General features: G+C 70.8%; 40 protein-coding genes and 1 pseudogene (1 of these 41 running past the window's edge). 25 read left to right on the forward strand and 16 right to left on the reverse strand.

Translation table 11 applies throughout. The features are described from left to right. From ACGFMK_RS28305 to ACGFMK_RS28320, 4 genes are all read left to right on the forward strand, one after another. Positions 1-1207, forward strand: a 1207-nt coding sequence (locus tag ACGFMK_RS28305; protein WP_392769301.1) for a GH25 family lysozyme, incomplete at its 5' end; no start/stop codon positions are given. Positions 1208-1230: 23 nt separating this feature from the next. Further along, positions 1231-2172 carry a peptidoglycan-binding protein gene (locus ACGFMK_RS28310; protein WP_392769304.1) on the forward strand — a complete coding sequence of 314 codons (942 nt, stop codon included), beginning with the start codon at positions 1231-1233 and terminating at the stop codon, positions 2170-2172. Positions 2173-2236: 64 nt separating this feature from the next. Then, positions 2237-3568 carry a peptidoglycan-binding protein gene (locus ACGFMK_RS28315; protein WP_392769306.1) on the forward strand — a complete coding sequence of 444 codons (1332 nt, stop codon included), beginning with the start codon at positions 2237-2239 and terminating at the stop codon, positions 3566-3568. A 74-nt stretch (positions 3569-3642) separates the two neighbouring features. Further along, positions 3643-5196, forward strand: a complete 1554-nt coding sequence (locus ACGFMK_RS28320; RefSeq protein WP_392769309.1) for a BTAD domain-containing putative transcriptional regulator — start codon at positions 3643-3645, stop codon at positions 5194-5196. On the opposite strand, the gene ACGFMK_RS28325 is transcribed toward ACGFMK_RS28320, so the two are convergent. Both ACGFMK_RS28325 and ACGFMK_RS28330 read right to left on the reverse strand, forming a co-directional pair. After that, positions 5189-6616: a peptidoglycan-binding protein gene (locus ACGFMK_RS28325; RefSeq protein WP_392769466.1), complete on the reverse strand. Its 1428-nt coding sequence runs from the start codon at positions 6614-6616 to the stop codon at positions 5189-5191. The two genes, ACGFMK_RS28320 and ACGFMK_RS28325, sit on opposite strands and share 8 nt — an antisense overlap. Positions 6617-7578: 962 nt before the next feature. After that, the gene (locus tag ACGFMK_RS28330; RefSeq protein ID WP_392769311.1) at positions 7579-7926 is read right to left on the reverse strand and encodes a hypothetical protein; all 348 of its coding nucleotides are present in this window, start codon (positions 7924-7926) and stop codon (positions 7579-7581) included. A 56-nt stretch (positions 7927-7982) separates the two neighbouring features. Here ACGFMK_RS28330 and ACGFMK_RS28335 point away from each other — a divergent pair, with 56 nt between their 5' ends. Continuing rightward, positions 7983-9380, forward strand: a complete 1398-nt coding sequence (locus tag ACGFMK_RS28335; protein WP_392769313.1) for an FAD-dependent monooxygenase — start codon at positions 7983-7985, stop codon at positions 9378-9380. A gap of 532 nt (positions 9381-9912) precedes the next feature. Here the strand turns inward: ACGFMK_RS28335 and ACGFMK_RS28340 are convergent. Then, on the reverse strand, positions 9913-10440 hold the full coding sequence (locus tag ACGFMK_RS28340) for a hypothetical protein (RefSeq protein ID WP_392769316.1): 528 nt from the start codon (positions 10438-10440) through the stop codon (positions 9913-9915). Positions 10441-11029: 589 nt separating this feature from the next. On the opposite strand from ACGFMK_RS28340, the gene ACGFMK_RS28345 reads away from it, so the two are divergent. Further along, positions 11030-11980: an NADP-dependent oxidoreductase gene (locus tag ACGFMK_RS28345; RefSeq protein ID WP_392769319.1), complete on the forward strand. Its 951-nt coding sequence runs from the start codon at positions 11030-11032 to the stop codon at positions 11978-11980. 18 nt (positions 11981-11998) lie between these two features. Here ACGFMK_RS28345 and ACGFMK_RS28350 read toward each other — a convergent pair whose 3' ends face one another. Then, complete coding sequence (locus tag ACGFMK_RS28350; protein ID WP_392769322.1) at positions 11999-12355, reverse strand: winged helix-turn-helix transcriptional regulator; 357 nt, start codon at positions 12353-12355, stop codon at positions 11999-12001. Between the two features lie 606 nt (positions 12356-12961). Continuing rightward, entirely contained in the window at positions 12962-13825 is an 864-nt protein-coding gene (locus ACGFMK_RS28355; protein WP_392769325.1) for a CPBP family intramembrane glutamic endopeptidase, read from the reverse strand. Between the two features lie 556 nt (positions 13826-14381). On the opposite strand from ACGFMK_RS28355, the gene ACGFMK_RS28360 reads away from it, so the two are divergent. Together ACGFMK_RS28360 and ACGFMK_RS28365 are read left to right on the forward strand one after the other, a co-directional pair. Further along, positions 14382-15284, forward strand: a complete 903-nt coding sequence (locus tag ACGFMK_RS28360; protein WP_392769328.1) for an alpha/beta hydrolase — start codon at positions 14382-14384, stop codon at positions 15282-15284. A gap of 410 nt (positions 15285-15694) precedes the next feature. Next, complete coding sequence (locus ACGFMK_RS28365; RefSeq protein ID WP_392769330.1) at positions 15695-16024, forward strand: antibiotic biosynthesis monooxygenase family protein; 330 nt, start codon at positions 15695-15697, stop codon at positions 16022-16024. Here the strand turns inward: ACGFMK_RS28365 and ACGFMK_RS28370 are convergent. Next, on the reverse strand, positions 16009-17058 hold the full coding sequence (locus ACGFMK_RS28370; protein ID WP_392769332.1) for a helix-turn-helix transcriptional regulator: 1050 nt from the start codon (positions 17056-17058) through the stop codon (positions 16009-16011). The genes ACGFMK_RS28365 and ACGFMK_RS28370 overlap by 16 nt on opposite strands. 92 nt (positions 17059-17150) lie before the next feature. On the opposite strand from ACGFMK_RS28370, the gene ACGFMK_RS28375 reads away from it, so the two are divergent. From ACGFMK_RS28375 to ACGFMK_RS28390, 4 genes are all read left to right on the forward strand, one after another. After that, the gene (locus tag ACGFMK_RS28375; protein WP_392769334.1) at positions 17151-17759 is read left to right on the forward strand and encodes a TetR/AcrR family transcriptional regulator; all 609 of its coding nucleotides are present in this window, start codon (positions 17151-17153) and stop codon (positions 17757-17759) included. A 94-nt stretch (positions 17760-17853) separates the two neighbouring features. Continuing rightward, positions 17854-19062, forward strand: coding sequence for a cytochrome P450 (locus ACGFMK_RS28380; protein ID WP_392769336.1), 1209 nt, complete (start codon positions 17854-17856; stop codon positions 19060-19062). Between the two features lie 315 nt (positions 19063-19377). Further along, on the forward strand, positions 19378-19689 hold the full coding sequence (locus ACGFMK_RS28385) for a hypothetical protein (protein ID WP_392769339.1): 312 nt from the start codon (positions 19378-19380) through the stop codon (positions 19687-19689). After that, positions 19686-20621: a LysR family transcriptional regulator gene (locus tag ACGFMK_RS28390; protein WP_392769341.1), complete on the forward strand. Its 936-nt coding sequence runs from the start codon at positions 19686-19688 to the stop codon at positions 20619-20621. Before ACGFMK_RS28385 ends, ACGFMK_RS28390 begins: the two co-directional genes overlap by 4 nt. Positions 20622-20722: 101 nt before the next feature. Here the strand turns inward: ACGFMK_RS28390 and ACGFMK_RS28395 are convergent. Continuing rightward, positions 20723-20905 (reverse strand): annotated as a pseudogene (locus ACGFMK_RS28395) (transposase); the annotation flags it as partial. Positions 20906-21072: 167 nt separating this feature from the next. Between ACGFMK_RS28395 and ACGFMK_RS28400 the strand changes: the two are divergent. After that, on the forward strand, positions 21073-21375 hold the full coding sequence (locus tag ACGFMK_RS28400; RefSeq protein WP_392769343.1) for a hypothetical protein: 303 nt from the start codon (positions 21073-21075) through the stop codon (positions 21373-21375). 297 nt (positions 21376-21672) lie between these two features. Here ACGFMK_RS28400 and ACGFMK_RS28405 read toward each other — a convergent pair whose 3' ends face one another. The 6 genes from ACGFMK_RS28405 to ACGFMK_RS28430 form a co-directional block, all read right to left on the reverse strand. Further along, positions 21673-23169, reverse strand: coding sequence for a class II fumarate hydratase (locus ACGFMK_RS28405; protein WP_392769346.1), 1497 nt, complete (start codon positions 23167-23169; stop codon positions 21673-21675). Beyond that, on the reverse strand, positions 23169-24836 hold the full coding sequence (locus tag ACGFMK_RS28410) for an NAD-dependent malic enzyme (protein WP_392769349.1): 1668 nt from the start codon (positions 24834-24836) through the stop codon (positions 23169-23171). Before ACGFMK_RS28410 ends, ACGFMK_RS28405 begins: the two co-directional genes overlap by 1 nt. Before the next feature lie 105 nt (positions 24837-24941). Then, a complete protein-coding gene (locus tag ACGFMK_RS28415; RefSeq protein ID WP_392769351.1) occupies positions 24942-25850 on the reverse strand; it encodes an SDR family oxidoreductase in 909 nt (302 codons plus the stop codon). Between the two features lie 752 nt (positions 25851-26602). Further along, positions 26603-27796 (reverse strand): alpha/beta hydrolase family protein, encoded by a 1194-nt coding sequence (locus ACGFMK_RS28420; protein ID WP_392769353.1) that lies wholly within the window; start codon positions 27794-27796, stop codon positions 26603-26605. Between the two features lie 319 nt (positions 27797-28115). Next, positions 28116-28718 (reverse strand): SDR family NAD(P)-dependent oxidoreductase, encoded by a 603-nt coding sequence (locus ACGFMK_RS28425; protein WP_392769356.1) that lies wholly within the window; start codon positions 28716-28718, stop codon positions 28116-28118. Beyond that, on the reverse strand, positions 28708-28905 hold the full coding sequence (locus ACGFMK_RS28430) for an SDR family NAD(P)-dependent oxidoreductase (protein ID WP_392769359.1): 198 nt from the start codon (positions 28903-28905) through the stop codon (positions 28708-28710). Before ACGFMK_RS28430 ends, ACGFMK_RS28425 begins: the two co-directional genes overlap by 11 nt. Here ACGFMK_RS28430 and ACGFMK_RS28435 point away from each other — a divergent pair. The 6 genes from ACGFMK_RS28435 (at position 28898) to ACGFMK_RS28460 (ending at position 34499) form a co-directional block, all read left to right on the forward strand. Further along, positions 28898-29230: an ArsR/SmtB family transcription factor gene (locus tag ACGFMK_RS28435; RefSeq protein ID WP_392769362.1), complete on the forward strand. Its 333-nt coding sequence runs from the start codon at positions 28898-28900 to the stop codon at positions 29228-29230. The two genes, ACGFMK_RS28430 and ACGFMK_RS28435, sit on opposite strands and share 8 nt — an antisense overlap. Positions 29231-29411: 181 nt before the next feature. Continuing rightward, positions 29412-29810, forward strand: coding sequence for a DUF1003 domain-containing protein (locus tag ACGFMK_RS28440; RefSeq protein WP_392769365.1), 399 nt, complete (start codon positions 29412-29414; stop codon positions 29808-29810). Between the two features lie 181 nt (positions 29811-29991). After that, positions 29992-30705, forward strand: coding sequence for a DJ-1/PfpI family protein (locus ACGFMK_RS28445; protein ID WP_392769366.1), 714 nt, complete (start codon positions 29992-29994; stop codon positions 30703-30705). A gap of 75 nt (positions 30706-30780) precedes the next feature. Then, positions 30781-31215 (forward strand): MarR family winged helix-turn-helix transcriptional regulator, encoded by a 435-nt coding sequence (locus ACGFMK_RS28450; RefSeq protein WP_392769369.1) that lies wholly within the window; start codon positions 30781-30783, stop codon positions 31213-31215. A gap of 501 nt (positions 31216-31716) precedes the next feature. Further along, positions 31717-33921: a SpoIIE family protein phosphatase gene (locus ACGFMK_RS28455; protein ID WP_392769371.1), complete on the forward strand. Its 2205-nt coding sequence runs from the start codon at positions 31717-31719 to the stop codon at positions 33919-33921. A 71-nt stretch (positions 33922-33992) separates the two neighbouring features. Continuing rightward, a complete protein-coding gene (locus ACGFMK_RS28460; RefSeq protein ID WP_392769374.1) occupies positions 33993-34499 on the forward strand; it encodes a hypothetical protein in 507 nt (168 codons plus the stop codon). A gap of 512 nt (positions 34500-35011) precedes the next feature. Here ACGFMK_RS28460 and ACGFMK_RS28465 read toward each other — a convergent pair. Further along, complete coding sequence (locus ACGFMK_RS28465) at positions 35012-36886, reverse strand: Calx-beta domain-containing protein (RefSeq protein WP_392769377.1); 1875 nt, start codon at positions 36884-36886, stop codon at positions 35012-35014. Positions 36887-37399: 513 nt separating this feature from the next. Between ACGFMK_RS28465 and ACGFMK_RS28470 the strand changes: the two genes are divergently transcribed. Both ACGFMK_RS28470 and ACGFMK_RS28475 read left to right on the forward strand, forming a co-directional pair. After that, positions 37400-44554 (forward strand): amino acid adenylation domain-containing protein, encoded by a 7155-nt coding sequence (locus ACGFMK_RS28470; protein WP_392769381.1) that lies wholly within the window; start codon positions 37400-37402, stop codon positions 44552-44554. Positions 44555-44591: 37 nt separating this feature from the next. Further along, positions 44592-45839 (forward strand): MFS transporter, encoded by a 1248-nt coding sequence (locus tag ACGFMK_RS28475; RefSeq protein ID WP_392769384.1) that lies wholly within the window; start codon positions 44592-44594, stop codon positions 45837-45839. 2 nt (positions 45840-45841) lie between these two features. Here the strand turns inward: ACGFMK_RS28475 and ACGFMK_RS28480 are convergent, their stop codons facing one another. Both ACGFMK_RS28480 and ACGFMK_RS28485 read right to left on the reverse strand, forming a co-directional pair. Then, complete coding sequence (locus tag ACGFMK_RS28480; protein ID WP_392769385.1) at positions 45842-47473, reverse strand: DUF885 family protein; 1632 nt, start codon at positions 47471-47473, stop codon at positions 45842-45844. Between the two features lie 8 nt (positions 47474-47481). After that, entirely contained in the window at positions 47482-48729 is a 1248-nt protein-coding gene (locus tag ACGFMK_RS28485) for an MFS transporter (protein WP_392769387.1), read from the reverse strand. A gap of 159 nt (positions 48730-48888) precedes the next feature. Here ACGFMK_RS28485 and ACGFMK_RS28490 point away from each other — a divergent pair, with 159 nt between their 5' ends. The 4 genes in view from ACGFMK_RS28490 to ACGFMK_RS28505 are tightly spaced (each overlapping or abutting the next) and all read left to right on the forward strand, a layout consistent with a single transcriptional unit that may run on beyond the window. Continuing rightward, positions 48889-51627, forward strand: coding sequence for an amino acid adenylation domain-containing protein (locus ACGFMK_RS28490; RefSeq protein WP_392769389.1), 2739 nt, complete (start codon positions 48889-48891; stop codon positions 51625-51627). Next, on the forward strand, positions 51624-54863 hold the full coding sequence (locus ACGFMK_RS28495) for an amino acid adenylation domain-containing protein (RefSeq protein ID WP_392769391.1): 3240 nt from the start codon (positions 51624-51626) through the stop codon (positions 54861-54863). The genes ACGFMK_RS28490 and ACGFMK_RS28495 overlap by 4 nt, the downstream gene beginning before the upstream one ends. Then, the gene (locus ACGFMK_RS28500) at positions 54860-55453 is read left to right on the forward strand and encodes a condensation domain-containing protein (protein ID WP_392769393.1); all 594 of its coding nucleotides are present in this window, start codon (positions 54860-54862) and stop codon (positions 55451-55453) included. Before ACGFMK_RS28495 ends, ACGFMK_RS28500 begins: the two co-directional genes overlap by 4 nt. Beyond that, positions 55450-57671 carry the start of an amino acid adenylation domain-containing protein gene (locus tag ACGFMK_RS28505; protein ID WP_392769396.1) on the forward strand. Its footprint extends 4774 nt past the window's final position, so 2222 of the gene's 6996 nt are visible here — the first part of the coding sequence; it begins with the start codon at positions 55450-55452; the stop codon falls past the right edge of the window. The genes ACGFMK_RS28500 and ACGFMK_RS28505 overlap by 4 nt, the downstream gene beginning before the upstream one ends.

The following is a 57671-nucleotide window of genomic DNA, read 5'->3' on the forward strand; positions in this document are numbered from 1 at the left end:
CAAGTGGATGCGCACACCGATGACCACGGCCTTGGCCGCGTTGACCTTCGCGATGACCGCGCTCGCCGGCGGCACGGCCACCGCGTCGGTCCCCGCCGACCTCGACCACGCCGGCTCCGGCCTCTCCGCCCGGACCACCCGGCCCGTGACCCCCTCGGCCACCGGACCCGTCCGCGGCCTCGATGTCAGCGGCTACCAGGAAAACGTCGATTGGCCGGCGGTCGCCGCCGCGGGCGCTTCCTTCGCCTACGTGAAAGCCACCGAAGGCGTCACCTACACGAGCAGCTACTTCGCCCAGCAGTACGACGGGTCGGCCCGCGCCGGGCTGATCCGCGGCGCCTACCACTTCGCGCGGCCGGACACATCGGGCGGCGCGGCGCAGGCCGACTACTTCCTCGACCACGGCGGTACCTGGCGCGCCGACGGGACCACCCTGCCCGGCGCGCTCGACATCGAGTACAACCCCCACGGCGACACCTGTTACGGGCTCGGGTCGGCCGCGATGGTGAGCTGGATCGGGGCCTTCAGCGCCCGGTACCGGGCGCGGGCGGGCCGGGCGCCGGTGATCTACTCCACCGCCGACTGGTGGCGCCGCTGCACCGGTGACAGCGCCGCCTTCGCCTCGGCCAACCCGCTCTGGATCGCCGGGTACTCCGGCACGCCACTGCCGCTGCCGCACGGCTGGACCACCTACACGATCTGGCAGTACGCCGATTCCGGCCCGCTGCCGGGAGACCAGAACACCTTCAACGGCACCCGTGCCGACCTGCGGACGTTCGCCATGGGGGATTACACGCCACCACCGGTGCGCGCGTGGCCGCTCGTGCAGCAGGGCCAATCCGGCAGCCAGGTGACCACCGTGCAGTACCTGCTCAACGCGCGCGGCGCGGCGCTGGAGGTCGACGGGAGCTTCGGCGCGGCCACCCTCGCCGCGGTCCGGTCCTTCCAAGCCGCCCACGGCCTGGAGGCCGACGGGATCGTGGGCCCGGCCACATGGCCGGTGCTGGCCGTCACCGTGCAGACCGGCGTGAGCGGCCCGGCCGTCCAGGCGGTCCAGGCCCAGCTCGACGCCCGAGGCGCCGCGCTTCCGGTGGACGGCCAGTACACCGACCCCACCCGCGCGGCCGTCGTCGCGTTCCAGCGTGCCGGCCGGCTCACCGACGACGGCGTCGTCGGCCCGGAAACCTGGCAAGCCCTCGTCTCGTGATTCCCACCAGGAAAGGAAAAACAGTGTCCGACCACCAGAAAAGATCACGGTTCACCCGGTTCGCGATCGGCGCGCTCGGCGTGGTGCTGGCCACCACGCTCACCGGTCTCGTCACCGCCCCGGCCGCTTCCGCGGACACCCGCCAGGTCCAGTGGGATCTCGCGGGCCTGGGCTACCTGGCCTTCGGCGACGTCGACGGAGCCGACGGACCGCAGACCGCCGGCGCGGTCGAGGCGTTCCAGACCGACCGCTGCCTGTCGATGGTCGACGGCGACGCGGGACCCGAGACCAACGGCGAACTGTCGGCACAGGTCACCCGCGTCCAAACCGCCGCCGGAGCCGACCAGGACGGGATGTACGGCCCCGGCACCGAAGCCGCGGTCAAGACCTGGCAGGGCAGCCACGGCCTGACGCAGAACGGCCAGGCCGACGCGGCGACCATGACCGCGATGGGCATCGACCGGATCAAGCAGCCCTGCAGCCGGCCGAGCCCGGACGAAATGATCGCGCAGATCCTGCAGATCGCCAAGCAGGAGGCCGCCAACACGGCCCACAACCGGGAGATCGGCGGCTACAACTGCAACTTCTACAGCACCGCGCTGGGTGTGGGCAGCAGCGGCTGCAGCAACGGGTGGCGCTCGGAAGCGTGGTGCGCCGACTTCGTGAAGTGGGACTGGAAGCAGGCGGGTGCCAACGTCAGCGGCATCAACGGCCTGGCCAGCAGCCTCAAGGACTACGGCGTCAGCCACCACACCTGGCACACCTCCGGCCCCAAGCCGGGTGACGCCGTCTACTTCACCTACGGCCACGTGGGAATCGTCGTCTCCTCGACCGCCACGAACGTGACCTACATCTCCGGGAACACCTACAACCCGGCCACCGGCAACGACGACGGCCTGCTGCAGAAGACCATCTCCCGCAGCAACACCGACATCGGCGGCTACTCCTCGCCGCTGCCCCGCTAGTCCCCGCACCGGCCGCGCGCCGCCGAGCGCGCGGCCGGTGCCCGTCCGTCCGGAAAGGACGCTCATGCACCGGATCCTCCTGGCCGCACTAGTGGCCGGCACCGCCGCGGCGCTCGCGCCCGCCACCGCGCTCGCCGCCGGCCCCGGCTGGCTCGCCGACCTGACCACCGGCAACACCACCACCAACCTCTCCCAGAACCCGTCGCACATCGGGGTGGCCGACCCGAGCTGGAGACAGGGCTACGCCATCGACCTGCTCGCCGTGCACCCGCTGGGCGCGCCGGCCGATCGGGTCGACGCCCAGGTCACCGCCGACACCCCGAAGGGCACCACGGTCGAGGTGGACGTCCGCGGCCGGCTCGCGAACGGGCGGTGGACCGAGTGGACCGGGGCCGGCACCCGCCTGGCGAGCGCGGTCTCGGCCGTGCAAGCCAGAATCACGTTGCAGGGCAACGGCTCCGCGAGCCCCACGGTGTCCGCGGTCCGGCTGACCCCCGCGGGTGGCTCGGCGCCGCAAGCGGAAGCGGCCGGGACACCCCTGACCTACCGGGTGTTCGCCACGCGGGAAGGCCTCGTCGGCGCGACGACGGCGAACGGTCACGTCATCAAGTCCCGGGACCACTTCGTGGCGCTGCCGTCCGGCCGGGCCCTGTCGCCCAAGGGAAGCACCGAGTATTCGGTGAAACTGTGCAACCCCGCCAACGGGCGGTGCGAAGTCGCCCCGGTGTGGGACGTCGGCCCGTGGAACACCAAGGACGACTACTGGAACCCCGCGTCGACGCGGCAGTCGTGGAAGACCCTCGCCCAGGGCCGTCCCGAAGCGCAAGCCGCGTACCAGGACGGCTTCAACGGCGGTAAGGACCAGTACGGCCGCACAGTGGGCAACCCGGCGGGGATCGACCTGGCCGACGGCACCTTCTGGGACGGGCTCGGCCTGCAGGACAACGGCTGGGTCGAGGTGACCTACCAGTGGACCGGCGCCGGCACCCCGGCACCGTCGTGGCCCGTCGTGCGCGACGGCGACACCGGCGACGCCGTGAAGTCCGTGCAGTACCTGCTCAACAGCCGGCAGTCCGCGGGTCTCGCCGTCGACGGCGAGTTCGGCCCGGCCACACTGGCCGCCACCAAGGCCTTCCAGAGCGCACACGGCCTGACCGTGGACGGCATCGTCGGGCCCGACACCTGGGCCGCCCTCGTACCGGTGCTCACCGAAGGCAGCACCGGTGACGCCGTCCGGGCCGTGCAGAACGAGCTGACCGCCCACGACGTCCCGACCACCATCACCGGGACCTTCGACGCCGATACCGCGGCCAACCTGCGGACGTTCCAGACCGCACACGGGCTTTCGCCCAGCGGGAGCGCCGACGCCGACACCTGGAAGGCGCTGGTGAGCTGAGCGTGGCCGGCAGCGCGGTGCGGTACAGCCTTCTCGGCCCCGTCGAGGCACGCCACGACACGGGAAGGATCCCCTTGGGAGGTCCCCGGATCCGGGCGATCCTGGCCGCACTGCTGCTGTCGGCGGGCTCGGTCGTCCCCGTCGGCGCGATCGTCACGGCGGTGTGGGGCGCCCGGCCGCCGGGCACCGCGGCGAAACAGGTCCGCAACGGCGTCTCCGCATTGCGGGCGGCGCTGCCCGGCCGGCCCATCGAGACCCGGGCGGCCGGATATCTCCTGCCGGTCGCCCCCGACGACCTGGATGTCGCGGTGTTCGAACGCGCGGCGCGGCACAGTCGCCTGCTGCTGGCCGCCGGAGAGCACCGGGCGGCGGCCGAATGCGCCGGCCGGGCGCTGTCGCTGTGGTGCGGGCCGGCGTTGGGCGGCCTCGACTGCCCCGGGCTCGCCGTCGAAGCCGCACGCCTCGAGGAACTCCGCCTGGACGTCACCGCCGTGCACGTCGAGGCCGAGCTGGCCACCGGCGACGGCCGGGACCTGGTGGGCCGGTTGCGGACGCTGACCGGCGCACACCCGTTCCGGGAACAGTTCCACCGTCAGCTGATGGTCGCGCTGCACCGCTCGGGCCGGTCCCTCGACGCGCTGAGGTCCTACGACGAGTACCGCCTGCTCCTGGCCGAGGAGACCGGTCTCGACCCCGGACCGGAGCTGACCCGGCTGCGTCAAGCGATCCTCACCGGGGGCGCCGGCCGTGCGCCGGCCACGGTGCGGGCGCGGCAGCTGCCGGCCGACGTGCCGGACCTCGTGGGCCGCGCGCTGGAGGAAGACCGGCTGCGGACGATGCTGGCGCCCGGCCGGACCGCCGTGGTGACCGGCGGCCCGGGCATCGGCAAGTCCGCGCTGGCCGTGCACGTCGCCTGGTCCCTGAGCGACCGTTTCCCCGACGGGCAGCTGTACCTGACCGCGCACGCGGACCTGGCCGTGCTGCTCGGTGACGCGCTGAGCGGGCTTGGCGTCCCGCCGGCCCAGCACCCCGCCGGCACCAGCGCCCGCGCCGGGCTCTACCGGAGCCTGCTGGCGGAGCGGCGGGTGCTCGTCCTGCTCGACGACGTCGTGCTCGCGCACCAGGCGCACGCCCTGCGTCCCGGCACCGGCGGCAGCGCCGCGGTGATCGTGAGCGCTCGCGAGCTGCTCAGGGTCAGCGGCGCGCAGAGCCTGCACCTCTCGCCGCTGGACGCGGCCGCCGCGTCGGCGTTGCTCGGCTGCCCGCACCGGCCGGAGCTGACCCGGTTGTGCGGCGGTAATCCCGCGGTGCTGCTGGCCGCGAACCGGCTGGCCCACCTCTTCCCCGAACTCGGCGACCGGCAGGTCGCCGAGTGCTGCCTGCTCGACCCGGACGTGCACGACCGCGTCCGGCAGCGGCTGGAGCTGGCCGGCCCGGACGCCCGGGCGGTCTTCCGGCGGCGAAGCGGGACCGGCGCCATCGACGTCGACTGCACCAGCGATGTGGGTCTGCTGGTCGACCTCGCCGACGTCGGGCTGATCGACGCGGTCGGCGGTGGCCGCTACCGCATCGCCGGGCCGGCGCGGGTCCTCGTTTCGCCCGCGCCGGCCCGGGTGCCACTCAGTTGATCAGGTCGCGCCACGTGTCCAGGTCGGTCACGCCGTCACCCTGGTGGCCGTTCGCGACCTGGAACGCCCGCAGGTTCGCCACGGTGACCGCGTCCATCGTCCCGGTGGCCGGCGTCGACCTGCCGTGCGCCGAGAGCTCCGTCTGCAGCGCGCGCACCGAATCGCCTGGCGGGACGACGTGCGGCGTCAACGCCGACCACGTGCGCGGCCCGGCGACGCCGTCGGCGCTCAAGCCGTGCGCCGACTGGAAGGCCTTCACCGCCGCCGCCGTGGCCGGCCCGAACTCGCCGTCGACGTCCAGCCCCGCCCCGTTCTGCCCGTTGAGCAGGTACTGCAGCGCGGTCACATCGGCTCCGGTGCTGCCGCTCTGCACGACCGGCCACGCCAGCAGCGACTCCTGCATCGCGTAGACCGCGCGGCTGCCCGGATCCTCCGACTGCGACCACAGCTGGTCACGGCCCGGCCAGTACGACAGGTCCTCCGGATACGGGGGCAGGACGTTCTCGTACCGGACGGGTGACTGGGCCGGGGTGTAGCTGGACAGGGACCCGTAGTGGGCGCTGCTGGTGGAATAGCTCGTCGAGGCGTAGAAGCGGCCCCGCACCGACGCGGTTCCCTGCACGCGCAGGATTCCGGTCTCGTAGGCCTCCGTGCCGTGGACCAGTCCGTCGGCCGAGGGGCGCGGTGTGAAGGTCGCGGGGTCCATCGGGTACCGGATCAGCCGGTGCGGGTCGGTCGATGCGGTGTTGTACTCCGACACCACCATCGAATCCTGCGGGCCGGTGCGGTCCAGCGCCGTGGACGAGAAGCGCACCGGCGGGTAGGAACCGGAAGTGGTCGAGGTGTAGGTGAACGCCTGCGGGAGGACGTACTTGTACCCGAACGCCTCGTACTTGCCGTTCGCCTGCCTGCCGATCGTGTCCTGTGTGGAGTCCACCTCCCAGAGGTGGTCGAGGTCGAAGACCCGCAAGCCCATCGTGGTGTCGACGACGTACAGGTAGTGGTCGTACCAGAACATGCCGCCGCCGTGGACGGACTCCCCCGCGGAGTTCGTCAGCTGCTTGAAGTCCGGGCGCCCGGCGGAATCGGTGACCGGGGCGACGAGCAGCACGAACCGGTACACGGGCTTGTCCGGGTGCGAATAGTCGACGAAGGCGATCCGGTCGCCGCGGTCGGTCCCGCCGGCGTGCCAGTACCAGCTCGTGGCGATCACCGTCCGGTCCTGGTACTGCCCCGAGGCGTCGGCGTCGGCACTGGTCGTGATCCCCTGGGGGTACCAGTCCGTGGTGTTCTCGTCGTCCGCGCCGGAGATGTCCTGCCAGCAGAACGCCGCGCTGATCGAGGGTCCGCGCGTGCCGCAAGGTTTCCCGGCGCGGTTGGCGTCGTCGACCACCTGCTTGAGCTGGACCTTGGGTAGCACGCCGTCCAAGCCGGCGATAGTGGCGTCGTAGCCGCTCTTCCGGAGCGAGAAGCTCCCGGGGTCAAGCGCGCTGGGGGCAGCCAGCGCAACGGTGGTGCCGGCTCCGAACACCCAGCACGACACCACTAGCGCGACTCCTGTCCGAAGACGTCTCAAGGTTCCTCCTCTGGCCGATGGGATCAGCCGAGTGTCATCTCGCGCGTCCTGAAACCGTCCTGCGCCGGTCATGGGTGCCATCAGGAGCCCGGTACCCACGACGGCATCCGTCGGCCATGGCCCTATGCGACCAAGGGCCGGTCACCCGTCGTCGTCCATCGCGGTGGGCTGCCCAGGCCGAGGGCCGGCCAGGAAATGTGGATCACCATTCGGCTTCCTGCCCGGCGACGTCGGTGTGCTGACGGCCTGCTACACCGGACTGACCCAGCACCCATGGCTTCGTCGGCGCCTTCGGCGCGCCGCATCCAACGACCGTCGAGTGCAGCTGGGCCCGCCACGTCGCGCTCGGCTACCGCTACGACCCCACGCCCACACCGCCCCGCTCTCGTCGCGAGCGTCACGCGCTGGCCACACGGACACGACTCACGCCACCGGGCCTGGCCCTCACCGATCATTCGGGACTCACCGTCGAGTTGGCGCTGACCACGACCGCACCGCCGATGACGTCCGACCCGGCCACGGACCGCGACGCAACGCCCTTCTGACTTGGGGTGCTCGTACCCGGCCGCCGTCAAGCCGCCGACCACGAGGGGACCCACCTGATGCCTCTCGCCAGCGACCCGACCGCGCGAACTCGCCGGGGAAACCGGCTACGGCATCGGTATCGTGGCCGTCGTGCTGTTGGCGGTGGTCGTCGTCGTGGGCGTGCTCGACCGGACGGGACCAGTCTCGACGTTGCGAGGCCTCGGCACGGGCCAACCCGGCGGCCGGGCCGTACTCGTCGCCCTCGTCCTGGCGGTCCTGATTCAGGGCGCGTACCCACTGACCGGAGCGATGACCGGCGCCACCTTCGCTCTGCAGCCCGGCTGGCCGTGGCTGGTGCCCGGGGTTACGCCTTCCACGGAATCGCCGAGGAGCTGGTGCGGCGTGGTTACGCCTTCGCCCGGCTTCGCCGGGGACGTTCGTTCGGTGCAGCGGTGGTCGCGACGATGCCCTCCGGGCTTGCTGGCCGCCGCGCTGACGGCGCTTCCGCCGGCCCACCTGTTCGAACTCGGCCGGAACACCGTCTGGGCGCCCGCGATCGTCCACACCGCGATCGGCACCTTCAAGCTCGTCGTCATCCCCGGCGAGGCACGCCAGGTCTTCTCGCTCACTCTCGCGACCGTGAGCCTGACCATCCCGTTGTACGACAATCAGTCTGGAGTACGTCATGATCGAACAGACCACCGTCGCGATCGTCGGTGCCGGGCCCGCCGGGCTGTTGCTGGCCGGCGATCTCGCCCGAGCCGGCGTCGACGTGACCGTGCTGGAGCGGCGCGGCACCGAGTCCAACCTGACCCGAGCGTTCGGCGTCCACGCCCGCACTCTGGAGCACCTGGATGCCCGTGGACTGGCCGACGAAATCGTCGCCGGCGGTTCGCCGATCCAGCGTCTGCGCCTCTTCGACCACCTGCAGATCGACCTGGCGACCCTGCCCACCAGATTCCCGTACCTGCTGATCACTCCGCAGTACAACGTGGAACGGGTGCTCGAGAAACGCGCGATCACCGCCGGTGCCCGCATCGTGCGCGACGCCGGAGTGACGGCGCTGCGGCAGGATTCCGGCGGCGTCGAGCTCACGGTCGGCGGCGCGGTGATCCGAAGTGACTACGCGGTCGGCGCCGACGGCGTGCACAGCACCGTACGCGAGGCCCTCGGCCTGCCGTTCCCCGGCGAGAGGGTGCTCACCTCGATCATGCTCGCCGACGTACGGCTGACCGACGCCCCGGCGGACGTGCTCGCGGTCAACGCCGTCGGTGACGCGTTCGCGTTCGTCGCCCCGTTCGGCGACGGCTGGTACCGGATCTTCGCGTGGGACCGCCGCCACCAAATGCCCGACACCGCACCGGTGACCCTCGAGGAAATCCGCGCCGTGACCCGCCGTGCGCTGGGCACCGACCTCGGGCTGCGGGAGGCCCGCTGGATGTCCCGCTTCCACAGCGACGAACGCCAGGCGCCGCACTACCGGGTGGGGCGCGTGTTCCTGGCCGGCGACGCCGCGCACGTCCACTCGCCGGCGGGCGGGCAGGGCATGAACACCGGGCTGCAGGACGCGGCCAACCTCGGCTGGAAGCTCGCGGCGGCGACGCAGGGCTGGGCACCCGACGGGCTCCTCGACACCTACGAGGAAGAGCGGCACCCGGTCGGCCGCCTCGTCCTGCGCAGCAGTGGCGCCATCATCCGGCTGGCGACGACCAAGTCGCGGGCCGGACGGCTGGCCCGCATCGTCGTGGGCGGCGCCGCGCTGCGTCTCCCGCCGGTGGCGCGCAAGGCCGCCGGCACCATCTCCGGCATCGGCATCAACTATCCCCAGGCGCCCCGGGCGCGGGACATCGCGTTGCAGGACAGCCACCGGTTGTACGAAGTGCTGCGCGACGGCAAGTTCGCACTCGTGGCACCGGAAGCGGCCCGGCCCTCGATCGCCGGCCGGGAGGACCGGGTCGTGCTCGCCCCGCCGGCCGGCGCGGCCGTGCCGTGGACCTTGATCCGTCCCGACGCGCATGTGGCCTGGCAAGGCGAGCCGGCCACCCTGCGCGCCGCGCTGGTGCAGGCGGGACTGTCCGGATGAGGCTCCACCGAGCAACGCCAGATGGGTAGTCGAGACCCTGAGCTGTGCCCGTTCCCGGCCGCGGACCGACGGCCTCCTGGGGTGAGCCCGGCGAGGTCGATGGTGACCCTTGCGGTCTCGATCTCACGTCCCAGCTGCACGAGGGGTACCCGTGGACGGAACCGGGTGCGTCGGTTGGGTGGGTGGGTTCATCACCCCGGAGGTTATGAGCCGTGATGCTGGCCGGTGGCCAGCACCGTCCGGACGATCTTGCCTCCGGACCACCGCGGGCTGCTCCCCCACACCCACGCCGCGTCGGCCACGATGCACAGACCGAGCCCCCGGTTGCCCACCGCCGCTTTCCCGCAGCACCGCGGGCCGTGGGCTGTCGTCGGAGACGGCGACCGCCAGTACCCCCGGACGCAGTTCGAGAAGGATCTCCGGACGGGACGTGGTGTGCTGGACGACATTGGTGAGCAGCTCCGTGGCGACCAGCGTGCCGTCGTAGACCAGCGCCTGGCTGCCGACGACCACCATCGGTCCGTTCAGGCGGTCAGCCCACAGGCGCCGTGGCGAAGTTGTGCGACGATGCCGCTGTACGGCCGGTCTGCTTGAGCAGCCGGGCCGGTTCGAGCGCAGCAGGCCAGAACTGGAGCAGATACCGGTCATCGGTCTGAGGCTCGTCGTCCTCCCGGACGTTCTTACTCCTGCCGACGTCCATCGCCGTGGCGCAGTACCGCACCCGGTAGTCACGCTCCTCCAGCCCCAACTCCCAGGAGGCAGCCCCATTCCACTGCCGCAACACCGTCTCCCCCGACACCGGCCGGAACGGGACCTCGACGACCTCCTCCCAGATCTCGTCCAGCTCGGGCCGGCTGTCGTGCAGCTCGGCCGTGAAGCCCACGCCGCCAACCCACAGACCGGTCAACAGAAGCAGCGACCCGTCAATCCCGCCACCGCAAAGCCCGACCCCCTCCTGCCCGGTGAACGCATCGTGCAGGTCGCACCCGGCATCCCGGTCGCTCGCCACGATGATCTGACCGTAGTCGACGTGCACCACGCCACTGACAAGCACCTTCATCGAAACCACCTCCGCCTTGGCCGACTGAGCGCATGATCCTGCCAGTCGTCCCTGGCGAGAGTGCTGTCAGGGGACGACATCCACCGGGTGTCGCCCAACAAGGTCGATGCCGCCGAAGAGGATATCCGGAGTGCGACCACGCGGCCGTAAGATGCCGACACCGATCGAGAAAATGTTGCCAGCCAGGCAAAGCCTGGAAACGTCTCCGATAACACGGTAAACCTTGGTGTCCTTTATGGACAGCGAATGTCCGCTGCGGTCGAGGCTTCGGACCAGCCGTCGAAGTCTTGGCGGACGAATGAGGAGCCGTTTTCGACGGTAGCAGATCACGTTGGCGATGCAGCCGTACGGAGTACTCACCACCGGAACCACGCGCCGACAACCTCCCCACCATCCACGTCGGACAGATGCCGCTGCGGCCGGCCCCCACGCCGACCGCGCACCGCGACAGCATCACCCGCCGCGCCGTCCGGGCACGGGCGTCGCCACGGTAGTTACAAAAAAGTACCTGGTTGCGAAAAGTACCCAGGAGTTCATGATTGAGGTGGATCGCTTGCCGGATCCGAACCGACGGACAAAGGAGTGCGCGATGCCCAAGAAGATCGAACAGTTCGCTTTCGGTGGACCCGAAGTCCTGCGGCTGGTCGAGACGGACCACCTCGACCCGAAGGCGCTCGGGCCCAGCGAGGTGCTGGTCCGGGTCACCGCGGCCGGAGTGAACCCGGTCGACACCCACGCGCGGCGAGGAGGTTACGGCCGGCTGGGCACGTTTCCCATCACCGTGGGCTGGGATCTCGCCGGCACCGTCGAAGCCGTGGGCCCCGAAGTCTCGGCCCTCGTCGTCGGCCAGCGCGTCTTCGGGATGAGCCGGTTCCCGGACCAAGCGGCCGCCTACGCGCAGTACGCGGTCGCACCCGCGACCGACCTGGTGAGCACGCCGCCGCCGCTGTCCGACGAGGAAGCCGCGGCTCTTCCGCTCGCCGCGCTCACCGCGTGGCAGAACCTGGTGGACATCGCCCGGGTGGAGCCGGGCCAGCGGGTGCTGGTCCACGGCGCCGGTGGCGGCGTCGGGCACCTGGCCGTGCAGCTGGCCCGCGAACTCGGCGCCCACGTGATCGCCACCGCGAGCGCCGGCAAGCACGAGTGGCTGCGCAAACTGGGCGCGAACGAGGTCATCGACTACCAGGCCGACGACTTCGTCGAGCTGCTGCGCACGAATCCCGTCGACGTGGTCTTCGACAACGTCTGCGGGGAGGTCGGCCGGCGTTCGGTCGAGGTCGTCAAGCCCGGCGGGATCCTGATCGAGCTGACCGGCGTCGACCCGGCAACCCAGGCGGCTGCCGACGACGCCGGCGTGCGCGCGGCCTACCACGCGGTCCACACGGACGCCGCCCAGCTGGCCCGGATCGCCGAGCTGGCCGGCGCGGGCAAGCTGTCGGTGACGGTCTCCCGGGTGTTCCCCCTCGAAGACGCCGCCGAAGCGCACCGGGCGATCGAAGAAGGCCACACCCAGGGCAAGATCGTGCTCAAGACGTGGTGATCGACGAGGCCCGGCGCGTCACTTCCTGGCGTCGCAGTGGGCTTCGGCCCAGACGCGGAGCCCGGCCAGGGGAACGGTAGCTGTGCGGCCGATGTCGGTGAGGGCGTACTCGACGGCCAGCGGGCGGTCGATGACGGTCCGGCTGATCAAGCCTTCCGTCTCGAGGTCGCGCAGCTTGTCGGTCAGCACCTTCTGGCTGATCGTGCCGAGCCGGCGGCGCAGTTCGCCGAAGCGGACCGGCTCCTGCTCCAGTACGCCGAGGATCAGGACCGCCCACCGGCTCGTGACGAGATTCAGCAAAGCGCGCGAAGGGCAGGACTCCGAGTAGACGTCGAACACGGTCCGCTCGGCGGCAGGATGCTCGAGAACGGCCACCCGAATCTCCTCTGACGGTAGCATTGGGGAACCAAGTTACAAAAGCATACCGGGTCCTGTGCCTGTCCGGGCAGATCGAGGTGACGGCCGAGAGTTCCCGGGGGTCACGCAGCCGTTCGGGTCGACTCGCTCGTGCTTCGCGATACAGGCCAAGCGTCCGGATCGGATCGCACCTGGGTGCCGACCAGGCTCCTGAACGGGTCAGCCGCGGCAATCGGGAAAAGATCAACCCACCATTCCGAGCACGGATCGAGGCTCAGGCCTTCACCGGCGCACGACGACCAGCCGGCTCAGATGTCGACGAGCTGCCGTTCAAGGACGACGCGAACATCCCCACCTCAGGAGGACAGGGCCATGAGGATCCTCGCGGACACCGGCAGGTGCCGTCAGTGCCGGACAGTGTGCTCACTGAGCCCGCGCTGCTCGACCAGAGCGAGGTCCGCGGCAACGCCGAGTCAGTAGCCGGGGTGGGCACTCCAGTACGGCAGTCGCATCTGGAAGGGCGGCCTTCACGGCGGAGCCGGATCGGTGGACTCGCGCCATCGGGCGTCGCCCTGCTCGCTACCTCGGGTCGACGGCGGCGAGCAGAGCGATCTGATGTTTTGTTCATGCGTGGGAGGCGCGGGTGCGGATGTGGCCGCGCCGGTGGGCCATGCGCAGGAAGAACAGCGTGGGCAGCAGGCAGATGAGAATGGTCACCAGACTGGCCTCCGGACCGAACGCGCCACCCGTGAGAACGGCCGGGCCGTCGGAGACGCTCCGGAACAGGCCGGCGTAGGCGTGGTCGCCACCTGAGGCGGTACCGCCGAACACGCCGACCTGGACGAAGTTCCAGCCGAAGTGCAGGCCGATCGGCGCCCACAGGGTCCGGGTCGCGGCGTAAGCGGCGCCGAGCATCAGGCCGGCCTCGATGGCGATGGAGATCGCCCCCCACAGCGTCGCATGGGGATTGAGCAGATGGATGACGCCGAACAGGACACCGGAGATCGCCAGCGCGCCCCAGGTCCCGAGCAGGTCCTCGACGATGCGGAACAACACACCCCGGAAAAGCAGCTCTTCGGCGATCGAGACCGAAGCCATCAACCCGAAAATCGACAACATGCCACCAACCGAACCCCACCCCGTGATGGTGTACCCGCCGAACACCGCGATCAACGCGACGACGACAGCGAACATCCCGGCTCCGAGCGCGAAACCCTTGCCACCCGGACCTTTCACATCCTGTAGCGACAGTTCGTCCGCCTCCCGGTGCTCGACCTTCCGGACGACGAACCGGTAGAACCACACGATCCCCGCCGCGGCGATGAACCCGGTGAAGAGCCCGAGTACCGGCACCGTGCCCGCCGCCCCGTTCACCAAACCATTCACCAAGACCACACCGAAGAAGACAACACCCAGCAGAAACAAGCGAAGCAGAGAGGACTTGACCGGGATGGTCCGGGTCGTCGAATCGTTCGGCAAGAGCGGCATGACACGTCCTTTGGTCGCACACAATGACTTCGTGCCACAAAGGTACGGTCACTGGCGCCCCCGGACGTCACCTCCCGGTGGACACACAAAGTCCCCCGAGAGAGCTACAACTCCGACCCTGTCGGAACTGGGCCACTCGACAAATCCGAGGCCTGGCTCCACGCGGTGCTTCGGCACCCACTCCTGGGCCGCTGTTCCCGCCGCCGTGCTCGCTGGACCGCCGAGGGGTACGTCCGGCGCGAAACGTCGGAGGCGGCGAACGTGAACCAGCACCACCGGCTCCCACTGACCCAGACCTTCGGCACCGCCTCCTGTCCAACTCGGACGGACAGCGGTTCCCGGTCAAGCAAGTCCATCACCGCCCGGCACCTCCGGAAAGAGGGCGTTTAGGGCAGCCGCCTCGATCGGGTGTGGCGAGGCGTGGACTCCACCGCGTACGCTTGACAGCGCCATCGTCAAGAGCAAATTCTTGATAAGCACGCTAAGAACCATGGCTGCCGGCCGGTCACGTCAGAGACCTTCGGTGAACCGGTCAATGCGGACAGGAGCCTCCGTCATGCTCGATCCACAAGCCGCCGAATTCCTTCGAATGGTCGCGGGATCGCCACCGCTGGACAGCATCCCCGTCGAAGTCGCTCGTGCCGCCGCCGGTGACATCGCTCAGCTGGCAGGAACGCAACCTGAAGGAGTTATCGCCAAAGATCTCACTGTCGCGGAGGTCCCCGTCAGGTTGCACCTGCCGAGTTCAGACCCCGGACTCCCGGCAACCATCTACCTCCACGGTGGCGGCTGGGTCCTGGGCGATCTCGATAGCCACCATGCGGTGGCGGCGGATCTGGCCCGCTGGTCCAGGGCTTCTGTGGTCGCGGTGGATTACCGGCGTGCCCCGGAGGACCCATTCCCCGCCGCTCTCGATGACGTGATCGCGGTTGTGGAGGAGTTGCTCGGCAACGGCGGCAAGTACGGCCTTGATCGCACGAGGGTCGCTATCGCCGGCGACAGTGCCGGCGGAAATCTGGCCGCCGTCGTCGCGCAGCGGTTCCACGAATTAGTACACCAGGCGCTGATCTTCCCGGTCACGGACGCGGCAAGTGTCGGCTCGACGGAGAGTTACCGCAAGTTCGGGGAAGGACACTTCCTGACGACTCGTGACATGGAATTCTTCGTCAACTCCTACGCCGGGAAGACAGACCCGTCGGATCCGAGGATTTCCCCGCTGCGTACTCCTGACCTGGCCGGGTCTCCGCCGGCGACCGTGGTGACGGCCGAATACGATCCGTTGCGCGACGAGGGTGAAGCCTATGCGGCCCGGCTCGAAGATGCCGGCGTGCCGGTAGAGCTTCGCCGTTTCGACGGGCAGGTCCATCCCTTCATCGCTCTCGGCGGCTTGATCGAGGACGCGAACGTCGCCCGTCGCTGGATCGGGGAACGTCTCGCGGCGGCCTTCCGCGCCCACTGACACAGCCCACCGCTCGATAGCACGGTCGTGGTTGGGGGCTGGTGGGGTTTGATGTCCTGGGGCCCTTCCGGATGCACGTCGGCGGCGCGGAGATCTCGGCAGATCCGCCCCGGCAACAGGCGTCAGGAAGTCGGAAGCGGAGATCCGTGAACACCACGACGGGTTCGTCAGCTGGGACGACTACTCGCCATCGAGGCGAAACTTGCGATGAACCGCACCAACACCGGCGCCCGCGATCGTCCAGCCGTGCCGACCCAACGCCACCGCGAACCCTCACGCAAACCCATGACCAGCGTGGATGCCACGCCGGAAGGTGGCACGTACCTGGATCAAGCCGATCCGGCATCCTCGTACTGACAGTCAGTGGTTAAGGGCGGGATCAAGGCGTTTTCCGTCGCTATATTCGGCTCATGCTTGACGACAGCACAGACAACTACGGCGGTCCGGTCACCGTGATCGGCCTCTTCTCGGTCGCGGCGGCCGAACAGGACGAACTCGTGAAGGTGATCGGCGATACCGGGCAGATCATGCGGGCACAGCGGGGATTCCTCGGGTCGGAGGTCTTCGCCAGCCTGGACGGTACCCGCGTCTTCATCTGCTCGCGATGGACCAGCGTCGCCGAACTCCACGCCGCCCGCGAGGATCCGGTGGGTAGGGAACACGCCGATCGCATGTTCGCGATCGCGACACCGGACCCGACAGTGTGCGTCCTCCGGTCGGAGCTTCAGCCGTTGCTCTGACCGCCGGTCAGCGACTCGGCGAGAAGCCGCAGTCGCTCGCGGGTGCCGGTGCCGGGGATGGCGTGCAGGGTGATGAGCCGCTGGCGCGACAGTGCGCCAATGGCGACGGCGCAGTCGAACTCCAGGCGGCCGACGCGGCCGTCCTGAAGGTCCAGGGTCGAGCAGGCCGGGGCCGACACCCGATGCTCGTCCCACATCCGGGCGAATTCGGCGGAGGCCTCTCGCAACGAACGCACGAGCACCACGGCGGCTGAACCACGGTCGTGGTCGGCGATGATCGCGCGCAGGTCCGCTACGTACGCCTGACCGGTCGCTTCGTGTTGGGCCGCCGGGCTGAGTGCCGCCCGCCAGCCGGGTGCGGTGAACCAGCGCCAGATCATGTTCCGCTCCCAGCCGGGCCGGCCGGCGAAGGAGCCGAACAATGCGACGTGCAGCTCGTTCTGCTCCAGCACGGAGCCGAGATCATCGGTGATGAACGCCGGGCACAGCGCGTCCATCGCCGCGAGCAGCGATCGCAGCCCCTCGTCGGCTTCCACCGCCTCACCGGACCGCGGCAGGCGAGGGGCGACGTGCCCGGCCAGCCGGTACAGGTAGTCCCGTTCGGCGGCGTCGAGCCGGAGCGCCTCGGCCAGACCCCCGAGGATGGCGGTTGACGGCTGCGGCCCGCACCCGCGCTCCAACCGCTCGTAATAGTTCGCCGACATGTTCGCCAGCTGTGCGACCTCGTCCCGGCGCAGTCCCGGGGTGCGACGGCGGCGGCCGGGCGCCAAGCCGACCCGCGCCGGAGACAGCGCCGCCCGCCGGCTGCGCAGAAAGTCCCCCAGGTCATCACGCTTGGCCGACGCATGGCTGGTGGATCGCTGCCCGATGAACCGTTGCCTGGTGGATGCCATGGCCATCCCACGATCATCGCACACCCGGAACGGCCGAAGTTTCCTTGCGGCCGGGCCACCGGCCTCGACGAAGGCCGGAATCGAGCGCGGATCGATCGGCCGACGACGAGGGTGCCGCTCGTGCGCGTCGGCGGCGTGCAACCGCACACCGTCCTGTGGCTGAGACGTACGCCAAGGTCACCGATCGCCCGGGGATTTGCGATGCCGATGAGCCACCGGGGATCCTGTCAGCCATGACTCACACGCCCGGACCGCCGCCAGGCTTGCGGGCCGACGCGCGCCGCAACCAGGAGCGGATCCTCGAGGCGGCGCGTGCGGTGATCAGCGAACAGGGGCCCGAGTTCGGGGTCAACGACGTCGCGCTTCGGGCCGGTGTCGGGCTGCGCACGGTCTACCGGCGCTTCGCCGGCCGTGAAGACCTGATCAGCGCGGTCTTCGAGCAGTACGTCACCGACGAGGTGCAGCCCGTCGTCGAGGCCGCGACGGGCCATCCGGACCCGTGGCGGGCGCTGGCCGACGGCCTGGAGGCCACGGTCGTCACCGTCGCGGCCAACTCCGCGCTGCTGACCGTGGCGCGGGACACCGCACTGGTCACCCGGGCCACGGCCGAGGGTTTCGTCGAGCCGTTGAGCCGGGCGCTGGAGCGGGCGCAGGCGGCCGGGGTCGCGCGCCCGGATCTGGACTCGAGCGACTTTCCGTCGCTCATCGCCATGATCGTGGCGACGATGCTCGCCGTGCCCGACCTGGAGACCGCGCAGCCCGCGCGCTGGCGCCGATACCTCGCCCTGCTCCTGGAGGGATGCCGGGCGAGCGAGGCCGGCGGCGCGCTTCCCCTGCTCTGAGTGTGACGTGCACGACAAGCCAGCTAAGTGACAAACGCGTGCCACTTAGCGCTAGGCTGCCGGAGATCAGCACGGCCCACCTCCGGAGTTGCCCATGACGACCGACACCACGAAACTGCCCCGACTGCCGTTCGACCGCCCGGCGGTCCTCGACGTCGGCCCCGTCTGGACGGACCTGCGGGCCCGGCACCCGATCACCCGCGCGCTGACCCCCGCCGGGGACCCGGCCTGGCTGGTCACCGGCTACGCCGAAGCGAGGGCGCTGTTCAACGATCCGCGCCTGGGCCGCTCCCACCGCGAACCGGAGACAGCTCCCCGGATCTCCAATTCGGGGTTCAACGGCGGACCGGTCGGCGAGTTCGACGCCGAACCCGCCTTCAACGCCCGCCTGCGCCGGGTGCTGGTGCCGTCGTTCTCCGCGCGCCGGATGCGACGCCTCGAGGACGGGATGCAGCAGCTGACCGACTCACTGCTCGACGACATGATCGCCGCGGGCGGGGCGGGCCAGGTCGTCGACCTGCACGAAAGCCTGTCACTGCCGTTGCCCATCTTCGTCATCTGCCAGCTGCTGGGCGTCCCCTATAGCGACCGCGACCACTTCAAGGACCTGTCCGAACGCTCCGCGACCATGACCGGCGACGACCCCTTCACCGCGATCGTCGAACTACTCGCCTACGCCGGCGAACTCGCCGACATCAAGCGACACGACCCCGGCCCGGACGTCATCACCGACCTCGTCCACGCCCAGCGCGACGATCCCGCGTTCACCGACGCCGAGCTGACCCAGGTCGTCGCCGGCGTCCTCTTCGCAGGACACGAAACCACCGTCAACCGGATCAGCATCGGCGCCCTGCTCCTGCTGGAAAACCCCGAGGCACGCCGACGACTGGTCGACGACCCGGCAAGCCGCCCGCGGATCGTCGAGGAGATCCTGCGCCTGGCCGCACCGGAAAACTTCGGCCTGGCCCGCTACGCCCGCGAGGACATCACCATCGGTGACGTCGAAATCGCCGCCGGGGACGCGGTCATCATCGCCACGCTCGCCGGCAACCGCGACGAGGCGGCTTTCCCGGACCCCGAAACCTTCGCCCCCGACCGTCCCAACGGCGCGACCCATCTCAGCTTCGGGCACGGCGCGCACTACTGCATCGGCGCGAGCCTGGCGCGAACCGAACTCAAGGTGGCGCTGACCACGCTGTTCACCCGCCTGCCCGAGCTCCGGCTCGCGGTCGACGCCGGCCGGCTGCGCCTGCACACCGAGCGGCTCACCGGCGGTCTGCACGACCTGCCGGTCACTTGGTGACCCCAGCCCCGTCTCATCCGCCCCCAAAGAAGCGTCGATGGCGGCCATCTCCGGCGGCTTCCGGGCCCGCCCCATGGGCCGCGGCGGAATTCCCTCGGCCCACCAGGGCGTAGAAGCGGACATCGTGCTGAACCCTTCCGATCGGGTCGAAGGGCCGTGCGGCCGGGTTCGCGGAACCTGGGTCGGCGCTGGGCGTTGGCGACCGCAGTGGCCAGGGAGGTAGCCGGGTGGCAGATCAGGAGGCTGAGGTGGCCGGATGCAGCCAGTCGACCTAGCGTGGAGGTGATGTCCGCCGATCAACGAAGGATCCACCCGATGAGCCCTCCGTCCCCCGGTCCCGTGTCAACTCCCGGCCTGAGCCGCGACGATTCCGGACACCCCGGGTTCGTCATGCATTACGAGGACAACACGCCTGGCCACAAGACGTACCTGTCCGACATCAACGCCGGCGTCGAGCCTGAGCCGCTCACCGCCCCATCGTTCGCACCGCGCTTCCGCTACACCCACGACAACGGACCGGGCGGTCGAAACTCCCTCCGGTCAAAACTCCGGCACGACGTGCTGCACAGGAAGTACGACGTCGTTCTCGCGCAGCAAAACCAGAACCGACAGGCGACTCCCGCTTGACCGCGAACATCCACGGCAGAGACGTGCGTGCCGACGACCTTCGCTTTTTGGCCGCCTTGGCTGACACGGGCCGCCCGATGACCGCCGCGAAGCTTCTCGGCGTCGATCACACCACGGTCTCGCGGCGCCTTCGCGCCTTGGAGAGCGCGCTCGGTTCGCGCCTTTTCGACCGCGGCTACGAAGGGTGGGAGCTGACCGACACCGGTCGCGCAGTGGTGGAGCACGCCCGCGCTATCCAGAAGGCGGTGGACCTTGCGATTCGTGCCGCGGTCGGCACCGAGGCCGACGCTCTCACCGGCACCGTCCGGGTAACCGCAGCGGACGGTTTCGGAACCCGGTTCGTCGTTCCGGCCATCGCCCGGGTACGGGCGAAACACCCGGGCCTGAACGTGGAACTCATCACCGGTGCACGTGAACTCACGTTGCGCGAGTCGACCTTCGATCTCGGCATCACGCTTGGACAACCACCTGCCACGAGATTGGTCACCGAGAAACTCTGTGATTACGATTTTGGGTTCTATGCGAGCGAAACGTACCTGAAAGAGCACGGCGATCCGGCCTCTCTCGAGGACCTGGAGCAGCATCCGCTCATCTTCTTCGTCGACGCCATGCAGCGGGTAAGAGAGGTGGACTTGGGGGCTTACCTCCCGAACGCCGTAGTGCGGTTCAGCTCGACGAATATTTTCGCTCAGCTCGAAGCAACCAAGCGTGGTGTCGGGATAGCGCTGCTGCCGAAGTTCATGGCCGTCACCGCGCCGGGCATACGTCCCATCGCTGCTGCTGCGCCGCGCCCGCGGGTACCGGTCATGCTGGCCTCGCGGCGAGAAGCATCGACTCGGCGGGAGGTGCGGGCGGTGCGCGAGGCGCTGCTGGAAGAGGTTCACAACCGGCAGGACGAGCTTATCTGGCACGCAGACCCGCCGGCGGCCTGACCGCGGAACTGTGAGCCTTCCCGTTCAACGGCCGACGTCGCGGCGCGGTCACCCGCGAGGCACGTCGCGCTCGAGCCCCGGGCGGGCACGAATCGATCGGTGCCTCCGGACTCGAGTAGTAGTGATCTGGCGATGCGGTTGGTGAGGTTGCGGAAGCCGAGGGCTGATCCGCGGAGGTGTTCGAGGCGGCCGTTGATGGCCTCGGCCGGTCCGTTACCGGTGCCGGGGCGGTCGAAGCAGGCCAGGGCGTCGTCGGCGCGGTTCTTCAGGGTCCGGCCGAGCGTGACGGATACTCCCGTGCTGCAGGGGGCTAAAGACCTTTGTCAAGCGCCTGCAGCCTGTACTCGACCGTCAGGTCATCTCCGTCAAGCCCGTCTTCGTCCCCTTTGACGGCCACGGGATCGACCTGCAGGTCAAGGTCACCGCACCCGCGGACGGCAGCGATCTTCCCGTGATCGTCTTCTCGCACGGCAACGCCTGGTCGATGGATGGCTACGAACCTCTCGTCGACCGCTGGGCGGCCCACCTGGACTCCCGCCGTCACGGCATCGGCTTTGACGATCCCCGTTTCGCCACCATCTGGCGGGTGCGCATCGCCGACCTACATGCCATTGTCGACGGTCTCCGCGAGATCCTCGCCCACCTCCCCGGCCTGGCCGAGCGTGTCGACCACGCTCGACTCGCCGTGGCCGGGCACTCCTGGGGCGCGCAGACTGCCGGCACCTTGCTCGGCGCCCGGACTTCTCCACCGTGAACGCCCCCACCCTGGTCGTCGCCGGCGGCAACGACCAGTCGGCCATGTCGACCCGCGGCCCGGAGTGGTTCACCGACGCCTACCACCTCAGTCCCGCCCCCAATCACCGCGGGCGAGCACCTCTTCGGCGGGATCTCCGGCGAGGCCGCCCGGGACACCACCGACGAAGACCCGGCTCGCGTCGTCCTCGTCGCCAACACCGTCTCCGCCTCCTTGCTCGACGCCCTCGGAATCGAAACAGAAGCCTGGCGGGCCGTGCAGAACCACATCAGCCCCGGATGGCTCGTCGTTCGCTTGTCACGCTTTCACGGCGGGTGGCGTCAGGCTCGTCGCGCTGATCGCCAGATCACGTCGTGGGTCGCCGACCATCACCTTGGGGTCGACCACCCGGTCGAACTCGTCCGGGTCGACACCTTCGGAGAGGGCGGCCTCCCGTAGCGTGCTGCCTTCCTCGTCGGCCTTGTGCGCGATGGCGGAGGCCTTGTCGTAACCGATGACGGGCGAGAGGGCGGTGACGAGCATGAGTGATGCGCCGACGAACCGGTCGATCTGCTCGCGGTCGAGCTCGGTGCCCTCCACGCTGTACTCGCGCAGCTTGTCGCAGGCGTCGCCAAGGACGGTGGCGCAGTGCAGGACGTTGTTGATGATGATGGGACGCATGGCGTTGAGTTCGAAGTTGCCCTGGGACCCGGCGGCGGCGACGATGCCGTCTTCGCCGATGACCTGCAGGCACACCATGACCATGGCCTCCTGCTGGGTAGGGTTGACCTTGCCGGGCATGATCGAGGACCCGGGTTCGTTCGCGGGGAGTTTCAGTTCGTGCAGCCCGGCGCGAGGTCCTGACGCCAGCCAGCGCATGTCGTTGGCGACCTTCATCAGGGCGACGGCGACACCACGCAAGCCCGCCGAGACGGCGACCATCGCGTCCAGGGACCCTTGCGCCGCGAACTTCGACGGCGCGGTCCGCAGCGGCGCGTCCGTCAGTTCGGCCAGCTTTGCGGCCATCTCTTCAGCGAACCCGTCGGGGGCGTTCAGCCCCGTTCCGACCGCAGTTCCGCCGGCCGCCAGATCGCAAAGCCCCCCGAGACTCTGCGCGAGCCGGTCGGCGGCCTGTCGGATCTGAACCGCCCAGCCGGACCATTCCTGACCGACCGTGACGGGGGTGGCGTCCTGAAGGTGGGTGCGGCCGGTCTTGACGACATCCACCCACTGCTGTGCCTTGACCATGATGGCGTCGGCGAGTGCCCGGATCTGCGGCAGCGTACTGCCGCGGATCTTGAGCATCGTCGCGATGTGCATCGCCGTGGGGAACGTGTCGTTCGAGGACTGGCCCAGGTTGACGTGGTCGTTGGGGTGCACCGGTGTCTTCGTGCCGAGTTCCCCGCCCAGCAGCTGACTGGCGCGGTTGGCGAGCACCTCGTTGGTGTTCATGTTCGACTGGGTGCCGGAGCCGGTCTGCCAGACGTAGAGCGGGAAGTGGGCGTCGAGATGACCCGCGATCGCCTCGTCGGCAGCCTGCACGATGGCGTCCTTGCGCGCGTCGTCGATGCGGCCGGCGGCGTGGTTGACCAGCGCGGCGGCTTTCTTGACGTAGCCGTAGGCGTGGTAGACGGCCTTGGGCATGTGGTCGTCACCGATGGAGAAGTGAAGCAACGACCGCTGGGTCTGCGCGCCCCAGTACCGGTCGGCAGGGACCTCGATCGAGCCCATCGAGTCGGTCTCGGTGCGCTTGCCCGTGGAGCCGGTGCCGATGGGGACCTCCCGCAGGGTGAGAGCTTCGTTCTTGCGCGCCATCAGACGTCCTGCTCAGTCGGGTAGACGGGCTGCCACATCGCGTCCTGCACGGCCTGGGTGAGGTCGTCGTGCTCCCGGGTGGCCACACCGTCGCGGACGGCGGCTCGGGCGACGGCGTAGGCGACGGTCGCCGACGAGGCCCGCAGATTCTCCACCGGAGGCAGCAGTGAGGCGCCGAGCGCTGTCGGGTCGACCTGCGACGCGACCGCTTCGGCCGCGGCGAGCAGCATCCCGTCGGTGACGTGGGTGGCACCGGAAACCAGGGCGCCCAGGCCGAGTCCGGGGTACAGGAGCGCGTTGTTCGCCTGTCCGATCGTGAAGGTGGTGCCGTCGTGGTCGACGGCGTCGCTCGGGATCCCCACCGCGACGAGCGCTCGGCCGTCGGACCACCGGATCGCGGCCTGGGGCATCACCTCGATGCGTTCGGTCGGGTTCGACAGCGGCAGCAGTATCGGTCGCTCGACCCCGTCGCACAACGCTCCCACCACCTCTTCGGTGAAGGCACCGTGCACTGTGGACGTTCCGATGAGGATCGTCGGCTTGACCTGCTGCACCACGGTGAGCAGATCGAGCCGGCCGTCCGTCCTGGTCCAGTCGCTCACCTCGGCGGCGGGCCGGGCGTACACCTGCTGGTAGTTCGGCAAGTCCGGCATGTCGTCGGTAATCAGGCCCTGCTTGTCGATGAGCCAGACCCGCTTCTTGGCCTCCTCTTCGGACAACCCGTCGCGGACCATGCCGGCCGCAAGCTGATCGGCCATCCCCGAGCCGGCCGTGCCCGCGCCGAAGACGACCAGCCGCTGGTCGGCGAACCCCTGGCGGGTGACCTTCATCCCGGACAACACCGAGGCCACCACGATGGCGCCGGTGCCCTGCATGTCGTCGTTGAAGATCCGGCAGTCGTCGCGGTACTCGTCCAGGATGCGCCGGGCGTTCTCCGGGCCGAAGTCTTCGAAGTGCAGGATGGCCTTCGGAAACAGCTCGGCCGCATTCTTGACGAAGGCGTCGACGAACTGGTCGTAGCGTTCACCGGCCACACGCGAATGACGGTTGCCCAGGTAGGTCGGATCGTTGAGCAGCGCCGTGTTGTTCGTTCCGCAATCCAGGTTGACCGCGATGACCCGGCCTGGGTGAATGCCGGCGGCCGCGACGTAGACGGCGAGCTTGCCGACAGAGATGTCGACACCGTTGACACCCCAGTCGCCGATACCCAAGATCTCCTCGGCGTCACTGCAGACGATGAGGTCGACGTCTTCGGCTCCCAATCCGAAGGACTGCAGGGATTCGCGAATGTCGTCCACACGGTCGACGGACAGGAAGACGGCCTGCGATACGCGGTAGTCGCGGCTCCACTCCTTGATCGCCTCGCCGACCGTCGGGTCGTACACGACCGGGAGAAGCTCGGCGAGATGGTCGGTCAACACCTTGAAGTACAGGACTTCGTTGCGATCGTGCAGCATGTCGAGGTAGATGAACTTGTCCATCGCCGTCGGCCTGCGCGACAACTGCTCGTAGCAGCGGCCCGCCTGCTCGTCGAGCGATTCGATCGCGGACGGGAGCCGGCCGACGAGACCAAGGGCCCGGCGCTGCTCCTCGCTGAACGCGGTTCCGCGGTTGCGCAGCGAGTCGCGCAGAACCAGCTGGGCCTTGTCGGTGGTATGAGCGTTCATGGAAACCTCGGGATTCTGGGCTTCAGGGACCTGCGGCAGCTGGGCGGATCGTGGCGTTGAGACCGCCCGGAACCGTCCCGGGGGGCGGAGTGCTCATCCGGTGGCTCAGCCGTTGACTGGCCGGGACGGCAGCGTGGGGATGGGTTCCTGGTCGTCCCGAAGTTGTTCGGGAGTCATGTCGAACGCCTTCTGGATGCCGTCGTTGCGTTCTCCGAGACCGTCGGTGGTCTTCTTGCTCCACGGTGCGTCGATCAAGCTCTTAGTTTCTTCGAGCATCGACTTGGGCTCGAGGTTGCGGTAGCTGTCTATCTCGCCTGCCGCGAGGGCGGTGAGCGTCGCGTACACCGGCTCCGGGTTGAATTGCGCGCGCGGGAAGGCGAGCTTCGCGTAGTCGAAAAGGCGCTGTGAGGGGTCATCCTCCCAGCCCTCCCAGGTTTGAAAGATCCGGTCGTTGAATCCGGTCAGGAACGGCCCCGGATTCATGGTCGCAACCTCGACGCCGAACTCTTGCAGCTCGTCCTTCATGCTCTCGGCGATGGCTTCGACTGCGTGCTTCGAAGCGGCGTAGATGCCGGTGAACGGGTTCACGTTCAGCCCCTCGCGCGAGGACACCCAGATGATGCGGCCGGTGCCGCGCTTGGCCATCTGCTTCGCGATGCCCTGGGTGAGCAGCAGCGGCCCGGTGACGTTGACCTCGAACTGGTGACGGATGTTCCAGGCAGGAATGTCCACGGTGGACCCGCCCTCGCCGACCCCGGCGTTGTTGACGAGGATCTCGATGCCCCAGCCCAGCGCCTTGCGTCGATCCCCGTCGTTGGTGACGTCGAGCTTCTCGACCTGCAACGTGACGCCTCGCTCAGCGGCCTGTCGCTTGAGCGTTTGCACTTGGCCGTAGATCTCGACTGTGGCCACGACGTCGAAACCCTTCTCCGCCAGGCGCATGGCCACCTCGTATCCGAAGCCCGTTCCGGCTCCCGTGATCAGGACCTTCTTCAGCGAAGTCGAGGCCGTCATGGGGTCAGCTCCTTTTCGTAGGTACTCGGCTTGCCGGCTACGCACCTGTTCGCGAAGTCGACGACGCTACCGCGGCACGTCGGTCGATGAGCCATCCATGGCGTTGCGCCCGAACTCAGCCGGCCTGATAGCTGGTTCGGACACCACGCTAGGTGGTTGCGGGTCAGGCCGGAAGAGGCAGATCGGCAGGCCGAGCCTGCAGATCTGCACGGCAGATGATGGCGACTATTCTCGTTTGGCCCGATTTGTTCGTATCGGCCTCGGATGGAACGGCTCGACTCGGGACGCGTGCCCAGCTGCTTGGGCCTCGTTCCCGCGCGTGTGTGGTGGTCGTCGGCAGCGCCGGGCCGGAGGCCGCCGGTGCATGCCGATGTCGCGCATATCCTTGGCAAGGCAATGGCGCCACGGGAGGTATTTCTTGACCAGGAGCGCTCCGAACTCGACTGACCGTGGAATGACTCAAGCGCGCTTTGGCGTTTGTCTCGTTTGCCGAGTTTCTCGTAGCGGAGCGGTGCAAGCACTCCCTCGGCTACATCCTGGACCTGGTCATCCTGCGCATTACCGGCACTGCGGTCACCCGTCGTAGCCTCCATCGCCCCGGACCGGGACGACAGCCGGCTGCCGCGCGCGACGAGATCTCGGCCGCCACGCGGCAGTACTTCACCTGCGCCGAGTCCGCTGGCGGTTCACCACCGACGACGCACGCGTCAGGCTCCGCCACCTATAACCCAAGAGTTAGGCGCGACGCTCCACTAGTACTGGAAGAGTACTTCCGGATTGTTCGGCGAGGGGCCGTCCAGCTGCGGGCTGTGGATCCCCTTCAGGGTCTGGTCGAAGAACGCTGTCACGTACTCGCGGGTGATCACCACCCCGCGTTCCGGGGAGAGGGGCGACGTCGGGAACCCGGCCTCCTCCAGAAGCAGGTCCAGGTCGGTGAAGCTGGTGTGGTCGGCGCCGCCGACCGTCAGCCACTTCTTGTAGCCGCCGAGGGCGGCCCAGGCCTGCTCCCACACGGTGTAGTCGCCGCCGCCGGGCGCGTGGTTGACGGCCGCACCCAGCATGAGGAACGGCCGGGTGATCTGGCCGGGCGTCGGAGCCGGGTGGAAGGTGCCGTCCAGGTTCACTCCGGCCCGTACGCGCGGGTCGGCGATCATCGTGGCGGCGGCCGCCGCTCCGCCGAGGGAGTGTCCGGCCATGCCGATCTCGTGCTTGTCGACGAGGTGTGCCAGGCGCCACGCGGTATTGCCGTGCGTCACCTGGTCGATCACGAAGGACACGTCCAGCGCGCGGCTGGCGGCGACGGAGTCGAAGTCGAGCGCCGAGTCGTCGCAGATCGCGCACGGCGGCGTCTGGCCGTTCGCCAGCGTCTCGCCGCTGTCCTCGTAGGTGTGGCCGACGAGCGCGACGACGTAGCCGTGACTGGCCAGGTCGGTCGCGAGCGAGGTGAGCGTCATGCGCGGGTCCTCGTACGCGGGTGAGAGGACCACCAGCGGATACTTGCCCGGCTGCGGCCGCGCGCCGTCGAAGGCGTGAGTGGTGACGCTGGAAAGGTTCTGTGGGGTGACGCCGGAACTCGCCGGCAACTTCGAGTGCTGGACGGCTCCGGCTGCCTCGGCGAGGGTCATATAGGGGGCCGGAGTCCCGGTCCCGGGGACGGCCGAGTAGACCATCGTGACGGTCAGCTGGCGGGGGCCGGATGACGGCACCCACGGGTCGGGACGGCTCGCGTCGGTGAGGTGGACGACGTCCTCGCCGGCGGCGTAGGGGCCGCTCGGCGCGGGGAGCGTGCCTTGGAAGGACAGCGTGGGCGCGGCGGCGGCTGTCGCGTGCACGAGGGAGGGCGGGGTCGTGGCGGCGAGTCCGGTGCCGGTCGCGGACACTGATGCGGCGAGACCCAGGATGGCGACAGCGCCGATACGGCGCTTGCGGTTCGAGGCAGTGTTCACGGGCACGATCCTGCCCGGCCCCGCCCTGACGCTCGATCATGCGGGCGCCCGTCTTGAGGGTGGTGCTGGCTACACCCTGAGATCCCCAGCGGCGCGAGGTTCCCTTCGCCGGCAACCCTTCAAGCGGCGATCCACTCGTGGAAGCCTTGCCGGCGCAGGATATGTGAAGCAAGGACAGCCGAAAGACCGGATCCGCGCCTCGGGCCGACCCACTACCGCTCCCCCGAACCCGCTCCAGCCCCTGGCTACGGCGTGAGGACCGGCAGGCCCGGCTGGTCATCGCCTGCGGCGGAGCCTGGCCCCGCTCCCGCCGGCGGTTCTACCGCAGGCTGGCGTGGAGTTCCGGTGGGCCACCCAGGGCGTACCGGAGCGAGGGCGGCACGGTTCCGTCGATGTCGGTCACGCCCAGGTGTGCTCCCAGCTCGGCGCCGATCAGCGCCCTGCCCGAGTAGTCCACGAGGTTTTCGGTCGCGTAGAGGGCCGAGATCACGCGGCCGGTGAACCGCGGCGATTCGCGGCGTGCCGTCGGCCGCCGCTCCGGCGTGAGGGTGGCGAGGTGAGCGCGGGCGCGTTCGGTGTCGACTCCGCCGAGCCACAGCGAAACGGCGGCGACGCCGTGCGGCCGCAGTTCCTTGGCCATGTCGGCGGCCATCTTGTCGGAACCGGCTTTCTGGGCTCCGTAGACGGGGTTCTGGTGGTAGGACACCGAGCCGTAGTGCCCGGTGTTGACGATCAGGCCGCGGCCGTTCGCGATCAGCAAGGGCGCGGCGTGGAAGCTCGCGACGTAGTGCGACCGCAGGCCGACGGTGATCAGGTCGACCGTCTCGAGCGGCTTCTCCCAGAACCCGCCGGTCTGCGCGGGGGCGTCCAGTTTCGCCGCGTTGTCGACCAGGACGTCGAGTCGGCCGTGCTCACGTTTCACCTGGGCCTTTGCCGCCGGCCTGGTCGATGAGCGCCGCCGTCTCGGCGACCGTTCCGCCGTAAGGCGAGTCGGCCGGGTTCACGCTGCGCCCGGTGACGTAGCCGGTTGCGCCCGACTCGCCGAGCGCGAGGGCAACGCCCCTGCCCACGCCACGGCTGGCACCGGTGACCACGACGACCTTGCTCACGTCGACCTCGCTGGTCGACGTCGATCCGGCGGACGTCCGGCTGCAGGACGCGCTGGACGCCGTCGCGGATCCCGTGCGCCGCTCGATCGTGCGCGAACTCTCGACCGAACCCGACTTCACCTGCGCCTGCGGCGCCCTGGACCTTCAGGTGGCGAAAGCCACCGCCAGCCACCACTTCGCCGTTCTGCGTGCGGCCGGTCTCCTGGAGCAGGTGGATCTAGGCCGGCGCCGCTTCAACCGGCTCCGCCGCGCGGAATTCGATGCCCGGTTCCCAGGTCTCCTCGCTCTCGTCCTGGCCGAGGAAGCGCCACCCATCGGCGGCTGAACCGCCCTCGACGGACTTGGGCCACCCGCTGCCCCGAAGCCGACCAGCGGGACTTTTCGGCGTCACCATGTCGCCGCCTCGGCGGGGCACGTGCAGGCCAGGGCCCGAACTTGACGCGGATGGGTCACACTCGCCACGCAAGCAGCTGACATCGACCGAGTCCGCAACTCAAGGAGCACCCGTGGCCACCGTTCGCCGTGACGCCAAGCCCGAACACCCTGTCGTGGTCCACCTGCGGGAGCGTCGCGCCGCCAGCGCACAACTGCGGGTCGCCGACGCGATCACCAAGTTCGCCGGCTCGATGTCGTTCGTCTACCTGCACGTCGTCGCCTTCGCGATCTGGATGACGCTCGCCGAGAAGAGCCCGTGGCCGACCCTGACGCTGGTCGTGTCCCTCGAAGCGATCTTCCTCTCGACGTTCGTCATGATCGGGCAGAACCGGGCAGCGGCCTTCCAGCAGGCCAAAGCCGACCACGACTTCGTCGAACAGGAAACCGAACTCAAGACCAACACCCAGATCACCCGCCAGATCCACGCGCTGACCACGGAACTGGCCCGCAGGGCCGCCGAGACACCGTGACCTCGTCGTGAGCAGGTTCCGATGCGGCAACAACCCAGCAATGGCACTCAGCCGCTACCTGCTCGACGACACCACGTCGCGCGCCCTCTCACCGATCGCCCCTCGGCCATCTTGCAGTCCGACTGCAAGCACCGCTAACCTGCAGTCGGACTGCAAGACTGACCGAGTGAGAGAAAGGACCATGACCGACGAAGACCGCACCCTCGAAATCGCGATCCTGGTGTGCCCCGGCTACATGCCGGTCGACGTCATCGGCTTCCACACCGCCCTGGGCGTGCTGCCGCAGGTGAACGTGCACCTCGTCGGGAAGAACCTCGAAGAGATCTCAGGCTTCCCCCACTTCCCCACCCGCGCGACCACCACCTTCGAGGACTGCCCCGCCGACCTGGACGTCCTTTACGCGGGCGCCGTGCCCGCCGACGTCCTCGAAGACGCCGAGACCCTGGCCTTCCTCGCCGACCGGGGCAGCCGCGCGAAGTGGGTCGCAGGTGTCTGCGCCGGCAGCCTGCTCATGGGGGCGGCCGGGCTGCTCCGCGGCTACCGGGCCACCACCAACTTCCACGTCTACGACCTGCTGCCCTACTACGGCGCGGTGCCGGTGCACACCAACAACGTCGTCGAAGACCGCAACCGCATCACCGCGGGCCCGGCCACGGGGAGCCACGAAATCGCCCTGCGGCTGCTTCAGGTCCTCCGCGGCACCAAGACCGCGCGCCAGGCCGAACTGAACATGGAGTACGCACCGAAGCCCCTGTTCGGCGTCGGCACCCCGGAACTGGCCGGACCCGAGCTCACCCGGGAGACCGTCGCCGGAACCGCCGGCATGAACGCCGCGTTCCGGCAAGCCGCGCAGCGGGCGGCCGACCGGCTCGGCGTCGAGAGGCAACCGGCCTGATCACCGCGCCCCGGCAGGCTGGGACACTGGCACCGGAGACGTCCGGCAGGCGGACACCGGTAGGGAGAGTCACAGGTGGGCGACGCGCCGAAGAGCCCGCTCTCGACCGTCATGCTGGTGATCGCCACCGGCAGGCGGCTGCAGGAGCAACTGGAAGCGCGGCTCGCCGACATCGGCCTGACGATGCGGCTCTTCGGTGCCCTCGGGCACATCTCCCGCGACGCCGACCTCTCGCACAGCGACCTGGCCCGCCGCGCGGGCGTCACGGCCCAGAGCATGCGCGCCACCGTCCTCATGCTGGAAGAGCTGGGAACGGTGGCGCGCAACGTGCCGGGTCAGGGACACCGCGCCCGGCTGGAGCTGACCGAGCACGGCCGCGCGTTACTCACCGAGGCGCGCGGCATCGTGTCCGAACTGGACGGCGAATTCCTCGGGAACGCGGGAGAGGACGGGAAAGCGGCCCTGGACGACGCGTGCCGCCGCGCTCTGGGCCCTCCTTTCCCCCGCTGATCCGAGCAGCAGCGGGTCCTCCCGCGCGTCCTGCCGGAGTTCGGGTTCGACGCCGCTTGCGACCCCGATTTCTCATCCGTCTGATCGGTCGGCCCGCAGTGTGCGCCGGTCTTTTGGCCGTTCGGCCGGGCTTTTACCGTGGCGGCACTATCTCGATGCATCACCCCGTCGTCTGGTCGTCGACCGCCCGGGCGCTTCACCTCCGCCGATCTCGAGTGCCGCGGTGGGCACGGCCGGTCGCCGCGCTGTTCTCGAGCGCAGCGTGACGCTCGCCACCTACGAGGCGCTCACTTCGGAAAACCGCCGACGACGCGCACGCCGAAACCGGCGACAGCCGGTGACCCGCCCGACGCGACGGATGCCGCGGCGGCTTCACGTGGGTAAGGTGTCCAGGCCGGACGATCGTGCGCGATCGGCCCGGCCGGCACTTGAGCCCCCAGGTGCGCCCGCCCGAACCAGGCGGTGGCACCCGGCCGCCGAGCCCCCGCAGAAAGCAGACCGATGTCCCGACCCGGTGACGGCGCGCTCGGCAGTTCCGAGCCGCCGGTCCCGACCGACTCGGACCTGCGGGCGCTGTTCGGCCAGTCGCCGGCGGTCTTCGCGTCCCTGGCCGGCCCGGACCACGTGCTGGAAGCCGCCAACCCCGCCTTCTTCGACGCGGTGGCCCGCTCCGGCGCGTCGTCACTGGGGGTTCCGCTCCGCCAGGTGCTGCCGGAACTCGCCGGCCAAGGCTTCCTCGCGCTGCTGGACGGGGTCTACCGGACGGGAGAGCCGGCCACCGGGCGGGACGCGCGGGTGGTGCTGGGGCTGGGCGCGGACGCGCGGGAAGCCTTCTTCGACTTCACCTACGAGCCCCGGCGGGAGGCGTCCGGCGCCGTGACGGGCGTGCGCGTCATCGGCGTCGAGACCACGCAGGTCAAACACGCGCAGCGGCTCACCGCCGAGCACCGCGTCCTGCTCGAGCAGATCGCCCGCCAGGCGCCGCTGGAGCAGATCCTCGACGGGATGGCCCGGGCGATCGAAGAGCTCGCCCCGGACGTGCTGGTGTCGGTCCTGCTCGCCGACCCCGACGGCCGGCACCTGCGCCACGGCGCGGCGCCCAGCCTGCCGGGCTTCTACAACGAGGCCATCGACGGCATCGCCACCGGCGAAGGGGTCGGCTCGTGCGGCACCGCTGCGCACCGGCGCCGGCCGGTCATCGTCACCGACATCGCGACCGATCCGTTCTGGGACGACTTCCGCGAGCTCGCCGGCCGCGCCGGCGTCGCCGCGTGCTGGTCGACGCCGATCCTGGGCCGCGACGGGCGGCTGCTGGGCACGTTCGCGATGTACCACCGCACGCCGCGCTCTCCCCAGGAGATCGATTTCGCGCTGACCCGGCTCTTCACCGGCACGGCCGCGCTCGCGATCGAACGCCACCACGTCGAGCTGGCCCGGCAAGCCGCCGAGGCCAGGGAACGGGCGGCCCGGCAGGACCTCGCGTTCCTGCTGTCGGCGAGCACCGCGCTCTCGGCGGACCTCGACCACGTGCAGGCGCTGCAGCGGCTGGCGCAGCTGTGCGTGCCCGCGCTCGCGCCGCTCTGCGCGGTCGACATCATCGAGGACGGCCGGCTGCGCCGCGTCGGCAGCGCCGGCGCGAACGCCCACGACACCGGCCTGCTAGACGCCCATCGGCCGGCCCCGCGCAGCGACAGCGCACTGGCCCGGGTGCTCGCCTCGGGCCTGACCGAGGTGGCCCGGCAGCCACCCCTGACCCCCGGTCCGTGGCCCGAGCTGGGCGTCACCGGCTACCTGTGCGTCCCGCTCACCGAACGCGGCCAGACCTTCGGCGTCCTCACGCTGCTCAGCACCGGCGAAGCCGGGTTCGACGGGCACACCGTGTCCCTCGCCGAAGAGGTCGCCCGCCGCGCCGCGTCCGCCGCCCGCAACGCACGCCAGTACCGCCAGCGCGTCACGCTCGCCCGCGACCTGCAGGCGGGCCTGCTGCTGCCGGACCTGCCCGCGGTCCCCGGAGCCGAATTCGCCACCTTCTACCACCCCGCGGGCGAGGGCCTGGAGATCGGCGGCGACTTCTACGACGTCTTCCCGCTCGACGACCGGACGTGGGCGTTCATGCTCGGTGACGTCTGCGGCCGGGGCGCCACGGCCGCGACCACCACCGCGCTGGTCCGCCACACCGCCCGCGCGGTCGCGCCGCTGCTGGGCGACCCCGTCGCGATCGTGCGGGCCGTCGACCGCGCCCTGAGCAACCGCCCCGACGCCCACGGCACCGACTTCGTCACCATGGTCTACGGCCACTTGACCCCGCACGACGACGGCCTCGCCGTCGACCTGCTCCGCGCGGGCCACAACCGGCCGGTGGTGCTCGACGCCGCCCACCGCACGCACGAGCTCGACATCCCCGGGAAGCTCCTCGGCCTGGGCGGCGAGCCGCGTCTCGAGCCGCGGCAGCTCCTCCTCCGGCCGGACGAAAGCCTCGTGCTGCTCACCGACGGGTTCGTCGAAACCCGCAACCCGCGGGGCGACCAGTTCGGCGACGACCGGCTGGTGCGCGCGATCGGGTCCGCGCCGGCCCGGCCGGGCGCCCAGGACGTCCTGGACGCCGTCACCGCGGCGGTTCGCGCTTTCGCGCAGGACGAAAGCGGAACCGACGACCAGGCGGCTCTCGTCATCACCGCCAAGCCGCCCGCCCCCGGCGGGTGGTGAGCGCCGGCGATTGGGCCGCCCGGATTCGGGGTACCTGCGCAGTCCGCGCCCACCGATCACCGAGGACGAGCATGCCCGAGCCGACCCCGTCCGAGCCCCTGCCGGCGGAGCTGCGCGCGCTGGCCGCCGACGCCGAAGCGCTCGCGACCCGGACCGCGGAGGTGGCCGCCCGGCTGCGGACGGCACCCGACGGCCACCTGCAGCGCCTGGCCCGGCCCGTCGCGAAAGCCACCCACGACCTGAGCGACTACACCGAGGAAGTCGCCCGGACCGCCGAAAACCTGGCCCGGGTCCGGGCGTCCCGCGACCCCGGCCTGTGCGACGTTCCGTGGGGCGTCTGCCCGGCTCACGGAACGTCGGTGCGCGCGAGCGGGGACCGCGCCTGGTGCACTGCTCCCGGCTGCGCCCGCGAGTGGGACTACGACCGGCTCCACACGCCGTGCGGCGAGCCGGCGGTCGCGGTCGTCACCGACGAAGACGGCGCGACCGGCAAGATGTGCGCGGCCCACGCGCGCGACGCGGCCGACCGGCTGGCGGGCTGCACGGTGTCCTACCTGGAGCGGACCTCGAGCGGCTGACACCGGTCCGCTCGTCGCCGTCGCCGATCCGCCTCCCGCCGGGCCTCCTCCGGCTCCACCGGGTGCGCCAGGGCGCGCGGCCGGTCGCGTTCGGCCGACGTCAGCTGACGCGGCTCCCGGTCGATCACGCACAGCGTCCCGACCTTGTGCCCGGAAGGCGTGCTCACCGGCTGCCCGGCGCAGAACCGGATCGGTCACCATCGGATTGGCGGCGAATCGGGGATCAACCCGCGGGCGTTCCCGGTCGTCGAGCCCGACGCACGACTTGAACCACTGCCGGTCCAGCTCCACCAGGGAAACCAGCGCGATCGGCACGCCGAAGGTGTGCTGAGCCAGCCGGGCGATCCGCTCGAACCGCTCCTCGCTCGGAGGCGGAGATCTGCCTGTAAGCGACCGTTGTTCGAGAGGTCCTACGCGCACACTGCCGACCCGGACGGTGTACCGGCGCACTCGGACCGGTTCTGGAAAGCCGGGGCGGGCGGGGACCCGCCCGCCCCGGCTTGTTCACCGGGTCAGCGCCGGCAGGGGTTGCCCGCCGGGTGTGCCGTGGTGCCGTGCACGTCGGCCTGGGACTCCGCCAGCACGATCTTCGCCAGCGCGGTGTCCAGCGCGACCGCCTGCTGCTTCACGACGCCGTTGGAAACGGTCTGGCCGTTCAGCTTCAGCGAGCCGATGACCAGCGGGATGGTCAGCGGAGCCGAGCCGACCGTGACCGCGACGCCGTTGATCTTCAACGAGGCGACGTTCGAGCTGCCGGTCAGCTCCGGGGCGAGCCCGCCACTGGCCGGCTGGCAGGTCGCCGCCGCCTGGGACTGGATCACGCCGAGCTCGATCGTCAGCCCGACCGTGCTGATCACCGTCTTGTCGATCTTGGCCGACGCCTGCGCGTGGTCACCGGCCGCCGGAGCCGCGGACTGGTTGTCCGGGGTCAGGTCGGTCGAGGACGTCAGCGCGTGGGTCTGCACCTTGATCAGGCCCGCGTTCAGCGTCGCGTCGAGCACGGTCTGGCTGTCGTCGGCGCAGGGCAGGTTCTGCGGGTTCGCCACGGCGGCCGTGACGCCGAGGACGTTCGCGGCGGTGCCGGTGCAGGAGAAGGCGCCGTCCCGGTCGTCGTCGACGATCGTGCCGACCCCGGTCGGGTCGACCAGCCCGGCGCCGGCCGGGGCCGAGAGGTTCACGGTGAACGTCTCGTCCGGCTCGTCGACGGTGTCCGGGTTCACCAGGACCGTCACCGGCTTGGCCGTCTCACCCGGGGCGAAGGTGACGTCCCCGCTGGTGGCGGCGTAGTCGGCCGGGGCGGTGGCGGTGCCGTTCGCGGTGGCGTAGTGGACGGTCACGGGGGTCGGGCTGGTTCCGCCGAGCAGGGACACGGTGAAGGTGGCCGGGACCGGCGCGCCGCCGGACCCTTCGGTCACCGTGACGTCGTTGACGGCCAAGCCGAGCACGCGCACGGTGGTCGTCTCGACGAAGCCGCGGGACACGCCGTCGACGAGGTAGTCGACCGAGCAGTGGTAGGTGCCCGGGGCGGCGCCGGCCGCGGCGGCGATCGTCTCGGTGAACGTCGCGACGTCACCGCTGGCCACCTTGACGCTCGCCGGGGCGTTGGTGAGCGTCAGCTGCGGGTCGCAGCTGGTGACGTGCGGGGTCACCGTCACCTCGATGGACTTGATGCCGTCGAGGATGGCCTGCGACACCTGGTTCGACGGGACGTTGTTCAGCAGCACGCCGCCGGTGGCCGAGGCGATGGCGCTCGCCTGGCCGGAGGCGTCGAGCGCGCCGACGTTGACCGCGACGACCCGGATGTTCGCCGCCTGCAGCGCGGCGATCGTGTCGGCCAGGGAGTGCCCGCCGCTGGGGTCGTGCGACGGCGCGTCACCGAACCACGCGATGATGCGGGTGCCGTCCGGGCGGAACGAGACGGCGCCGGTGGCCAGTTCGTAGAGGGCGTTGAGGTCGGCCTCGGGCGTGTCGCCCCCGCCGCCCGCGGCCCACTGGTTGATGCCGGCCTGGACCGCGCCGGTGTCGGCGGTGACGCCCTGGTTGACCTTGAACGGCACGGAGTCGCTGAAGTCCTTGTACTCCGCGACACCGAACTGGGCGGTCGGCTGCGCGGCGAGCACGTCCCCGGTGATGGCGTTGGCGTTGGCCCGGACGTTCGCGATCGCGCCGCCCATGCTGCCGGTGGTGTCGGCGAGCAGGACGAGGTCGGGGTTCGGCGGGACGGCGGAGGTGGTGACGTGCTTGGTGACGGTGGAGCTCTGCCCGGCGGCGAGCGTGAGGTCGACGGTGGCCGGGTCGACCCCGGGCGGCGCCGCGGCCGCCACCGCGGTCGGAGCCAGCAGAGCGCAGGTCGCGGTGAGTGCGACGAGGATTGATCTTCGTGACATGGCCTTCCCTTTCGCGCGCCGGCGGAAGCCGGTTTCGGTGCGGGTTGCCTGAGAAAGACGAAACGCGCGGGATTTTGTTAGCCGGTTCCGCGAACGTCACCCGGAGTGGCCGTGTCAAGGCGCTCAACGAGTTACCGGGAGGCGTGCCGGCCTACGCAGACCATGTCGAGAATGAGCCGAATGATCGGAAACCGCCGGAAGTGCGTCACACTTCAGAGCGACGTAAACGAGCATTTCGACACCTTGAGTATGGGCTGATCGGCGGCCGGGCCGTCGTTTCCGCCCCCCGATCCGGCCAATTTCCACCGGATGTCGTAACGCTGATCGTCCAGAATCATCTCCGGTCGTGCCTTCTCCTCGTTGCCGAAAAGCATGTTCGGAGATGTCGGTCACGAATGGTCGCGCGGGATACTCGACGGATCGATGCCCGGTTCCCGTCGTGGAGCCGGGCGGACGATCGCGTATCCCGTGTGGACGGACGTGCGCATCTTGTTCGGCGTAAGGGGCTGGTGGATGAGCGACGTTGACGGCCACGCCGAGGAGGCCGGCGCGCCTGCCATCGCGATCGTCGGGCTTGCGTGCCGGTTGCCCGGTGCCGGCGACGCCCGCCGGTACTGGCACAACCTGCGCACCGGGGTCGAAGGGATCAGCCGGTTCCGGCTGGACGACGTCATCGCCGCGGGTGTGCCGGTCGAGGTGGCCAGGCATCCCGACTACGTGCCCGTGCGCGGGTTGATCGAGCAGGGTGAGTGCTTCGACCACGCGTTCTTCGGCTACAGCCCGGCCGAGGCGGCCGGGATGGACCCGCAGCAGCGCGTGTTCCTGGAAGCGTGCTCCGCGGCTTTGGACGACGCGGGCATCGACCCGCAGCGGTTCGGCGGCTGGCTGGGTGTCTTCGCCGGGTCCGACCGGGTGAACCAGGACCTCGTGGATCCGGCGGACGAGGTGGCCGCGATGGTCGGCTACGAGAAGGACTTCCTGGCCACCCGGGTCGCCTACAAACTGGGGTTGCGCGGGCCCGCGATCACCGTGCAGACGGCGTGTTCCACGGCGCTGGTCGCGGTGCACCAGGCGGCCGCGAGCCTCACCAACCACGAGTGCGACGCGGCGCTCGCCGGTGGCGTCGCGTTGTGGTTGCCCCAGGCCAACGGCTACCTCTACCAGGAGGGCAGCGTCGTGTCGGCGGACGGCCACTGCCGCCCGTTCGACGCCGACGCCGGCGGCACCGTGTTCAGCAGCGGGGTCGGCGTGGTGGTACTGCGCAGGCTGGAGGACGCCCTCGCCGACGGCGACCGGATCATCGCGGTGCTGCGCGGCTCGGCCGTGAACAACGACGGCGGGCAGAAGATCGGCTACGTCGCCCCGTCCATCGCCGGGCAGCGCGAGGTGATCGGCTTCGCGCAGGCCGTCGCCGGGGTGGACCCGGCCGACATCCACTACGTCGAGGCGCACGGCACCGGCACGAAGGTGGGTGATCCGGTCGAGCTGGCGGCGCTCACGTCCGCGTTCCGCGAGTCCACCGACGGTGTCGGCTACTGCCGGCTGGGGTCGGCGAAGGGCAACATCGGGCACACCGGCGCCGCGGCGGGCGTGGCCGGGTTGATCAAGGCCGCACTGGTGCTGAAGAACCGGCAGCTGGTGCCCACCCTGCACTTCCGCAGGCCGAATCCCGAGCTGGAACTCGAGTCCAGCCCGTTCCGGATCGCGACCACGGTCGAGCCGTTGCCGGCCGACGGGCCGTTGCTCGCCGGGGTCAGTTCGTTCGGCATGGGCGGTACGAACGCGCACGCGATCCTGGAGTCGGCGCCGGTCCTGTCACGACGGACCGTGCAGCGCAAGCCACGCGTGTTCTGCCTGTCCGCGGCCACGCCGAAGGCGCTGGAGCGGCTGGGGTCCGACGTCGCCGGAGCACTGGCCGAGCCCGCCGAAGATGGCCAGACGGCCGAGGACGTGGCGTGGACCCTGGCCCACGGCCGGCGACGCTTCCCGCACCGGATCGCGGTGGTGGCGACCGATCGCGCGGAGGTGTCGGCCGCGCTGCGGGACGGTCCGCCGGCTCGCCGGGCCGGTGCGGGCGCTCAAGCCGCGTTCTTGTTTCCCGGGCAGGGCACGCTGCGGGCCGGGTTCGGGGCCGCGGCGCACCGGCTGCTCCCGACGTTCCGCGAGACCTTCGACGAGCTGGCCGACCTGGCCGGCGTGCGGTTCGGCGTGGACCTGGCCCAAGCCCTGCGACCCGACTGTGACACCGCGTGGTTGCGCGACACGGCCCACCAGCAGGTGGGGCTGTTCGCGATCGGCTACGCCCTGGCTCGGCAGTTCCTCCGGTTCGGCATCCAGCCCGCCGCCATGCTGGGACACAGCGTCGGCGAGTACGTGGCGGCGACGGTGTCCGGGCTGTGGCAGCCCTCGGACGCGCTCGGGTTGATCCACGAGCGCGGGCTGGCGATGCGGGACACCGAACCGGGGTTGATGCTGAGCACGGCCGCGCCCGCCGAGCACGTGCGGGACCTGCTCGACGCCCATCCCGACCTGTCCGTCGCGGTCGCGGGTCCCGTGCACACCGTGCTCGCCGGGCCGCCGCCGACCGTCGAGGTGGCGATGGCCGCGTTGCGCCGTTACGGGACGACCGACAGCAGGCTGCTGGACACGGACCGGGCTTTCCACTCGCCGCGGATCCGGCCTGCCGCGGGACGGCTGGGTCGAGCGGTCGCCGCGACGCCGCACGGGGTCCCCACCGTGCCGTTCCTGTCGAACCTGACCGGCGGCCTCGCCGAGCCGGCCCGGGTCGCCGACGCCGGTTACTGGGTGGACCAGCTGACCGGCACGGTTCGCCTCGCGGACTGCGTCGAGGCGCTGCTGGCCGGTCCGAGCCAGGTGTTCCTGGAGCTGGGGCCGGGCCAGACGATGACCCGCATGCTCCGCGCGCACCCGGCCTGGACGCCCGAACGGCTGGCCGTGCCGCTGGCCGGGCGCTCGGGCGATCCCGAGGAGGTCGGTGTGCTGTCCGCGCTGGCCCGCCTGTGGGAGCGGGGGTTCGAGGCCGGTGTCGACGGGTTGTTCGAGGACGGTCAAGCGCGCCGTACCGCGCTGCCGCCGCATCCGTTCGAGCCGGTCAGGTGCGAGCGGCCGATCGTGCGGGCGACGAGCCGGTCCGGGCTGCGGCACGACGCGGTGCTGACCGTCGGCGACGTGCCCGCCCCGGACATGGTGCGGTCGCTCGGCCAGGGGTCGGCGTGGTTCGGCGCGATTCGCCCGTCCGAAGTAGACAGTGCGGTCACGGCCGTGTCCCGGGACGGGGCGGTGTCCCCCGTCGTCGTGGCCGGACCCGGGGTCGCCGTGGGGGAAGCACTGGCGCGGGAGTGCGGCTCCGTCGGGATCCGGCTGGTGCTCGTCGGGGCGGCCGATCCGGTCGCGGTGGACGAGGCGCGGGCGGCCGCGCCCGACTTCGTGACCGTGCTGGATCTCGGCGGCGAAGCGCCGCCCGGCGAGGCGCCGGTGGGCGCCTGGGGCGGGTGGTACGCCTGGCGCGAGAACCGGTGGTGGCTGCTGGACGAGGCGCCCCGGCCCGCGGTCGAACAACGGGTCGAGGAAGAGGCGGTCGAGACGGACGATTTCGCCGCTCCACGCAGCGAAGCCGAGGTGGCGATCGCCGCCGTGTGGCGGGAACTGCTGGGTGTCGAGCGCATCGGGGTCCACGACGACTTCTTCGAGCTGGGCGGGCATTCGCTGCTGACGACGCGGCTCGCCGCCCGGCTGCGCGCGTTGTTCGACGCCGCTCTCCCCCTCGACCTGGTCCTGGACAACCCGACGGTGGCCGGGCTCGCGGCCGCCGTGGGCGGCGGTTCCGGAACAAGGGGTGCGACGCCGGCACCTCGACCGCATCCGGATGATCCGGTACCGCTCGCGCCCGGGCAGCGCCGGTTGTGGATCCTCGACCAGTTCGACCCGGCCGCCGCCTACTCCCTTCCGCTCGTCCTCAGGCTCACCGGGGAACTCGACGAGCGCGCACTCACCACGGCGTTGACCGAAATCGTGCGCAGGCACGAGGCCCTGCGCACGGTGCTGCCGCTCCGCGACGGTGAGCCGGTGCAGGTGGTCCTGCCCGCCGATCCGGTCGACCTGTCCATCGTGGACACCTCGGAGGCCGGGCTCGCGGGGATGCTGCGCGACGATCTGCGGCGGCCCTTCGACCTCGCGGCGGGCCCGCTGTTCCGGGCCACGTTGTTCCGCGTGGCGGCCACGACGCACGTGCTGGCCCTGTGCCAGCACCACATCATTTCCGACGGCTGGTCGCTGGACATCATCTGTGCCGAGCTGGCCACGCTCTACAACGCCTACCGTGCGGGCGAACCGTCGCCGCTGCCCGAGCCCGCGCTCCAGTACGCCGATTTCGCCGCGTACCACCGGGACACGACGGCCGATCTCGAGTACTGGCGCCACCGCCTGGCCGGATCGGTGGACCTCGACCTGCCCACCGATCACCCTCGACCCGCGCAGCAGAGCTACGCCGGGGCCGTTGTCGTCCGTGACCTCCCGCCGGACCTGTCCGATCGGGTGCGCCGGCTCGGGCTGGACCGTCAGGCGACGCTGTACATGACGTTGCTCGCCGCGTTGACGGCCTTGCTGCACCGCTACACCGGGCAGGAGGACATCTGCGTCGGCACTCCGGTGGCCGGCCGCGCCAGGGTCGAGCTGGAGCGGATCGTCGGGTTCTTCGTGAACACCCTGGTGCTGCGCACCGAACTGGACCCCGGCCTGTCCTTCGCGGCCTTGCTGGAGCGGGTGCGGGAGACGACGCGTGGCGCGCTGGCGCACCAGGAGTTCCCGTTCGACCGGCTGGTCGACCACCTGCGGCGGCCGCGCGATCCCAGCCGCAACCCCCTGTTCCAGGTGATGTTCAACCTGCTGGGCGGGGACGCGGTCGTGCCGATGGACGGGCTGCGCGTGGAGGGCCAGGACGTCGACATGGCGATGGCCCAGGTCGACCTCGCGCTCGACGTGTCCGACCGCGCGAGTGGGCTTTCGTGCCGGTTGGAGTACAACACGGACCTGTTCGACGCCTCGACGGCATGCCGCTTCCTCGCACACCTCGAAGCACTGCTGATGGCCTGCGTCGCCGCGCCGGACACCCCGATCGGCGAGCTCGAACTGCTGTCCGCGGCGGATCGGTCCCTGATCCTGACCGAGTGGAACAACACGGGGCTGGACGTTCCCGCCGGGACCGTCGTGGACGTGTTCGAGCGGCAGGCGCGACGCACCCCGGACGCCACCGCCCTGGTCGGCGTGGGCACGCGGTTGACCTTCGCGGAGTTGAACGCGCGAGCCAACCAGCTGGCCCGGCTCATACCCGCAGTGGGTCCCGAGGAACGGATCGCCGTCGCGCTGCCCCGGACGGCCGACATCGTGGTGTCGATCCTCGCGATCCTCAAGGCCGGTGCCGCGTACCTGCCGGTCGACCCGGATCTGCCGGACGACCGGATCGCGCACCTGCTCGCCGACGCCGAGCCGGCACTGGTGATCACGAACCTCGCCCTGGCCGGCGAGCTCGGCGACGTCCGGTGTGTCGTGCTGGACGATCCGGCGACCGCCGAACGCCTGAGCGGGACGGACGCGACCGATCCCGGTACGGCGATCGACCCGTCCCATGCCGCGTACCTCATCTACACGTCCGGCTCGACCGGCCTCCCCAAGGCGGTCGTCGTCGAGCACCGCAACCTGGTCAACCTGTTCGCCGAACACCGGCGGACCCTGTTCTCCCGCACGGCGGGGCCGATCAGGGTCGCCGTCACGGCGTCGTTCTCGTTCGACACGTCGTGGGACGAGGTGCTCTGGATGATCGCCGGGCACGAGCTGCACGTGATCGACGCGGACGTGCGAGCCGATCCGGATGCGCTGGTCGAGTACGTCGTGGCCCACGAGATCGATTTCCTCGACCTGACGCCGTCCTACGCCAAGCCGCTCATCGCGGCCGGGCTGCTCGACCCGGCCCGCCGTCCGCCGGCCATGGTCATGATCGGCGGCGAGGCGATCGACCAGCAGCTGTGGGACGAGTTCGCCGCCGCGCCGCGCACCGAGGCATACAACTACTACGGGCCGACGGAATGCACGGTCGACACGGTGTCCGCGCGGATCGTGGCCGGCCAGGCGGTCACCCTCGGCAGGCCCGTCGCCAACACCCGCGCCTACGTGCTCGGCCCCGGCCTCCGGCCGGTGCCGCCCGGCGTCGCCGGCGAGTTGTACCTGGCCGGGGCGAGCGTGGCGAGGGGCTACTTCCGCAGGCCCGAACTGACCGCGCAACGGTTCCTGCCGGACGCGTTCGGCCCGGAGGGTGACCGGATGTACGCGACCGGGGACCTGGTGCGCTGGCAGCCCAGCGGCACCCTCCAGTACCTCGGGCGTACCGACCGGCAGGTGAAGATCCGCGGGTTCCGCATCGAACTGGGTGAGATCGACGCGGTGCTGGCCGCGCACCCGGACGTCGCGGCGGCGGTGACCGTCGACCGGGAGGACCGGCCCGGTGATCCGCAGCTCGTCGGGTACGTGGTGGCCCGGCCGGGCGCGACGCTCGACGTGGCCGGCCTGCGCGCCGCCGCCGCGCGTTCGCTGCCTTCCTACATGGTGCCCGCCGCGATCAGCGTGATCGACCGGATTCCCCGCAACACCAGCGGAAAGCTGGATCGGCCGGCGTTGCCCGCGCCCGCGTACGGCTCGGTGACGCGCCGGGCGCCGCGCACGCCGGCCGAGCGCCTGCTCACCGACGTGTTCGCCGAGGTGCTCGAGGTCGAGGACGTCGGGGCCGACGACAACTTCTTCGAGCTGGGCGGGCATTCGCTGCTCGCCACCCGGTTGATCGCCCGGGTGCGGGCCGAGTTCGACGTGGCGATGACCGTGCGGACCCTCTTCGAGCTGCCCACGCCCGCCGGGCTGGCCTCGTGGTTGCACGCCCCCGGCAGCCCCGGCGGTGCCTTCGACACCGTCCTGCCGATCCGGGCGGAAGGGGCCGAAGAGCCGCTGTTCTGCCTGCCACCGCTGGCCGGGTTGAGCTGGTGTTACGCCGGGCTGCGCCGCTACCTTCCGGACCGGCCCGTCTACGGCCTCCAGGTGCGGGGCATCCGTGAGCCCGGCCGGCTGCCCACCACACTGGCCGAACTGGTGGACGACCACGTCGGCGAGATCCGGCGGGTGCGCCCGAGCGGGCCGTACCACCTGCTCGGCTGGTCGGCCGGTGGCAACCTGGCGCACGCGGTCGCCGTACGCCTGCGCGACCTCGGGGAAACCGTCGGCGCGCTGGTCCTGCTCGACTCGTACGTGGATCTCGGCGGAACGGCCGGGCGAGCGGAGATCGCCGACACGATCACCCAGGATCTCGGCGTCGACCTGGCGGACGTGGTCGACGCCGACGCCGAAACCCTGGTCGACGCGGCGCTGCAGGTGCAGCGGCTCGTGACGGCGACGCGCCCGAAGAGGTTCGACGGGCCCGTTCTCTACCTGACCGCGCAACGCGACCGGGAAACCGGTTCGTCCCCTGTGGACGATTGGCGGCCGCTGGCCGGAAGCCTCACGGAACTCCCGATCGACTGTCAGCACGGGGACATGATGCGCAAGGGGCCGCTTGCCGAGATCGGCCCGGTCGTCGACGCGGAGCTGAAACGTACCGCGAAGGACTAGGGGAAATCCGATGGTGTTCAGGAGCGCCTTGCGGCGCATGCGCGAGGACTTGGTCCCCGCGAAGGGCAACGAGCGCCGGTACGCACTGGCGATCTTCCTCGACTCGATCGGCGACGGGCTGTTCATCACCGGGACGACGGTGTTCGCGTTGCGCGTGGTCGGGCTGTCGCCGCAGCAGGTCGGCTTGGCCCTGTCCGCGGCGGGGATCGCGGGTTTCCTCGGCGCCAGCACACTGGGCCGGGTCGCCGACCGGTTCGGCCCGCGGCGCGTCATGATGGTGCTGTGCCTGGTGGACGCGCTCGCGCTGCTCTCCTACACGCTGGCCGGTTCGTTCGCGGCGTTCACCGTCGCGGCCTGCCTGGCGTCGGCCACCGGGTTCGGCAAGGGGCCGGCCAGCTCCGCCCTCGTCTCGACGATCACCACCGCGGAGCGCCGGATCCGGTTGCGGGCGCAGGTGCGTTCGCTCAGCAACCTCGGCTTCACCGTGGGTGCCGCCTTCGCCGGGATCGCGCTCGCGATCGACACGATGCCCGCGTACTACGCCCTGCCGATCGGCGACGCGGCGTGCGTGCTCTTGGAGCTGCTGGTGATCCGCGGGCTGCCGGAGATCAGGGCCGTCGTAGCGGCGACGGCCCGCCGGTCGTTCACGGCCCTGCGGAACGTGCCGTTCCTGCTGACCACGGCGCTCAACGCGATGCTGACCCTGCACACGACACTGGTCAACGTCGTGGTGCCGCTGTGGATCCTCGGGCCGATGGGCGCGCCCGCACCCCTGATCAGCGTGTTGCTGATGGTCAACACCGTGTTGGTCGTGGTGTTCCAGGTCCGGCTGAGCCGGGGATCCGAGTCGTTGGCCGGCAGCATCCGGCTCGCCCGGTGGGCGGCCGTGGTGCTGGTGGCCGGGTGTGTGATCGCCGGTCTGTCCAAGAACTTCCCCGTGGTCCCCGGTGTGCTGCTGATCGCCGTCTCGGTCGTGCTGCTGACCGTGGGCGAAATGGTGCAGTCCGGCGCGGCCTGGGGCTTGTTCTACGAACTCGCGCCGAAGCAGGCGCAGGGTGAGTACCTCGCCGGGCTGGAGATGAGCCTGGCCGCGCAGTCCATCCTCGGACCCGCGTTCGGCACGTGGCTGGTGCTCACGTTCGGCCTGTTCGGCTGGAGTGCGCTCGGCGGCCTGTTCCTGGGGGCCGCTGTCCTCATCGGACCGGCGGCGCGCTGGACCTCGCGCCGGCTGGCTCGCCTGTACCCGCCTGCCGTCCAGCCGGAGGAGCTGCCGGAGGCGGCCTGAGCCTACGACGCGAGCCGGTCGGCGGTGTCGACCTCGTCACGCAGGCCGAGCAGCTCCCAGCGTTGCAGGGCTAGGGGTACGTTGCCCTCCAGCCAGAGCCGGTCGTGGAACGCCATCAGGTCGAAGGCGCTCCCCTGCTCTCGCACGCAGTCGTTGAGCAACGCCAGGATCTGGAGCTTGCCGATCTGGTAGCTCAGGCCCTGACCGGGGTTGCCCGCGAAGAACGCGGCTTCGGCCAAGGCGGTGGCGCGGTCCATCGGGACCCGCTCGGCCAGCTGGTCCGCGGCCTGCGTGAGGGTGAGATCACCGACGGCGAGGCCGACGTCCACCTCGACCCGCAGCGCGCGCAGGCGCATCGCGTTGGCCACGAACAGGGCGCTGGTGGGTTCGTCGTCCAGCAACCCGGACTGGAGCATCAGCTCCTCGTTGTAGAACGCGACGCCCTCGTTGGGCGTGGAGTCGTAGTAGTGGCGGCGGATCGGGTCGGGATGCCGCCAGGACAACGCGAGCTGCTGCGCGTGCACGCCTTCGTGGATGATGCCGCAGCGGGGATCGCGGGCGTCGGCTAGAGGAAAGTACGGCAGGTCCGGGCCGGGATCGGTCACGTACCGCAGCGCGTCCTCGCCGGCCCGGCTCTGGCCTGACGCGTAGTGCGGGACGCCGAGCCACGTCAGTGGCGCCAGATAGTCCGGCATCGGCGCGAACCGGTACCTGCGCAGGCCGGTGGGCTGCCCGAGGATCCGTTCGTCGACGAGGAACCGGCGAACGGCCTGCTCGGCCGCGTCCTCGCGGGCGACGAGCGTGGGCAGGTCGGGCAGCTCCGGCGGCCGGCGGTGCCGGTACCGGTGGCGCAGCAGGGTTTCGGTGGCGACCGCCCGCTGCCACTCCTGCCGGCCCATGGCCAGCAACCGCGTCGCCGGATACGGCAGCAACGCGACCCGGTGCAGGAAGTAGCCGAACGCGCCGGGGCCGATCGGCACCGCGCCCCGGAACTCGTCACGGTGCCGCCGGAGCCAGTCGCGGTAGGCGACGAGGGCCGTCCTGGCCGTGCCGGTCGCCGCGGACAGCTCGGCGCGGCACCCCTCCGGCAGGTGCGGCGCCAGTGCGGCCATGGCGGTCACGACGTCCTGGTCCGCGTGCGCGAGGAGCCCCAGTGCGTGATCGGCGAACGACTCGACCGTCTCGCCGCCGAGGTTCGTCGTCGCCTGGCTCAGCGTCGACGGGATCCGGCGCAGCAGTGCCACGAGCGCGTGCGCGCGTTCGGTGTCGAACGGCGCCGGCGCGAGCACCAGGTTGTAGACCGGGACGAGGGCCTGGTCCACGTAGAAGCCGGGGTTGCGCTGCCAGCCGCGCAACAGGTCCAGTTCCCAGTGCGCGCGAGCCACTGCCGAACCGAGCAGGCGGTGGTCGACCTGGACCGGGATGTCCTCTGTGGACGCGTCGATCGCGCGCTGCCGTTCGGCGAATCCGGACAACGCCGCGCGTCGTGCCGCGATCGCGGCGGGTGACCAGTCGGGTGTCCAGCCGGGTGGCCGCTCGACCCTCGTGATGTCGTCGTAGGAGTCGGGCTGGGTCGCCAGCCGCCAGTCCCAGAACTCGTTCGCCAGCGTCGACAGTTCGGCACGGGCCGACATGGGCAGCATCACCTGTACTCCGCTCGGTTTTCCGGTACGGGCCCGGCGCCCACCAACGTCCGCCGCCGCGCGCTGGTCGTCGCCCAGCGCGCGGCCACCGGCAGGCCGAACCCGGCCAGCAGGAAGACGGCGCCCAGCACGAGCCAGCCGGCCGGACCCAGTGCGACGAGCAGGGTGGTCATGACGGCGGGCGCGAGCATCGTGGCCGCCAGCTGACCGGTCGAGAAAACGCCTTGGTATTCGCCGTGTGCCTCGTGGGGCGTGAGGCCGACCGAGAGGCCGACTCCGCTGCCGATGAACAGCAGTTCCCCGACGACGGCGATCACGCCTCCCGCGATCAGGACGACGTAGACCATCGGGCTCGATGCGTGGTAGCTGGTCGCGTAGACCAGGCACGAGCACGCGAGCGCCACCCCGGACCACACGCCGAGCCTGCTCGCCCCGGCCACGGTGGCGCCGGTCCTGGCGATCCGGCGCATCATCACCGCGAGGACGGCCGCGTTGCCCCCCATGAGCACGCCGATGACCCAGGGCTGGGCCTGGGTGTGGGTCGCAATCCACAACGGAACGCCGATGTCGAGCATGCCCCAGTTCAGCGCCAGGACGCCGTTCAGGATCGTGATCGTCAGGAACGGGCGGTCACGCAGCACCAGGACGGCGCGCTTCTCCCTGCGGTCCTTCAGCGAACTCACGTGCGGCAGCTTGATCAGCGACGCCGCGAAGAGGAGGTTGACGGTTCCGTAGGAGAGGATCAGCGCCACGTAACCGGCGTGGCTGTCGACCGACAGCACGACCGCGCCGATCACGGCACCGAGGACCATGCCGGCCTGGGCCATCGCGTTCGTCGCGGCGATCGACCTGATCCGGTCGGGGCCGCTCACCAGGCCGGCGACGAGGGCGGTGCGGATGCCGGGAACCGAACGCTCACAGGCGATCGTCACGCACGTCACCAGGATGATCACCCAGAACTGGTGGATGACACCGAAGGACAGCACGGCGACGCCCTGCACCACCGCGATCCAGGTGAGCACCTCGCGCGCGCCGAGCCGGTCCGCGAGATAGCCGAGCGGACCACCGATGATCATGCCCACGAGCCCGGCCAGCGTGACACCGAACCCGAACTGTGCCGTGGTCAGGCCGATCGATCGCGTGAAGAACAAGGCGTAGCAGGTGAACCAGGCGCCCTTGCCGATGCACAGGATCAGCGTGCCCACGACGATCGGAGCCGTCTGCTCCCCAGCTCTGCTCGAGGCCATCGGCGTCCAACTCTCCCGTAGCCAGTTGGTGGTCGAGCCTGTCACCGGTCGACGGCCGATGCGTCTCCCGGCGTGCGGGTCTCGCCGGGCTCCCGGTGATCGCGGTGGACCGCACCGGAAGAGATGCCGCGTCGCGACCGCCGCGGAGATAGTGAGCCGGTGCTTGCAGCCCGATCCGACTGGTGTCCCGGCCCGGTGCACCACGCCGTCTCCCGCTGGGCCGCCGACACGCCGGATACGCCCGCGATCTCCTGCGCCGGTGCCACCCTGAGCTATCGCGAGCTCGACGAACGGGCCAACCGGTTCGCCCGTCACCTGCGGGAACTGGGCGTGGCCACAGGTTCGGTGGTCGCGCTGCACCTGGATCGCGGCCTCGAGCACTACATCGCGCTGCTCGCCGTGCTGAAGGCGGGCGGCACGGTGCTGCCCTTGGACACCACCTACCCGATCGAGCGTCTGCGCTACCTGCTCTCCGACAGTGGTGCGGGCGTGCTCGTCACGAGCGGCGGCCTGGAATCGCTCGAGGGGACGGTGACGGTCCGGCCCGACCGGGACACCGAGCTCGTGGCCGGATACCCGGCCACGCCACCGCCGGAGGACGTGCAGGCGGACGACGTCGCCTACGTGATGTACACGTCCGCTTCGACCGGGCAGCCCAAGGGCGTGCGGCTGACCCACGGCGGCATCGCCCACCTGTGCGGCGCGCACATCGAGGCGCTGGGCCTGACCGGCGCGGATCGCGGATCGCTCGCCGCGCCCCTGAGCTTCGACGCCGCCATTCTCGACCTGTGGCCGATGCTGGTCGTCGGCGCGCGAGTCGTCGCCATCGCCGACGACGATCGCGCCGAGCCACCTCGGCTGGTGGCGGCGCTGCGGGCCGCCGACGTGACGGTGTGCTTCCTGACCACCGCGCTCGCCGAACTCCTGCTCGTCCAGCCGGGGCTCGCCGAGTTGCCCCTGCGCTACCTGGTGACCGGCGGCGAGGCGCTGCGCAGGCGACCGCGGCCCGGGCTGCCGTTCCGGCTGATCAACATCTACGGCCCGACCGAGACCACGGTCTACGTCACGTCCACCGTCGTCGACGACGACGCCACCGGCAGCGGCCCCATCCCGATCGGCCACCCGGTGGCGGGCGTCGGAGTGCACCTGCTGGACAAGGACGAGCGGCCGGTACCGGAGGGCGAGCCCGGCGAGATCGTGGTGTCCGGTCCCGGTGTCGCCCGCGGCTACCTCGGCCGGCCGGACCTGACGGCGCGACGGTTCCGGCCGGATCCGGATGCTCCCGGCGCGACCCGCTACCACACCGGTGACCTGGCCCGCCGTCGCGCCGACGGCGGTTTCGAGTTCCTCGGCCGGCTCGACCGGCAGGTGAAGGTGCGCGGACATCGCATCGAACCGGAGGAGCTCGAGCGGACGCTGCTCGACCACCCGGGCGCCGCACAGGCCGCCGTGGTCGCGATCCGGCCACCCGGCGAGCCGTCCCGGCTGGTCGCGTACGTGGCCGCGGATCCGGCGTGGCGGCCCGACAGCGACCTGGACGAGGCGCCGGTTCCCCGAGGCACGGCGAGGGCCACCGAGGTGACGCTCGCGCAGCTGACCGAGGCGGGCTCGATCCTCGAGATCGGCGGCGGTCTCGCCGGGATCGACCGGGTCGCGGCCCGGCACGTCCGGGTCGGCACCGTCGCGGACGTGGCGGCGGAAGAGGAGTTCGACGCGACCGTGCTCGACTGCCGGCCCGGGGTGTACCGCTGCGTCGACACGCTTTTCGACGCGATCCGCGAGGCGGTTCGCGCGACCAGGGACGGCGGCCTCGTCATCGCGTCCGGCGTGCGGTCCCTCCCGCTGCTGGCCGCGGGATACGCGAACCGGGAACTGGCGGGCGCCCCGGACGAGATGACCATCGAGGAGCTGCGTTGGCGCGTGCGCGCCCGGGTGCGCGCCGACACCGGCCTGGCGGTGCACCCGGGTGCGTTCGCCGCCTTGGACACGGCCCCCCGGGTCGCCGCGGTCGATCTGACCCCGACGCACCGCCGGCCCGGCGCTCCCACGTTCGACGTGGTGGTGCACGTCGGGCCGCCGGCCGGTCGCGGCGAGGCCGAATGGCTGGACTGGTCGGCGGGGATGGACCTCAGGGCGATCCGCACGCTGCTGCAGAACCACCGAGGGCCGGTGGTCGCGGTGCGTGGCATCCCGATGGCGGCAGCGGCGCCGGCGGACTGGGCCTCGTTCGCCACGGTCGGCGACCTCCGGCAGGACGCCGAGCCGGAGGCGCCGACGCCACTCGACCTGTTCGGCGTCGCGGCCGGCACGCCGTACCGCACCAGGCTGAGCTGGCGGGCCGGGCGCGAGGACGGATCGGTCGACGCCGCGTGGGTGCGTGAGCCGGCCCCGATCGCCGTGGTGTGGCCGGAATCCTCCGGCGTGCCCGCGTCCGCGCGGGCCAACCTGCCCGGCCGGCCGTCGATCGATCGGGCCTTGCGGACGGAGCTGCGGGCGAAACTGGCGCGGCGCTTCGTGCCGCACGAGCTGCCGGACCTGATCCTCGTGCTCGACCGGCTGCCCCTGACGCCGGTCGGCAAGGTCGACCGCGCGGCGCTGCCACCACCGTCGTGGCTGGCGACCGGGGGCCCGGCAGAACCGAGAACCGCCGCGGAGGCCGCGGTGCACCCACTGGTCGTCGAGGTGCTCGGCCATCCCGACGTCGGCCTCGACGACGACCTCCGGACGTTCGGCGCGCATTCGCTGACCATGGCCCAGCTCACCGCCCGCATCGCGGGACGGTTCGGAGTCCAGGTCCGGGTCCGCGAACTGCTCGCCGGACCGACCGTCGCGGCGATCGCGGTCCGGGTGGCCGACGCGATCGAGACAGACCTGTGTGCTCATCAGGAGGTGGCGTGACCGCGGACGGCCTGATCGGCGAGCCGGCCCGGGCCGCCGTGCTGCGGCGGCTGACCGGGGCCGCGCCCGCCGATCCCCTCACGCCCCGGCCGGACGGCCCGGGTCCGGCCGAACTGTCCTTCGTCCAGGAACGCATGTGGTTCCTGCACGAGCTCGACCCCGGCAGCGCCGCGTACAACATCCCGTTCGCGCACCGCCTGCGCGGCCCGGTCGATGTCGGCTGTCTTCGCGCCGCGCTCACGGAGATCGTGCGCCGGCACGAGGTGCTCCGGTCCACCCTGGACGAGGACGGCACCGGCCGGCCGGTGGCCGTGGTGCGCGCGCCCGAACCGTTCGCCCTGCGAACGACCGAAGTGGACGGTGACACCGTCGACGATCGGTTGAGCAGGACGGCCGAACTCGCCCGCGAGCACCTGCGAACGCCATTCGACCTGCGCCGCGGTCCGTTGCTGGACGCCGAGCTGTTCCGGCTCGACGTCGACGACCACGTCCTGGTGCTCTGCGCGCACCACATCGTCGCCGACCAGTGGACGCTGGGCGTGCTCGGCCACGAGTTGTCCGAGCTGTACACCTCGTTCCTCCTCGCGATCCCCTCGCTGCTGCCCGAGCCGCCCTTGCAGTACGCGGACTTCGCGGCGTGGCAACGGCGTCGGTGCACGCCCGGCGTGCTCGCCGGGCAGGTGGCGCACTGGCGGGAGCGGCTGGCCGGGATGCCCGTGCTGGACGTGCGCACCGATCGGCCGCGGCCGGCCACGATGGGCTGGTCGGGGGCCCGGATCGAGCACCATCTGCCCGCCTCGATCGTGCGGCCGCTGCGCCGGCTGGCCGAACGCCGGGGTGCGACGATGTTCGCCGTCGTGGCCGCGGCGCTGACCACCTTGCTGTACCGCTACACCGGGCAGCCCGACGTCGCGATCGGCGCCGCCGTCGCCGACCGCGGACGCCCGGAGCTGGAGACGCTCGTCGGCTTCTTCGTCAACACCGTCGTGCTCCGGACCGACCTGTCGGAGCAGCCGAGTTTCGCCGAACTGGTCGACTCGCTGCGGGACACCACCATGACCGCGCAGGAACACCAGGACCTCCCGCTGGAGCGGCTGGTGGACGCGCTGGGCGCCGGCCGCGACCCGAGCAGGCCGCCGTTGATCGGCGTCGTGCTGTCGTACCTCAACACACCCGGCGACCGCCTGCGGCTCGCGGGCACGACCTGTTCGCCGTTCCGCTTCGATCCCGGTGTGGTGAAGTTCGAACTCGACGTCTACGTGACGGAGATCGACGGCGGCCTGCGGGTCGAGGTCGACTACCGCACCGACCTGTTCGACGCGGAGACGATCCGGCGCATGCTGGTCCACCTGGAGCGGCTGTGTGCTTCGGCCGGTGCCGATCCCACGGTGCCGGTGTCCGCGCTGTCGTTGATCGACGCGAAGGAACAGGCCCGACTGCTGGCGTGGGGCAACGCGGACGGTCCGGCGGCCCGGGCGGAGCTGACCGTGCTCGACGCGTTCGACCGGCAGGTCGAGCGGCATCCCGACCTGCCGGCCGTGCGGGACGGCGATCGCGTTCTCAGCTACCGGGAACTGGCCGAGCGGTCCGGCCGGCTGGCGGCGCGGCTGACCGCGGCGCTGGGCGGCCGGCCGGGGTGTGTCGGCGTGTGCCTCGACCGCTCCGCCGAGCTGATCGTGGCGCTGCTCGCGGTGCTGCGGGCCGGCGGGCACTACCTGCCGCTCGATCCGGGTTACCCGGCAGACCGCCTGAACTACATGCTCGCCGACGCGGACGCCGGCCTGGTGGTGACGCGCGGCGCGTTCGCCGACCGGATTCCCGCGTGGACCGGACCACGGGTGCTGGTCGGCTCGGACGACGAAACCGGCGAGACGCCGCTGGTGCAGGCGACGCCGGAGGACCTGGCGTACATCATGTACACGTCCGGCTCGACCGGGCGCCCCAAGGGAATCCGCGTGCCGCAGCGTGGCGTGGTCCGGCTGGTGCACGACACCGACTACGTGCGGTTCGGGCCGGGTGACCGGATCGCCCACGCCAGCAGCCTTTCCTTCGACGCGGCGACCTTCGAGATCTGGGGCGCGCTGCTGACCGGCGCGCAACTGGTGATCGTGCCGCAGGACGTGGTGGTCGAGCCGGACCGGCTGGTCGCTTGCCTGCGGGACCAGGAGATCACCGTGCTGTGGATGACCTCGTCGCTGTTCAACCACACGATCCGGGCGATACCGGACGCGGTGGCGACGGTCGGCACCGTGATCGTCGGCGGGGAGGCGCTGGACGTGGCGACCGTGCGGACCGTGCTCCGGCATCCGCCCGCGGTACTGCGCAACGGTTACGGCCCCACCGAGAACACGACGTTCACGACCACCCACCTGATCACCGACCTGCCGCCGGACGCCACGTCGGTGCCGATCGGCAGGCCGATCAACGGCACGCGGTGCTACGTGCTCGACGATCGGCTGCGGCTGGTCCCCCCGGGTGCGCCCGGTGAGCTGTGCGTGGCCGGGCTGGGCGTGGCCCTCGGCTACACCGGTGCTCCCGAGCTCACCGCCGAACGTTTTCCGCGTGATCCCTACGGCGACGGGGATGACGTCCTGTACCGCACGGGAGACCTCGTGCGCTGGCGTGCCGACGGCGTGCTGGAGTTCCTCGGCAGGCGCGATGACCAGGTCAAGATCCGTGGCTACCGGATCGAACTCGGCGAGATCGAGACGGTGCTGGCCGGCTGCCCCGGCGTGCGGTCCGCGGTGGTCGCGGTCCGGCAGGAGCGCGACGGGCCGCGGCTGACCGGTTACGTGCTCGCCGACCCGGACGATCGCCCGTCGGTGAGGGACGTTCAGGCCGCGGCGGCCGCGACGTTGCCCACGTACATGGTGCCGACCGGATTCGCGATACTCGACAGCTTCCCGTTGACCCCCAACGGAAAGGTCGACCGGGCCAAGCTGGCCGGTGTCGAGTTGACGACGGCGGAGCCGACGACGGCCGCCACCGAGGTCGAGCCGCGCGACGAGACCGAAGCGATCGTGTGCGCCGAGTGGCAGGCCGTGCTCGGGCGTCCCGGGATCGGCGTCACCGACAACTTCTTCCACCTCGGTGGCGACTCGCTGCTGGCCACGCGCGCGGTGAGCCGCCTGCGGCGGCGCACCGGAGTGCGGGTCACCGTGCGCACCTTGTTCGACCACCCCACCGCCCAGGGCTTCGCCCGAGCGCTCACCGCGATCAAGGAGGCGGGCCGATGACCAGAACCGTCCCCGGCGGCCTGCTGCCCGCCGCCAACGTCCAGGAACGGATGTGGCTGGCGGAGCGACTGGAACCGGGTCTGGGCCGGTACAACGTGCCGTACGCCTGGGAAGTGCGGGGCAGGCTGTCGCCGGCGGCACTCGCCACCGCGGTCGCGACCGTGATCGAGCGGCACGAGATCCTGCGCACCACGTTCGTCGAGCACGACGGGCGGCTGTACCAGCGGGTCGACGAGCCGTGGACCCCCTCGGTAGCCACGGTGAACCTGCGGGGCCTGCCCGGCGCGCGGCAGCTGCTGACCGGCTGGTTGTCCGAGCAGGCCCGGAAACCGTTCGACATCGGCACGAACCGCTTGCTGCGCCTCGGCGTCGCGGAGCTGGACGGCGATCGTCAGGTGCTGTTCCTCGGCCTGCACCACCTCGTCTCCGATGCCGCGTCGTTGCCGCTCTTCCTGCGCGAACTGCGGGCGGTGTACCGGCAGCCCGCGCTGCTGCCCGAGCCCTCGCCCGGCGACCGGCCGATCCGGCCGGCCGAGCCGGCCGGTGGGGCGAGCATTCCGAAGCTACCGCGTCCGGGAGGGCCCCAGTGACCGAGTGGGTTTTTCCAGCGTCGCTCGCCCAGGAACGACTGTGGGCAGCGGCGAACCACGGCTCTTCCGCACTCACCGCGTCGCGGGCGATCCGGTTGCCGGACGGGACGACGGAGGAGCAGGCCCGTGCCGCGCTGGTCGCGGTGGCCGGCCGGCACGAGATCCTCCGCACCCGGCTGCGACGCGACGGCGGCCGGTTGGTACAGGTCGTCGTGGCCGACCAGCCGGTCCACCTCGGTTCCACTGTGGACACTTCCGGCAGTGCCCGCGTCCCCGCGTCGCCCGGGGTGTTCGGCCCGTCCTCGGCGCCGTTGTGGCACGCCAGGCTGGTCCGGGACGAAACCGGGCTGTCACTGCTCTTCACGGCGGACGAGATCGTGTTCGACGACCGGTCGTTCGTTCTGCTCGCCGACGAACTGACCGAGCTGTGCCGGGCCGCCCAGGAGGGCCGGGACGCACAGCTGCCCTCGTTGCCCGTGCAGTACGCGGACTTCGCGGTCTGGCAGCGCGACCGGCTGGCGTCGGGCGCGGCCGCGGACGAGATCGCTCGCTGGCGGGATCGGTTGGCCGGCGCGCCACCGATCACCCTGCCGCCGACGGACCGGCCACGTCCGACCACTGTGGACTCTGCCGGCGCCCGGGTCGGCGTCGACTTCCCGGACGGCTTGGCCGGCCGGATCGCCGCGGCGGCCCGCGATCGATCGGTGACGCCGAAGACGATCCTGATCGCCGCGGGCGCCGCGCTGCTGGCCCGGTTGACCGAGAACGCCACGGACGTCGTGTTCGGTGTGTCGGCCGAGGGGCGCGACCGGCCCGAGGTGGCAGCTCTGCTGGGCCGGTTCGCCGGCACGGTGGCGGTGCGGGTCACGGTCGCCGGTCAGCCGAGTTTCGCGGCGCTGGTGGAGCAGGTCGACGGTGCGCTGGCCGGCATCGACGAACACGGTGCCACGCTGCTCGCCGCCGTCGCCGACGAACCACATCCGCCGTACCAGGTCTCGTTCGAGGTCGATCTCGACGGCGAACCGGTGGTGCGTCATCCGGACCGGGCCTCCGGCGATCTCGTGTTCGAAGTCGGCAGCGCGGGCATCGGCCTCCGCTACCGGACGGCGCTGTTCGACGCGCCGTCCGCGACCGAGATCGCTCAGCGTTTCGTGCGGCTGCTGAACGGGTGCGTCGCGGATCCGGATGCGTCCGTCGCCGACCTGCCGCTGATCGGCGACGCCGAACGCGAGCTGGTCCTGACCACGTGGAACGAGACCGCGTACCCGCTCGAACCCGCCACGCTGAACTCGCTGTTCGAGCGGCAGGCGGCCAGGACACCGGACCGGATCGCGGTGCTCCACGGCGACGACGCGTTGACCTACCGGCAGCTCAACGCGGCCGCGAACCGGCTGGCGAGACGGCTGGTCCGGGTGGACGCGCGGCCGGACGCGCTCGTCGGCATCGCGCTGCCGCGCGGTGTCACGCTCGCGGTCGCCGTGCTCGCCGTGCTCAAGTCGGGCGCCGGCTACCTGCCGCTGGACCTCGAGATCCCGGTGGACCGGATGGCGTACATGATCGCCGACGCGAAACCGATCCTGATCCTGGCGACCGGCGAAACGACCGGACGGCTCCCGGCCGGCGCCACGGTTCTCACGTTGGACGACTCGGATCTCGCGGCAGGCGAAGACGCCGACCTCACCGACACCGAACGACGCGCGCCGCTGTCTCCCGCGTCCACCGCCTACGTCGTGTACACGTCCGGCTCGACCGGCCGCCCCAAGGGCATCGTCGCGGAGCACCGCAACGTCCACTCCTACGTGGACTACGCCCTGCGCACCTATCCCGCGCTGCGCGACGAGGCGCTCATGCCGTCGCCGCTGTCCTTCGACCTGAGCATCACGGGGTTCTACTGCCCGCTCGTCTCGGGCGGCCTCGTCCGGCTCGCCGCGGTCGACGAGCCGGGCGCGCGGGCGGCCGAGGCCACGTTCCTGAAGTGCACGCCTGGCCATCTGCCCATGGTCGACACCGAGGTCGCCCCCTCGGTCGACCTGATCGTCGGCGGCGAAGCCCTGCCCAGGGAGGCGCTGGCCGCGTGGCGCGCGGCCAACCCGACGGTGCGGGTGACCAACGAGTACGGCCCGACGGAAACCACCGTCGGTTGTGTCGCGGAGTTCTTCGACCCCGGAGCGCCGCTGCCGCCCGGTTCGGTCGCCATCGGCAGGCCCGTGTCGAACAT

Origin of the sequence: Amycolatopsis sp. NPDC049252 (assembly GCF_043197175.1) — a bacterium.
Taxonomy (GTDB): Bacteria; Actinomycetota; Actinomycetes; order Mycobacteriales; family Pseudonocardiaceae; genus Amycolatopsis.

Coding starts and splice junctions, on each gene's coding strand:
- ACGFMK_RS28345 (WP_392769319.1), top strand. CDS start 11,030: ATGCCCAAGAAGATCGAACAGTTCGCTTTCGGTGGACCCGAAGTCCTG.
- ACGFMK_RS28480 (WP_392769385.1), bottom strand. CDS start 47,473: ATGTCGGCCCGTGCCGAACTGTCGACGCTGGCGAACGAGTTCTGGGAC.
- ACGFMK_RS28355 (WP_392769325.1), bottom strand. CDS start 13,825: ATGCCGCTCTTGCCGAACGATTCGACGACCCGGACCATCCCGGTCAAG.
- ACGFMK_RS28485 (WP_392769387.1), bottom strand. CDS start 48,729: ATGGCCTCGAGCAGAGCTGGGGAGCAGACGGCTCCGATCGTCGTGGGC.
- ACGFMK_RS28335 (WP_392769313.1), top strand. CDS start 7,983: ATGATCGAACAGACCACCGTCGCGATCGTCGGTGCCGGGCCCGCCGGG.
- ACGFMK_RS28465 (WP_392769377.1), bottom strand. CDS start 36,886: ATGTCACGAAGATCAATCCTCGTCGCACTCACCGCGACCTGCGCTCTG.
- ACGFMK_RS28365 (WP_392769330.1), top strand. CDS start 15,695: ATGCTTGACGACAGCACAGACAACTACGGCGGTCCGGTCACCGTGATC.
- ACGFMK_RS28500 (WP_392769393.1), top strand. CDS start 54,860: ATGACCAGAACCGTCCCCGGCGGCCTGCTGCCCGCCGCCAACGTCCAG.
- ACGFMK_RS28470 (WP_392769381.1), top strand. CDS start 37,400: ATGAGCGACGTTGACGGCCACGCCGAGGAGGCCGGCGCGCCTGCCATC.
- ACGFMK_RS28375 (WP_392769334.1), top strand. CDS start 17,151: ATGACTCACACGCCCGGACCGCCGCCAGGCTTGCGGGCCGACGCGCGC.
- ACGFMK_RS28415 (WP_392769351.1), bottom strand. CDS start 25,850: ATGACGGCCTCGACTTCGCTGAAGAAGGTCCTGATCACGGGAGCCGGA.
- ACGFMK_RS28460 (WP_392769374.1), top strand. CDS start 33,993: ATGCCCGAGCCGACCCCGTCCGAGCCCCTGCCGGCGGAGCTGCGCGCG.
- ACGFMK_RS28380 (WP_392769336.1), top strand. CDS start 17,854: ATGACGACCGACACCACGAAACTGCCCCGACTGCCGTTCGACCGCCCG.
- ACGFMK_RS28475 (WP_392769384.1), top strand. CDS start 44,592: ATGCGCGAGGACTTGGTCCCCGCGAAGGGCAACGAGCGCCGGTACGCA.
- ACGFMK_RS28405 (WP_392769346.1), bottom strand. CDS start 23,169: ATGGCGCGCAAGAACGAAGCTCTCACCCTGCGGGAGGTCCCCATCGGC.
- ACGFMK_RS28455 (WP_392769371.1), top strand. CDS start 31,717: ATGTCCCGACCCGGTGACGGCGCGCTCGGCAGTTCCGAGCCGCCGGTC.
- ACGFMK_RS28340 (WP_392769316.1), bottom strand. CDS start 10,440: ATGAAGGTGCTTGTCAGTGGCGTGGTGCACGTCGACTACGGTCAGATC.
- ACGFMK_RS28385 (WP_392769339.1), top strand. CDS start 19,378: ATGAGCCCTCCGTCCCCCGGTCCCGTGTCAACTCCCGGCCTGAGCCGC.
- ACGFMK_RS28445 (WP_392769366.1), top strand. CDS start 29,992: ATGACCGACGAAGACCGCACCCTCGAAATCGCGATCCTGGTGTGCCCC.
- ACGFMK_RS28360 (WP_392769328.1), top strand. CDS start 14,382: ATGCTCGATCCACAAGCCGCCGAATTCCTTCGAATGGTCGCGGGATCG.
- ACGFMK_RS28315 (WP_392769306.1), top strand. CDS start 2,237: ATGCACCGGATCCTCCTGGCCGCACTAGTGGCCGGCACCGCCGCGGCG.
- ACGFMK_RS28410 (WP_392769349.1), bottom strand. CDS start 24,836: ATGAACGCTCATACCACCGACAAGGCCCAGCTGGTTCTGCGCGACTCG.